This is a genomic window from Fictibacillus sp. Mic-4 (genome assembly GCF_049843615.1).
Classification (GTDB): Bacteria; Bacillota; Bacilli; order Bacillales; family Fictibacillaceae; genus Fictibacillus_A; species Fictibacillus_A gelatini.
This window is the reverse complement of the sequence record NZ_JBBHZM010000017.1, coordinates 1-57,671: the sequence shown is the minus strand read 5'-3', so window position 1 is coordinate 57,671 and position 57,671 is coordinate 1. Positions and strand designations below refer to the sequence as shown.

Genomic DNA, 57,671 nt, shown 5'->3' with positions numbered 1-57,671 from the left:
CGGCACACCCTGTTCGGTATAGACTTCCGGGGTTTGCACATCGAGCTTGCTCGACAGAAGGCTTAACGGTTCCGCTTGCTGGAAAACCGGCAGGACGAACGTCCCTCCGCCCCGTACAATTTTTATTTTATTTCCTGCTTCATCGATGTTCACATTTTTGCTTCCTAAATAACTTCCGGTGACGATTAACGCTTCGTCAGGTCCTGCTGTCCGGTATTTTGTTATAAATACGGCGAGTAAAGCAAGGACGACAAATACGACAATTCCTATGACAATAAAAATCGGTGTCATCTATTTTCCCCCTTTTTTAAATGAATACCTTCTATAGCGGCAGCTCAAGCCGTTCATGTGGCATGACATGAGCGACCCCGTTTTTCATATCTACAATTAAAATTGCGGTGTCTTGCGGAATAGACGATTGATCAATGCTTATTGCCGGTTTAGCAATTCGACCACTTACTCCTTCAATTAACACTTCTCCAAATCCATTTTCGGGAATGGAGATAATTACTTTTCCCATTCTTCCTTTCAAATCCGATTCTGAGTAGTTGAGTGATTCTTCGGCTGATGCAATCGGAATGAGGACAAACACATTAAGAAGCGTAACAAGAACGAGTGATATTGCTGAGGAAATAAGAACAATAAGCCAGCTCTGTACCGATGTCAATTTTTCCAGTAAATATCCGCCCGCACTAACAAACGTTAGAAACGAAAGAACGAGTGTTGGATTTAGCACATGAACCCCGATGGATTCAAAAACACCATGGACAACATCGCTAATCAAAAGATAGAGAAACGTTAAGCTTCCACAAATGATCAGCGTAAAAAGATAAATCGTTTCTAATGGATATCCGAACATACGCATTATTCCTTCGGCTGTTGTATTTTTTCTTTCAATTGTTCAAGCTCAAGGTCAATTCCGGTCTTGTTTCTTAATTTTTCGAATTCACTGTCCAATGATTGCTGGAATGCCTTTTGTTCTTCAGTCAGTTCAGCCTCTGCTTCCAATCGAAGGATTTTTTCCTCCATCCGCTCAAAGCCTTTTTTTGATCCATCACTATTAATAGTAGAAAAGGAGCGATTTAATGCGCTTTTTGCTTTTGCTGAATTTGCCCGCGCTTTTAATGACGTTCGCTTTAATTCCATTTCCCGATATTCCGATTTCATTTCAAGCAATTTTTCTTTTAACTCTTCGGCCGTCCGGGCAGTATCTTCATGCAGGGCTTGAAGCTGTTCCAACTCTTTTTTCACCCGTGCTTTATCTTCCAAAGCGCGCCTTGCAAGGTCTTCGTTTTCAGTCTTCAGTGCATCGATCGCTTGATCTTCTCTCTTTGCAATCAAGCTTTTTGCTTCATCCACTTTTAAGCTTAACAATTTTTCTTCCGCAATCATTTTAGCGGTCGTCTTTTCCGCTTCATGGATGTCCTTCTCCATTTCCCGCAAAAACTGATCGACCATTTTCTCCGGATCTTCCGCCTTGTCAATGAAATCATTCAACTCAGCACTTACAACAGTCTTCACTCTTTTGAACAATTCGAACATCGGGATCCCTCCAGCATAATGTGAATTTAACAAGTATTCTCATCTATAAGTACATACGGAATTCAAATATAGAAGGTTTCACGAAGTTTTAAAAATTCAGTTAAAAGGTGTTAGAAAACCGGCAAAAAGCCGGTTTTTATTTTTCGGCGATAAATAAACCGCTGTCTTTTGTAATGAAAATAAATCCTCTTTTTTCTTTCTTGCTCTCAAGAAAAGAATAAAACTCTTGCAGCCTCTCACCTTTTAATTCTTCTTTTAAGCCGTCCATCGTCGATAAAATATAATCTACGAGCGGTTTAGTATCCGTTACTTTTAAGCTGGAGTTAAACCGCTTCAATTCTACATTCGAAAAATGCTCGGACAGTTGCTTTTCACCATTTTCAAGCCCGAATTGCTTATGTAAAAATGAAGACGTCCATGTCAATGTCGAATCATATTCAAGGACTAATTCCCCCATTTCTATTAAATGGAGCTTTCCATTCGTTGAGGCATAGAGCTTCCCTCCTGGTTGTAAGATACGATGAATTTCGGAAAGCGCCTTTTTCCGGTCCGGAACATGATACAGCATATGATGGGCAAACGCGGTATCAAACGATTCATTTTCAAAAGGGATCGCTTGCACATCCATCACCTCATAAGAGGCTTGAAGCGAGTTGCGTAAATTCGTTTTTGCATCCATTAACATACCTTCAGAAATATCCGTTAACGTAATATTCCAATGGTTTGAGATGCGATGGCTATTTTTCTTCCAAAATGCTCCGGACCCGCAGCCAAATTCAATAATTCTTGCATTCTCTTTCCATTGTTTTTGTTCAAACAGCCAATGATGCCAATCTTGTTGATTCGTGCTATATATTTCATGGATTTTAATCCGTGCATCCAAATTCCGCGAGCTATTATATTGATTAAGAACTAGTTCCTTTGTATCGAGTACCAAGAGTTTTCCTCCCTTTAGCTTATTGGTTACGTTTATCTGATAATACTTTAATAGTTGTTCGTTTTATATGAGGCTTTTTTAAGCCTATTCATCTTTATAGACACCATCATTCAGCAAAATGTTACATCCTTTCTTTATTTATTCGTCAAATTTTGTTAAAGACCTTTACTAAAGATGGAAATTTTTCATTAAGATGGGCTTCGCTACTCTTGTTCGCTATGTTTTTTTCACGTCTAACAATGGATAAGCAACATATATATTGAAATATGTACAAGGATCAGGAGGAAAACATGGACAGCAAACTATTTATAAAAGGAGCCATTATACTTTCGCTATCAGCATTTATTACAGAACTGCTTGAATTTGTCATTAATGTATGCCTGGCAAGGGCGCTTGGTAAAGAAGGGTTCGGCTTATTCATGATGATTTTACCCGTACTTGGTCTTATCATGACCGTTGCGATGTTCGAACTTCCGATCGCCATCTCTAAACTTGTCGCCGAATATGAGGAAAAAGGACAACTTGCAGGCATTAAGCGAACGTTAAAAGTATCTCTTTTACTGTCTTCGGTCATCAGTCTCGTTTTAATTGTTCTCTGCCTGATCGGAGCCTATTTCGTAAATAAACTTTCGATCATCAACTTTGATTCCTTTTACCCCGTTGTTGCGATTCTATTGATCATTCCGCTTTTGTCGTTTTCATCCATCTTCCGGGGTTACTTCGGTGGAAAACAGCGGATGAACCCGATTGCGATCGCCCATATTTTAAGAAAGCTTGCGCAGCTTTTGTTCATTGTTTTCGTTTTGCAATACATTTCCAATGCCGGACTTGAAATTACTGTCACCGGAGCGATTCTCAGCATCGCTTTTAATGAGTTAATTGGGCTTATCGTATTATGTATGAAATTTATTTCTGCAAAAGAACGAAATTTTATAAAAGAAATGATGCCAACAAAAGAAAAAATCGCTATTATCAAAAAGATCTTTCGCATCAGCCTGCCGACAACAGGATCAAGGCTTGTCAATGTCCTCACCTGGGCTATCCAGCCTTTTCTTATTACCCAGGCGCTTCAATTAAGCGGCTATACATCGAAAGTGGCGACTGAACAATTCGGCTTATTGACAGGTGTCGCATTAACGATCGGGATGTTCCCAGGGTTTATTGCGCATTCCCTGGCAACATCACTCATCCCATCTATAAGTGAAGCCTACAGTAAAAATGATGCCTTTCTCGTTCAGGATCGGATCATGAAAGCCATTTTTGTCACCTTCATCTACGGGATACCGTGTACAGTCATCATGTATTTGCTCGCTTCACCGTTGACCAGTTTATTCTTTCATAATGACAATGCCGCTAATTATTTGAAACTATTAACACCTTATTTCTTTTGCCATTATTTAGTCGTCCCCTTGCAGGCAGTACTAATTGGTTTAGGGAAAGCGAAAGCGACGATGTATCAAAACTTATGGACGAATATCGCTTCCTTCATTATGATCATCCTGCTTGCAACACGTCCGGACTACGGTATGTACGGCGTCATTATCGCCTTAAACTTTGAAGTTCTCCTTTTAACATTGCTGCATTTCTTCTCGATTCGATCATTGGTCACCCTGAGCTTAACGGCAAAATTCAAATAGGTGCAAAGGGCTTCGAATTCATGACGAAGCCTTAAGTTATAGCAAAACATCCTGCAAAAAGCAGGATGTTCTTTACATCAAGTACCGCAAATATACATACACCGACGAAATCACAATGGACAAAATCATCAGCGGGAAACCGATCCATAAATAGCGAAGGAATGAAATATGGTATCCTTCTTTTCCGGCGAGTCCGGCTACGACAAGGTTTGCGCTTGCGCCGATTAATGTGCCGTTCCCGCCGAGACAGGCACCGAGGGAAAGGCTCCACCAGAGCGGGTCCAAATTCGTTATCCCTAAATGTCCCATGTCTTTAATCATCGGGATCATCGTTGCGACAAACGGAATGTTATCGACAAATGCAGATGCGATGGCACTCATCCATAAAATCAAAAAGGTTGTTGACTTTACATGGCCGCCCGTAAGATCCATCGCTCCCGCCGCCAATTTTTCAATGACATGCGTTTCTTCAAGCCCGGCAATGATGACAAACAATCCGATAAAAAAGAAAAGGGTTGTCCACTCGACTTTTTCCAAAGCTCCTTCTAAATAGTCTTCCCCGGCAAGAAGCAATAAGAGGAACGCTCCGAATAGTGCGATCGACGCTGTTTCAATATGTATAAACTGATGGAGGAAAAAACCGAGAATCGTCACCGTTAAAGCAAACAACGATTTTTTAAGCAGATTGGCGTCTTTAATTTCTTCTTTTTCATTTCTCTTCATGAGTGCCGCCTTTAATTCTGGCGTCGTTTTTAATTGTTTTCGGTAAAATATGGCGAATATCGTGACGGTAATGACTAATATAACAGCACAGATAAGCGTTAAATTATTGATAAAAGCGAGAAACGTTAAATGCCCCACTTTGCTGCCGATCATAATGTTTGGCGGGTCGCCAATAAGCGTTGCCGTCCCTCCGATATTCGATGCAAAAATTTCCGTCATTAAATATGGAATGGGATTGACGTTTAATTGTCTCGTGATGCTAAACGTAACCGGGACGATTAAAAGAACGGTCGTCACGTTGTCTAAAAAGGCCGAACCGATTGCCGTAATCAACCCGAGAACAATTAAAATACGGACAGGATTTCCTTTCACCTTTTTCGCCGCCCAGATGGCGATGTATTTAAACAGGCCTGTTTCAGCTGTAATCGAGACCATGATCATCATCCCAACGAGCAATCCAATCGTGTTAAAATCGACCGCATGAACTGCCCTTTCCTGGTCAATAATCCCTGCCCCGATCACTAATGCTCCGCCTAGCATCGCTACAATCGTACGGTGAATTTTCTCTGAAATAATAAGTGCATATGCGATGAGAAAAATAGCAATCGCAATAACTGCTTGTTGTTCCATAAACGTTACTCTCCCTTTATGCAGTTCATTCTTCTATCTCTTACATTACCTTTCTTTCGATATTCGATTCAACCCTTTTGAAAAATTTTGTTCCATTTGCCGTCAAATATTTCTCATAAATCCAGTTTAGAATACTCAACCTAACAAAGAAGTCATATTGTGAGGTGAGGACATGCGCAAGAGAAGGATTGCTGGGATTTCGATAATTATTCTATCCGTTATCCTTTTATCAACGATTCGCCATCCAACATTTAATGAACAGCCTTCTACTAACAGAAGGGCAACTGACATGAGAACAACTGAAAAGCCAAATCTTCTTAACGGGGACACTCATTTGCTTTCAATTAATTCTTTAAGCCGTGATCGAAAGCTGAAAGAACATTTAAACAGCCATCCGAGCATTGAAAAAATTGAACATAACGAGAAGGCAAAAAGCCATTATCATAAAAACCAGGTTACTGTAAAGTTTAAAGTTCATCCTGGCCCTGATCAGATGGCTATCATCGAACGCGATATTGAAGGGAAGCTCGCTAAAAGTCTTGATTCGGTTTGCATTTTTTCATCTTATCGTAAATCGACTGCCGAACTTTTACGTTATTTTAGAACTAGCAAGAACGTCGTTTATGCCGAACCGAATTATATTTTTATCCCCAACGAAGTCAATGATGTCTTTTACACCCAATATCAATGGAATTTGCCGATGATCCAGACGGAACTCGGTTGGAACATTTCACGGGGAAGCAAAAAGATCAAAATCGCCGTTGTCGATACCGGCGTCGATCTAAACCACCAAGATCTCTCCCGGCGTTTACTAAAAGGATATAACGTATTAAAAAATAACGACCGGCCTTATGATGATAATGGACATGGAACCCACGTAGCAGGCATCATTGCCTCGGACACGAATAATAAAATTGGAGTAGCCGGCATTACATGGTTTAATCAAATTATCCCGGTTAAAGTGATGGACAAAAAAGGAACAGGCACCTCATTTGATATCGCGAAGGGCATTCGCTGGGCCGCCGATCATGGAGCGGATGTCATTAATTTAAGTTTAGGCAATTATCAGCCTTCCTCCGTCATGAAAGAAGCGATTGATTATGCGTTTGGAAAAAACGTCGTTCTTGTCGCTGCTTCCGGCAACGATAATACCGACCATCCAAGTTATCCAGCTTCTTTCCCTGAAGTGCTAAGTGTAGGAGCCGTTAATGCAGTCGGCGAACGGGCCCCATTTTCCAACTACGGCTCTACTGTTGATGTTGTCGCTCCTGGTGTCCAAATTCCAAGCACCTATCCCGGACAACGATATGCCGCGCTATCAGGCACTTCGATGGCCGCTCCTCACGTAACAGCTCTTGCAGGACTTGTCCGTTCAATTTATCCCGGGCTTCAAAATACGGAAGTGATGAACATCATTAAACGCTCCACCGTCGATCTTGGCCAGCCGGGTCCTGACTTATATTACGGAAATGGTTTAATCGACATTAACTCTGCGCTCAAAAAAACATACCGGCAGCGCCATCCTTTAGGGGGATTAGCTGAATGGTGGAAACAAATTCGCTAAGAAATCATTTTTCAAATTGGCGGGATTAATACTAATATCGGCGGAATTATCTCTAGTTTTGGCGGAATTGGTGAGATTTTCGACGGAATTATATTTTAAATTGGCAGAAATTATACCAGAGTTATGCTCAATTAAAAAAGATCTTGATCAAGTTGGATAATGGTGGTAGTATTATTTCCAAATCATACAAGAAAAGTGATGATGAAGAGGAGTAAATAGGATGGAAACTTCAGAGAGCTGGTGGTCGGTGCAAACCAGTGTGGAAATTCTATTGAATGGGCTTCAGAGCGTTCAAACCGAAAACTATGGAGTAGGCTTTGACGTAATGCTTCAACGATATAAGAAGCGCGTATTATTTATTTTGATACGTTAAAGTGAGTTGTAAAGCTACAACTAATGAAGGTGGCACCACGGGGTTTCTCGTCCTTTTCGGATGAGAAGCCCCTTTTTGTATTGTTGCAACTCAACGTACGGGAGGTTGTAAGATGAAGAAGAAAATTTCGTTAACCGGCATTAAACCAACTGGCAGGCCGCATATCGGCAACTACATCGGAGCGATTAAACCAGCTCTAGAAATGGCTAAAAATGAAGACTATTTGCCCGTTTATTTTATCGCTGATTATCATGCGCTGAATTCAGTTCACGATCCTGCGGAATTTCGCAATAACGTCTATGGTGTTGCCGCGACATGGTTATCGCTCGGATTAAATCCGGAAAAAGCCATTTTTTATCGCCAATCGGACGTGCCTGAAATACTTGAGCTTCATTATATTTTATCTTGCTTTACTCCAAAAGGATTGATGAATCGGGCGCATGCATATAAAGCAGCCGTCGATAAAAATTTGGCAACGGGATTGGAACAAGATCACGGGGTGAACATGGGGCTATTCACTTATCCGATATTAATGGCTGCGGATATTTTATTATTTCAATCCGATATCGTTCCTGTTGGAAAAGACCAGGTACAGCATGTCGAGATTGCGAGAGACATCGCCGAAAGCTTTAATCGGACGTATGGTGCATCGATTCAATTGCCCGAATATAAGATTGGTGAAGAAACTGCTGTCATTCCGGGATTAGACGGAAGAAAAATGAGCAAAAGCTACAATAATACAATCCCTCTTTTTGCCGAAGCAAAAGAGCTTGAAAAGTTAATAAAAAAAATTAAAACGGATTCCACTCCGCCAGATGAGCCAAAAGACCCTGATTCTTCGACTATTTTTTTACTATATAAAGAGTTCGCCTCGGAAGAGCAAATCGAAGAAATGAGGAACAAGTATATACGGGGGATCAGCTGGGGTGAAGCAAAGCAAGAATTGTTTCAAGTCATGAATGCCTATCTTGAAAAACCACGGGAAAACTTTTATCAACTGATGGCAAACCCGAATCAACTTAATGAGATTTTAGCTGCGGGCGCTGAAAAAGCTAGAGTCTTATGTAAACCTTTTTTGCATGATCTAAAAAAAATAATAGGATGCAAATAAATAAAGCACCTCGAATGGTTAGACAATGCTAACCATTGAGGTGCAGTTGATTTTTGGACCAAACGTTGATTTTTTATCTCATACCCGCCAACTTTTGAACAATGAGGTTCGGAGTCGCCCATTCCTCCCGGTCAAAGTCGGAAATGGAGACTTCTAGTCCTAAACGTTGCTCAATTTCGACGAGTAAAGATACCGTCCCGAACGAATCGAGCAACCCTTCTTCAAACAGCTTTACATCGGGATTTTCTTTCACAACTTCGTTTTCGCACACTTCTTCTAATATTTCCAACACTTGTTCTTTTATGTTTTCCATAGTCGTTAGCTCCTTTATTTGTATAATCGTTTTAAATGATCCTTCCAGAGAAAATTAAAAATCCGAAACAAACGAAATGGAAGGTGATAATGACGGCGATATAATAAAATACAACTTGCAGATACTATCATTAAAGCCTTTTTCTTCTTTATACCACCGAACGCTAAGACGAATCGTTCTTTGAAAAAATTTATCCTTTTATGAAAAAAAATACATAATTTCGCTCTTTTCTTTTAACATTAGCCGGGCCCGAAAGTTTGAACCTCTTTTATCAGTTATAACGAAGGGCTATATTTGGCCGCCTATGTATAGTCCATAAAATGCAAGCAACATGCCGCCAACATAACTTATAAACAAATAACTCCCGATCAGTCCCCATTTTCCTTTTATTTTTAATTGAATTGTTTCTAATTTAAATGTTGAAAACGTTGTAAAAGCTCCCATAAACCCGGTTCCAAAAAGGAGTTGAAAGGTATGTGTCATATTTTTTCCGATCATCAGACCTAAAAGAAAAGCACCAGTAAGATTAACAAAAAGGGTTGCAATTGGGAATGTGGATGGAAAACGGCTATTCATCCATTTGCTGATGCCAAATCGTGAAATAGCGCCAAAAAAACCGCCAACTGCGACAAATAAGCAATTAATCATGTTTATTCACCATCCTTTACGCTCTCTCTGTCCACATTTCCTGTTTTATAGCCGAACCAGGAAAATAACAATCCACCTATTCCACTGGCAAGCACATAAAAACAAGCTCCACCCCAATGTCCGGTTTTCATTAAGTTTACGGCCTCCACACTAAATGTCGAAAACGTCGTAAAAGAACCGACAAGTCCAGTGCCCAGCGCAGTCGTAAGATACGGATGCATTAACTTTAGCCGGATCATTCGTGTCGTCAACCAGCCAAGAACAAAACAGCCTGACAAGTTCGTCAAAAGGGTTGCTAAAGGGAAGGAAGAATGCCACCAGTTCGCCGTCCAAAGCCCTAAACCGTATCGCAATAATGCTCCAACAATGCCAGCAAGACCAACTAATACATATTGCATCTTTTTCACCTCTATCACTTATTATGGGATAATGCACCGAGATGCTTCTAGCTGTCTCATCTAGAAAAAAAGTTTGGATTTCAGTACTAGGACATTCTTACTTTAAGAACACCTCGTTAGATCTATGAAATGAGGAAAAACGATCACGAATTTTTACTTCATTAAACTGATTTCGTTCTCGGACAATAAATGCTCTTATTTGGACAATAAGTCATCCAGTTTAGACAATAAAATCTTACTTTTGGACTATAAATGAAGAAAATACTAAATTTATTGTCCGATTGAGGCCAGTTATTGTCCGGTAGTATTTATTTATTATCGGAAATCACCTGTTTATTGTCCAAATGCCATGAAAATAGCGCCACACTATAGAGTTTGATCCTGTTTTTTGCTTCTATCTTCTTACTTTTTTTCAGGCAAAAATTTATTCTTAAAAATAATAGCTGAAGGGGACTAGCTGCCAATTATGCTTTCCCCATGCGTAAAAAAACAGACTCCTACCATTTTGATGAATGGTAGGAGTCATCAGCTTTAGCACTTAATGGCGAACTCCATCGCCTTTTTAGTTTCCTACTATTTGTTGACTTCCCTTTCGCGATTTGCTGGAACAAAAGGAAGTTTATCATAAAGCGATAAAATCAGTCGAATGATGGGTTCAAGCGGCTTTCGGCACAATAAAACGATCCAGCTTGAAATAATCGCAACACCAATTGAACCAAGTACGTCTCCAGGGTAGTGATGGCCGACAAATATCCGGGAAAATCCCGTTAAAACCGCCAACACCAACATCGGATAGCCCCATTTTCTTTTGTACATGAGCATAGCTATCGCAAGCCCAAACGCTCCCGAAGTATGGTCACTTGGAAAGGAGGCATCTTTCGCATGCGGTAGCAGCATGTGAACATGATGGGTAACGAAAGGACGTGGTTCAAAATAAAACTTACTAATTATAATATTGAGAACAAGAGCTAAAATTCCAGAAATTCCTGCATATAAAACCGAACGTTTGCTGTACGAATTGCCAGTAAGCCAAATGATCAGCAAGATAACAGCAAATAGAGGCAAAGCAAATTGTGTAATAAACTTCATAATGGTATCTAACCAGGAATAATGCCCTGCCCATTGGTTAATCATATGAAAAAGATCGTAGTTCATGTGTCCTCCAAATTTAAGATAATGATCAACTTATACAATCGTAAATTATAAAGCAAGAAACGACGACCGTCAAAAGTAATGTTGAAATACCAAAATATAAGATCTCAGAAAAAAATGTAAGTTCCAGCTGGTGATTCTATTTTGGCTGTTTTATAATTAGTCCATAAAAAAGCTTTTTAAGAACTTTTCTATGGTGTGATAGGGAAATATTCATAGAAAAAAGAGGGCTTGTATGAGAAAAGAATCGAGAATAGCGAAAAGAAAAAGAGACCGCAGAAAAAAATTACAGATTTTTAGCTGTTCATTATTGCTTCTAGGAGGCATCTATTTCTTTTATCACAAGTTATCAGCACCAATCCAAAGAAATCAAGCGAACATTGTAAAAAAGCAAAAGTTAAAAAAAGCAATTGCGGCTTTAAAGATGCCAAGTAATCAGGGAGTCGATGATTATTTAAAACGGATTCATTTTAACGGTACTGCACTAGTTGTGAAAAACGGTAAAACCATTTTAAATAAAGGATATGGATTTGCTGATAGGGAAAGAAGAATTCGAAATAACCGGAATACCGTCTACTATATCGGGTCTATTACAAAGTCTTTTATATCAACGGCCATTATGCAGCTTCAAGCGCAAGGGAAATTGAATGTCCATGATCGTTTATCAAACTATCTTCCAACTTTCCCGCACGCGAATGAAATTACATTATACAATTTATTAACACATACTTCCGCCATTCCGACATACCGGGAGACATGGGAAAAACTAGCGCCAAATCAGTTGATCAACCGAATTGCTTTTCGCGCGAACTTTTTGTTATTTCCTCCTGGGACTCGGTGGAACTATTCGGATTCAAACTATTCGATTTTAGGATATATCGTTGAAAAAGTATCCGGTCAACCATTACACAACTATTTACAAGAGCATATTTTTCAAGTCGCGGGAATGAAACATTCGGGCTTTGGCTACCAAATGAATAATGAACCATTTCCATCGAAAGGGTATAAAATTCAAGCGAAAAAAATATTTATTCCGGGAACTGCCCATTTTTCACAATTATACGGCTGCGGCGATATCTATACGACCGCCTATGATTTGTATAAGTTCGACCATGCCTTAAAAACCGGAAAACTTGTATCGCCGTTAAGCTATGAACAAATCTTTACCCCTTTTAAACACGATTATGGCTTTGGGTGGTATGTTAAATCAGACAAGTATTTCTCCCATGGCGTATTGCCGGGTTGGAACGGATTAAATAGTTATGCTAAAGACGGCAGTGTGTATGTTGTTTTGCTTTCGAATATCCAAAATAATATTCGCTCGATTAAGGTTGTGGATGATCAGATCTTTAAATGGGCGATGAACCCGGTTAACGGTGTTTAAATCTAAAAAAGAAGCATCTTCTTGCTGCTCGCGAGAAGTGCTTCTTTATTCATTGACAGCATTTTCTTCTTGTTCAAAAGGGGATGCCATGCATGCTACTTTATTAATCCTTCTAAAGTCATGATAATTTTTGATTGAAGGACAAAATCTGGCATTTTTTTTGCATAATTTTTCACTAAAGAAAAGGTTATATGTGCTTAAAGCAAAAAAATAATTACGGGTCGTATGATTTTTTATTTTATTGCAAAGTTCAAAGCTAATCGGGAATTCTCCTTTAACATGTTCATAATGTGGACAATTTTTCAAAATGGGCAGCGCATACCTTTTCTTCGGATGTTCCGGTACAACATCATAACAATTGTAAACACGGACAGAATGCCGAATCGTTTGATTAAATATTTCAACAAACGCTGGATCGCCCACTTTTGGGGAACCAAACGTATATACTCTCGGCTGTTTAAATTTTGTATTGATTGCCACGTCAAGGGCACATAAAGTGGCCAGCGCCCCTCCTAAACTATGCCCTGTGATAAAAAGTGTTTTACGGTTATCAAGACGCCATAACTTTTTTATAATTTGATCTCTCGCCGAATATAATAAACACCGGTCTCCACCGTAAATTCGGGTGAATCCTTGATGGGTTTTGCCGCCATTTGCTACATAAGGAAATGGAATCTGAGTAATATCAAGATCTGAAAAACCGTCACGTCCCGTTTCTGTGCCGCGAAAAGCGATAATAATCGAATGGCGTGATTCGGCAATGTAACCAAACACTTCAGATTTCGGACGGATAATGCCGGCTTCCCCAATAATTGTTGCTACAAGACGGTAGCCTTTAGGTAACTTTACGTTCCCTTTCGAAAGTTGTGACGCTTGAAAACAAGCCGCCGCAAGAAAAATCGCGATTTTGATTTTAGAATGATGGGCTTTCAACCTGGTCACTCCAATGGAAATTATTGCCCCATTTATAGAATATTACCGGAAGATGGATTTGGTACAGGCAATATCACCAATTGAAAACACGAAAACCAGCTAAAAATAGCTGGCGTTCAAATTTTGCCTATTCATTTTTTATAACGGCTATGGATATTATTATGCTTATAAGTACCTGCCTCGCTAAACTCGACCAATTCCATTGACAGCGCTAAATATCTTCTTGAAAAGAGATCGGCAAAATGTGCCTTGACTTCTTCAAAAAGCTCATCGCAAGTTGCCTTTTTAACCTCTTCTACCCGGCCTGCACCAATCTTTAATGTCACATGGACAAACGCATCATCCTCACTTCCATCAGCAACCCGGTAATCGCGGAGTTCAAGCGCTCTTGAACGAATGCCGCCGATCGGAAAAATATCGCCGCGTGCTATAAGGACACCATTGATTTTTTCTAGGAGCCCGGGTATATCTGCCTCTTCTTTAATGTTGTCGGTATATTCGACAATAATATGCGGCATTTAAACCACTCCCTATTTTTATAATTGAGAAAGATGTTTAGCCCAGTTCTCTTTTGCTGCATCTTTAGTAAACGTATCGTCACCAACAATTGTATTGGCCAACCTGCCAATCCCCTCAATTTCTGTTACGACTTCATCGCCGACCTTCGTATCAACTGATCCTTTTGGGGTTCCAGTCAAAATGATGTCCCCTGCATTTAATGTCATAAAGCTGCTTAAATACTCAATTAAAGCGGGGATGTCAAATATCATATCCTTCGTATTTCCTTCCTGTGTCAGCTTGCCGTTCACATACGTACGAAGAGTTAAATTCATCGGATCATCGATATCGCTTGCATCGACCAGCCACGGTCCAATCGGAGTGCAGCCGTCCCGGTTCTTCACCCTGAGATTCGGCCGGTAATAGTTTTCTAAATAGTCCCGGAACGCATAGTCATTCGCAACCGTATAGCCTGCTACATATTCATAAGCATTATCGCGTTTAACTTTTCTGGCGCCTCTTCCGATGACGACAGCGAGTTCACACTCATAATGCATAAACGTTACATCGTTCGGCCTACGGGTTTGGCCTCGGTGCCCGATAAAGGTATTTGGCCCTTTTAAAAAGACAAGCGGTTCCGTCGGAGCAGTAAAAGAAAGCTCCTTCGCATGGTCGGCATAGTTGAGGCCTAATGCAAATACCGTACGTGGCTCAACTGGCGGAAGCCAGACAACTTCTTTTTCGGATACGATGCGTCCATCATTTAATTGGATTTGCCCGTTTCTTTCAATCGCTTCATGGATGGCACCAGAATAGGCGACACGTGCACGTCTCATAAAGCTACACCTCCTGTTAGCTCAGACTCAGGTACGATCGTATTTTCTAAACAGCCAAGCTCGTCAATTTCAACTCTGACCCGGTCACCGGCTTTTGCCAGCGGTGCTTTTTCGGGGACCCCCACGAGCAATACGTCACCTTTATTTAGCGTCATGAAATCGGTTACATCCGCAATGAGGCGTGAGACTGAGCGAATCAAATTGGCTGTCGTATTTTCCTGCTTCATCTCATCATTAATGAATACACGGACACGTAACTGATCCGGATTGGCGACTGCATCACGTTCGATTACCCACGGTCCGATCGGACAGAAACCGTCACGAGCCTTTTGGTTTACAGCGGGGCGGTATACACTATCATGGGGAATCGACACATCATTTACGATCGTGTAACCGGCCACATATTCCAATGCCTGGCTCGTGCTTACGCGGGTTGCCGGCTTGCCGATGACGACACCGAGCGCTGCCCCCATCTCGAGTTCCTCAACTCCTTCTGGAAGCGGAATCGGCATTCCGTTACCGCTATAAGTGTTCACCGGTTTAATGTACAGAATAGGCGCTTTCGGTGGTTCTTTATATGGCGGTTGATTTACAGCATCTCCAAGTGCATGAAGGGCACCTTTGTAATTTAAAAGCACGCCGTAAACCGTACCGGAAACGGGGGCATCGAATGATAGCATTTCTGTGCCATATTGCTTGCCATCAAGTTCGACTGTTCGCTTCAGCACATTTACATTCGCTTCCTCTATCAGATGTTTCCCTCGCAACTTAAAAATGGCTTTACTCACCAAACATCACTCCTTGCTCCATCATTGGAAATGAAAGATCCTCGTAGAGAGGATCTTTCATCCAAAACTTGCCAATTCAGTTTACTTTTTATTAAAAACAACGAGCTTTAACTCTGTCATTTCTTCAATGGCATATTTAATTCCTTCTCTGCCGAAGCCGCTTTCTTTTACGCCTCCATACGGCATATGATCGACACGGAATGTCGGGATGTCATTGATCATCACGCCGCCAACGTGCAATTCCTCAGCAGCATGCAACGCGTGATGGATATTTTCCGTGTATATCCCTGCCTGCAGGCCGTAGCGTGAATCGTTCACGAGGTCGATCGCTTCATCAATGGAAGAGATTTTATTGATGATTACGACAGGGGCAAACACTTCCTGGCATGAAACTTTTTCAGATGGGTCGACATTTAATAAAACGGTCGGCTTTAAACTATTGCCGTCTGTCTCGCCTCCGGTTACAACGGTAGCCCCATTGCCCTTTGCCTCTTCAACCCAATTTACCGCACGTTTTACATCGTCCTTTGATATAAGTGCGGAAACATCGGTCTCAGGATCAAGCGGGTCGCCAATCTTTAACTGTTTTGCCGCTTCTGTAAATTTTTCTACGAAGCGGTCATATTCCTTTTCATGGACGTAAATCCGCTGAAGTGAAATGCAAACCTGTCCCTGGTATGAAAAAGCACCGGTTACACAGCGCGGGACGATCGTCTCAAGATCTGTTCCTTCATCAATAATGACAGCGGAATTTGAACCAAGTTCCAACGTTACTCGTTTTAATCCCGCCTTATTACGAATTCCAATTCCGACTGCCGGACTTCCGGTAAACGTAATCATTTTAACGCGGTCATCCGAAACAATTTTATCACCGACAGTTTTCCCGCTTCCTGTCACGACGTTTAATGCTCCGTCAGGCAATCCCGCCTCCTGGAAAAGTTCCGCTATAAAATATGAAGAAAGCGGCGTTTGCGAAGCCGGTTTCAATACGATCGTGTTGCCTGAGGCAATCGCCGGTCCTACTTTATGAGCAACAAGGTTCATCGGAAAATTAAACGGCGTGATCGCTCCAATGACACCGATCGGCTCTCTCGTTGTGTACGATACCCGGTTTTCGCCGCCCGGCGCGCTATCTAAAGGTAACGTTTCTCCATGAATACGTTTTGCTTCTTCGGCCGCAAATTTATAAGTTTGAATCGTTCGCGCCACTTCTCCTTTTGCCGTCGTTATCGGCTTAGCGGCTTCAAGTGCAATAATTTTCGCCGCGTCTTCCTGCCTTTCTTCCAAAAGCTTCGATACGTTTTCTAAAATTTGCGCCCGCTTGAAAGCCGGCATTTTTGCCATTGTTTTTCTGGCATTATACGCCGCTTCAATCGCCTGGTCGACTTCTGTCTCTCCGGCTAAAGGAATTTTAGCAATGACTTCGCCATTATATGGAGAGATGAGATCGGTGTAATTTTCCGCCTCTGTCCAGCAGCCATTAATAAACAATTTCTTTTTAAATTCCGTCTGGATTGCCATGAGCCTGTCACTCCTTAAATTTTGAAATTTATAGTCCAATTAAGAGTGTTGTGCTGCTCCTGCTTCTGATTTTTTCTTTTTGCCGAATTGCGGGATATGATGATCTCCGATCGCGACGTGGACAACCTGTGTTTCGGTATAAAATTCAAAGCTGTAATGCCCGCCTTCGCGGCCGATTCCACTCTGTTTTGAGCCGCCAAATGGAATTCTCAAGTCTCTCACATTTTGCGAATTGATCCAGACCATGCCACTTTCAATCGATTGCCCAAGCCGATGGCCGCGTTTCATATCACTCGTCCAAACATAGGCAGCAAGGCCATATTTGACATCGTTGGCCATACGCAATACCTCTTCTTCGCTCTCGAACGGAATAACGACCATGACCGGTCCGAAAATTTCTTCCTGGGCGACGCGCATTTTGTTATGGCAGTTTAATAGCAACGTTGGCGCAACATAGTTACCGCCACTGTAGCTTTCAGGAATATGTCCACTAATTACCTCGGCCCCTTCCTCGCGGGCGAGCTTAATATAGTTCGTTACATTTTCCCAATGTTTGCGATGGATTAACGGACCAACTTCCGTGTCTTTATCCATTGGGTCACCGACCGTAATATTTGCCACCCGTTCTTTTAACGCTTCGACAAATTGGTCATAGATCGGCTGTTCAACAAAAAGGCGGGAGTTTGCTGTACAACGCTCTCCATTAAATGAGAAAATTCCCCATACAACAGCATCTAACGCTTTTTCAAAATCGCTATCCGCAAAAACGATTGCCGGCGACTTGCCGCCAAGTTCCATGGAGCACCGTTTCAGCGTATCCGCTCCATTTTTCATAATTTCAGAACCTGTTTTCGTCTCGCCGGTAAACGAGATTAGTTGTACATCCGGATGAGCGACAAGAGAGGCTCCTGCCGTTTCTCCATAACCGTGGACAATATTAAAGACGCCTTCAGGCAGTCCCGCTTCATCGATAATTTGTGCCAATTTGTTTGCAGTTAGCGGAGACCATTCAGCCGGTTTTAACACTACCGTATTCCCTGTTGCGAGCGCCGGGGCGATTTTCCACGTCTCCAACATAAACGGGGCGTTCCATGGTGTTATTAATCCAGCAACACCGACCGGTTTATGGATCGTATAGTTAATGAACGATTGATCGACAGGATACGCTTCCCCGACCATCCGGTTTTTGACCATTTCCGCATAAAAACGGAAATTTTCCGCTCCGCGCGCCGCCTGCTTTTTCGTCTGGCTGATCGGTAATCCTGTATCGAGAGATTCTAAATACGAGATTTCCTCGGCATTTGCTTCAATCAAATCGGCAATTTTCACGATGTAGCGAAGTCGTTCATCGGTCGGCATCGTCCGCCATGGGCCTTCATCGAATGCTTTTTTGGCAGCCTGTACAGCTAAATCAATATCTTCTTTAAATCCTTCGGCCACTTCGTTAATCGGTTCATTGTTAAATGGATTTATATTTTGAAAGCTTTTTCCCGCAACTCCTTCAACGAATTGGCCGTTGATATAATGCAACACTTTTTCTATTTTCCTCGTACCCATCGTATTTACCTCCCCGTACTCTCATCATCTTTTAAAAATAGAGCAGCAGGAAATCGTTCATATGAATGAATTCCTGCACGAATCTTTTATCGTCGATCAAGTCATAAATTCCGGTTTCCTCTGGGCTAAAACCGGCTCCTCTAGCGTAACGGCTTCACCCGTATGAACGTTCAAAACCGGCATCGCTTCGTTAAACCAGCAGTCAGGTGCTTTATGGCCCCAGAACGTCTGTCTTCGCGGATCGTTTAAATCCCATTTAATCGGCTTAAAGTCCGGATCAATCGTTAAGTAATCTCCAGCATATAGCTCAATTCGGTTTCCGTCAGGATCACGTAAATAAAGGAAGAAAGCGTTTGACAGACCGTGGCGTCCAGGCCCTCTTTCAATAGATGATCCGTATCCAAGTGAAGCCAGCACATCGCAGCAATGAATGATGCTCATTGGATCACTTAGAAAATAAGCGAAGTGATGAAGCCTTGGCCCGGGGCCGCTCATAAACGCATGGTCGTGAACAGTTGGCTTTCTAAATAGCCATGCCGCCCAGATACGTTCGTCTTCGGTCGTCGTATATTCAGAACATCTGAATCCGAGCTCCTTCGTATAAAATTTATACGCCTTTTCGACATCAGGAACCATGCAGTTTACATGGTCAAACCGCTGGATGCGTGCTCCTTTATACAATTCGAAACGCTGAAGCATTCGTTCAACCGGTTCCATTTCGGCAAAAAACTCAAGCGGAAGGCCTAACGGATCTTGAACTCTTAATGTCCGGCCAATCGCACGCTGGCTGCCTTTTTCCATCCATTTAATTTTGGCGCCTTTTCCTTCAAAAAATGTTGCCAATTCTTCAAGGTCATCCTCTTTTGCTACTTTGTAACTGATCGCATGAACACCCGGCTCCTGGCTTTTTTTGAGCACAAGACTGTGATGGACGTGTTCTTCAAGCCCTCTTAAATAAATATGTTCATCGTCATGCTCCGTTTCGATAAAGCCTAAAGCGTTTACATAATAATCGCGGGATTTATCGAGGTCCGTCGCGTTAAGTACGACACGCGCAACACGAATAATATTGAAATTCATCCTTCATCCCTCCCTGGCAGTCCAACTTATTTTGTGACAATTGGCTTATCCGGCGATTTGGCACGATTTAAAAATTCTTGCACCATTTCTTTGTAAGGTTCTTTGTTATATAGATCGTAAAAGACATTTGACATGCGGACAGGATCGCCGAAGAAATAGTATTCGTAAAGTGCCTGGCGTCCTCCGAATGCGCTGAGGGAAATATCCCAGGCAAGACGGAACAGCTGCACGCGGTCATAGCCATTGATATTTGCCCCTTGCATATAGCGGTCGACGAGCTGTCCAACTTCTTCATTTTCAAAATCGGCTTGCGTCGGCGTTCCCATTAAACCTGAAGCTCCAAGGATGCGAACGATCTCTACAACTCGCTGGTACATTTTCGGGAACCAGTTTCTCGCCGTATTTAACGGAAGGAAATCAGGTGTCATATTTCCGTATTTATCAATGGAGGCATTTTGTTCTGCCCGGAATAGATGCGATTTCATCGTTTCTAAAATGATCATCACTTCCGACGCTTTCTCTTTGACATGCTGGAATTTGTCAATGCCGATCGCGTCAATAATGCTTAAAATGACTCCAAGCACAAATTCTGTTTTCACTACATTTTTTGCTACAACTTGATGAGCGGAATGAACGATCGCATTCGTTTCAACATAGGTGCGGTTGCAAATTTCAGAATTTCCGCAGACAAACACGCGTTCCCACGGTACAAAAACATCTTCAAAAATGACAATGGCATCGCTTTCATCAAATCGCGCACTTAATGGATGATCCCACTGATTGCGTCCCGTATCGAACGATTCACGGCAAACAAATTTAAGCCCTGGCGTATTGTTCGGGATCGCAAACGCCATTGAATATGGGTCATCTTGAACGGATGCTTTATTAAGCGTAGACGGGAATACGACGATTTCATCGGTAATTCCGCCGAGCGTTGCTAGTAACCTTGCCCCTTTTACGACAATTCCGTCCTTATTTTTCTCAACGATTCTTGCAGACACCGTTGGATCTTTTTGCTCGGACTGGCTTTTTGAGCGATTCACTTGCGGATGGATCAGCGTATGCGTCAGGCTAATATCATTTTCCCGGACATATTCATAATACTTTCTCGCATTCTCCCCAAACATCGGATCGGCTTGAGCGAAAAATTCTTCAGCAGTCCCAAAGGACATTACGCTCGTATTTAAATAGTCCGGCGACCTCCCCATCATCCCTCCGGTAAAGCGCGCCCACTCCGACATCATTTCTCTTCTTCGGACGAGATCTTCTTTCGTTTTTGGCGCAATGAATGACAGTCCTACTTTTTCGCCGGTCGTCGGTGAAGTATAAAGCATTTTTTCCGGCTTTTTGTGCTGGAGATCGAAAAGGTTCGCAACAGAACGGACGACATTGCGAAACGCCGGATGTTCGGTAACGTCTTCAACCTTTTCTCCATGAATCCATACATTGTTTTTCGCTTTTTTAATTCCTTCAATGTATTGCTCTCCCGTGCGTGCAGGCATTCAAATCCCTCCCATGAGTGATGTAGACTCTTCAAATGTAAGTGCTTACAATTTGAGGTTAATTTTTTCCACTTTCTACTTTTGTTAGCAAGTCATAACTCGTTAAAACATCGCGTATTTCTTTTTGCAGCTCTTCTGTCGGCAAGTCCATTGGCATCCGAAGTTTTGGCGTAATTCTCCCCATCATGCCAAGAGCTGCTTTAAGCGGAACCGGATTTGTGTCTTTAAATAACACATCATTTAGCGGCATTAATTCATAATGAAGTTCAAGCGCCTTTGCAACGTCTCCTTCGAACCATGCATCGTGCATTTCTGCCACCTTTTTCGGCAAAACGTTGGCTGTTGCGCTAATGGAACCGGCACCCCCGATCGCAAGCATTGGGTAGCATAATAACTCAATTCCGGAAAAGAGCAAGAAATCACGGCCGCAATTCAACAGCACGCGGTTTACATGTTCAAAATCTTTATTGGATTCTTTGACGCCAATAATGTTCGGGCAATCTTCTTTTAACCGGGCAAGCGTTTTGACCTCCATATTGACGGCCGTACGACCAGGAATATTGTAGACGATAATTGGAATATCGACGGAATCGGCTACCGTTTTAAAATGTTTATAGAGCGCATGCTGGGAAGGCTTATTATAGTAAGGCACAATGACTAATGCGGCGTCTGCGCCAATTTCTTGAGCTTTTTTTGTTAAAAAAAGCGTTTCTTTATGGTTGGTAGAACCAGTTCCTGGCACAAACGGCACTCTTCCGTTCACTGCTTTCGCCGCTTTTTCCATCACTTGAACACGTTCGTCAACTGTTAATGAACCCGGTTCTCCTGTCGTCCCGGTCACTGAAATTCCATGGCTTCCGCTCTCGATATGCCAGTCAATTAAACTTTCAAGCGTTTCAAAATCAATCGACTCATCTTCATGAAAAGGTGTAATAATCGGTGCCACCGATCCGCGAAGCTTCACTTTCATTTCTTCTACTTTTGACATGTTCCCACTCTCCTTAAATTTAGAGTTTTATTCTTTATAAATTTACTAACTATTCATATAGTCAGATTTTTTTCTATATTTTTATCATATCACGTGCTATACTATATGAAAAATATCGATTTGGTTAGCTTTGTATATTAAAAAAGTATACGTTGGAGGGCTAGTAATGGATGTAAGACAGCTGCGTTACTTTCAAACGATTGCCAAAGAAAAGCAAATTAGCCGTGCCGCAAAGCGTCTGCACATGGCCCAGCCTCCTTTGAGCCAACAATTAAAAACAATGGAACAGGAACTTGGCGTTAAATTAGTCGAACGAAATGGACGGTCGATCGAATTAACCCCTGCGGGAAAATTGCTATATGAACGGGCCGAAACATTACTGCGGCAATTTGATGAAACAATAAGGGAGGTGAAAGAAACCGGTGACGGCGTGAAGGGCGTTTTATCGCTTGGGTCGGCCATTTCAAGTTTTTCTTATTTACTTGAACGAGTCCGTTATTTTCGGGAACATTACCCGAATGTCATTTTCAGGCTCAGGGAGAGCGATACGTTTCGGTTGGTCCAATCGTTAGAAAACCGCGAAATTGAGCTTGCCATCGTCCAACTGCCGCTTGACTTAGATGATTTTTACTACATATGTTTGCCAACCGAGCCATTTGTCTTTGTGATGCCAAAGAAGTGGGCTACGAATCCCGCTCAAATGTCCATTTCAATGCAGGAAATTGCCGAATACCCTTTATTATTAATGCGAAGATTGCAAGGAAAAGGAATGAACGATGTCATCATCGAGGAATTTAAGCGTCATGGCTATACACCGAACATTGCGTGTGAATGCCCGGATGCGGCAATGCTGCTATGGCTGGTTTCAGCAGGGGTGGGGGCGACGATCCTTCCTAAATCAGCACTCTTAACCTTGCCTACACCCGAACTAAAAATTATGGATATCGATGATTCCCCCCTTCAATCCGAACTGGCAGTCATCTGGCTGAAAGACCGCTATTTATCTAAAAGCGCCATGCATTTCATTGACACGTTCCGTTCTGAAAGCGCATTCAAAGGGAAAAGTTGCTAATTCATCTTTGTTCGTAAAGAAAGATGCCGCAATCGGCGGCATCTAAACATCTTTTCCTAGATTAGATTGAACAAGAATCCGGTTGAAATCTTCACTTGTTTCTTTTTTCCGCGAGAAAATCGTTCCTAAATAGCCTGCGAGAAAGCCCAGGGGAATAGATACGATGCCTGGTGAAGCGAGAGGAAAAATGGCTTTTCCAACGAAAATCGCATGCCCGCTCGGATCCCACACATTCGGGCTCAATAAGACAAGAATAATCGTGCTGAAGAGGCCAACTACCATACTTGAAATAGCGCCTGTTGTATTGAAGTTTCTCCAGTAGATTGTATACAAAATCACAGGCAAATTGGCGCTGGCAGCCAGTGTTAGCGCAAGTGAGCCGAGAAACGCGACATTCAAATTTTTCGCAAACAATGCAAGAATGATAGATATAGCCGATACAGAGATGGCTGCAATGCGGGCCGCACGAACCTGTTCTTTTTCAGATGCTTTTCCGCCGCGGACTATTTCGTTATAGAAGTCATGGGCAAATGCAGAAGCTCCTGATAATACGATCCCTGCAACAACGGCTAAAATGGTAGCAAAGGCAACTGCGGAGATAAAGGCAAACATAAAGTTCCCGCCCAGCACTTCCGCCAAAAGCGGCGCCGCCATATTCCCCGCCGGATTGGCGTCAATGATTTTTCCTGTACCGACCAATAACGCTGCTCCAAACCCGAGGAAAATGGCCATCACATAAAAGATGCTAATGACGCAGGTAGCAACGGTTACGGACTTTCTTGCCGTTTTCGCATCCTGTACGGTAAAAAAGCGAATCAGTACGTGCGGAAGCCCCGCCGTCCCGAGCAGCAGGCCGACATTTAAAGAGATCGCATCTAGACCGTTCGGATTTTTAATCCCTGGTTGTAAAAACTTTTCTCCAAACGGCGTCGCATGCTTTACCTCGTCAAAAATGTGGAAAATATTAAAATTGAATTTGGATAGAACGAGAATAAATAAAATAAACGTCCCGGCAATAAGCAACACCGCTTTAATAATTTGAACCCAACTTGTTGCTGTCATTCCGCCGAAAAGAACGTAAACGGTCATTAAAACGCCAACAATGATTAAAGATGTCGAAAACTCAAATCCGAGCAATAATTTGATGAGAACGCCAGCTCCGACAAGTTGCGCAATCATATAAAAAATCGAGATCGTCACCGTATTTAATGCCGCAAATCCCCGCACTTTTTTTGTATTAAACCGCGCTGTAATCATATCTGCTAACGTATATTTTCCGAGATTTCTCAGTGGTTCTGCAACGAGATACATGACGACTAAATACGAAACGAGAGCGCCTAACAATAAATACAATCCATCAAATCCGGTTAACGCTACTCCCCCTACAATTCCCAGGAAAGAGGAGGCTGACATAAAATCTCCTGATATGGCAAGGCCATTTTGCCAGCCTGTCAATCCCCCTCCAGCCGTATAAAATTGGTTCGCGTTTTTCGTTCGTTTGGCGGCAAAATACGTAATCACAAGGGTTGCTGCGACAATCAGCAAAAATAATAGAAAGGCCGTTTTATTCATACGATGACTCCCCTCTTCTTGTCATCTCCGGAACTTTGATGATCACGTTTAATTCGTTCGGACATTTTGTCAAAATGATTCGCTTTCTTCGTATAAAGAGCGGCTAAAATCCATGTCATGACAAATTGCAAAAATGCAATCATCCAGGCCCAGGTAATAGAGCCGATGCAAGGTTTGTTTAAAACGGTCGTGTAAGAGGTCATAATAGGCAGGAAAATAAAAAAGCAGACAAAAAAAATAGTTACAGGAATAATGAAGTTTTTCTTAGCTTTAAGCAACTGTTGAAATTCATAGGTTTGGACCATTTTCTCATACTTCTTCTCACTCATTCACTCTTCCCCTTCCTTTTTTTAAAACGTTTTCATAATTATCTATAAAGTCAGATATTTCAAGCAACACTATCGTATCACTTCAATTGTATGAATGAAAAATACTAATTTTGTTGCCGGAGTATATGAAAAAAATATAGATAGCAAATTAAAAAAGCTAATTTCCTTTTATAGCGGAAATCAGCTTTTTTGTTTAAAAACATTTTTTTATATAAGCTAACGCTTTATTATGCGCACGTATGTATGAAGTTGCTTTACCCGTGCGGGCATAGCCGCCTTCACCTTTATTATAAGCGCTTAAAACGGCTTCTTTTAATTTTGTACCTCTGTATCCTTTCTTTTTATATTTCTTAGTAAGATTGGATAACATATACGTTCCCCAGTTCATATTGACATAAGGATCATATGGCTTATTTTTTGTATGCAATTGCTTTGCAAGACTTCTATGATTTACTTTATTAATTTGAAAGTAGCCGTAATTGCCCGCACTGTATGCTTTTGGGTTAAAGTTGCTTTCATGAAGAATAACTGCCAATGTTTCTTTATAATCTAAACCTCTTTGCCTGGTCAATTGATATAAGTATTTTTGCTGGCTGTAAGACATATGTATTTTTTTTGAATAGAACGAACTTGATTTTGCCTGTGCAAAGGAAGAAGCATTCGCAAATACACTCATGAATACAAATAAAGCTACGCTTAACTTTACAAAAAAACTAATTTTAAAATGAAACTTCATTGGATAGCCTTCCATTGTATCCCCCTTAAACCTTAATTTGACTAAACCTTCCTCATTATAGCAACCACTCTACTAATCTTGAATACTTTTAAATGACTTGATAACTATCTTTAAATAGAGTGTTAAATTTGTAACATGAATGAAATATTATTTCAGCTAAAAAAAGCTTGTAGACAAAGTCCACATTATGGACTTTATCTACAAGCTGAAACGTACCTATACAGGTACGTTTTTTGATTACATATTGATTGATTGATCTTTTTCTACATTTAATCTGGCATGCTTTCGCGAATAAGCGAAGTAGACAATAAAACCGATCGCTAACCAGATGATGAATCGGAGCCATGTTGCGGGCGCTAATTGAGAGATTAAAAATCCGCAAAACAGAATGGATAAGATCGGTATTAGCGGTACTGCCGGACAACGGAAAGACCGTTTCAAGTCTGGCTGTGTTTTCCTTAGTACGATGACTGAAAATGAAATTAAAATAAACGCTGATAATGTTCCGATATTAACGAGTTCCGCCAATTCATTTAGCGGGATAAATCCGCCTAAAAGGCCTGCGATAAGACCGAAAAACCATGTCGCTTTATAAGGTGTACGAAATTTCGGATGGATTTTTGAAAACATGCGCGGCATTAATCCATCACGTGACATAGCGAAGCTTACGCGCGTCTGGCCATACAACATGACGAGCATAACGGTAGTCATTCCTAATATTGCGCCGACATCAATCACCCCCGCTACCCAATTTTGCCCGGCGATTTGCAGGACGAGAGAAATAGGGTGATCTGTATTTCCTTTAAACTGTTCAAATGGCACAATTCCCGTCATAATCGCTGTAACGATCACATACAAAAGGGTACAGATAAAAAGAGAAAGCAGAATCCCCTTAGGTAAATCTCTGTTTGGATTTCTAGTTTCTTCAGCTGCAGATGAAATAGCATCAAAGCCGATAAACGCAAAAAATACGAGAGCCGCAGCAGAAAACACACCGTTAAAGCCAAATGGCATAAAGGGCTGCCAATGTTCAGGTTTCACATAACCTACCGCCACTGCGATAAATAGTAGAACAACAGCTACTTTAATAATTACCATTACATTGTTAACTCTTTTCGACTGTTTCACACCAAGAGAAAGTAAAATTGTAATAATAAAAACAATTAAAAAGGCTGGTAGATTAAAGTAAGTAGTTGCACCCGGCAATGCACCCGGTGCAGCTGTCAATGCTTTTGGAAGCTCAATTCCAAACCCTTTTAATAACGATTGGAAATATCCCGACCAGCCTACCGATACTGTGCTCACCGCCAACAGATATTCTAAAATCAAATCCCAGCCAATGATCCAGGCAACCAGTTCCCCGAGAGTAGCATACGTGTACGTATAAACAGAACCGGAAACAGGAACCGTTGAAGCAAATTCCGCATAAGAAAGAGCTGAAAATAGACAGGCCAAACCTGCAATAACAAATGAGATAATTAGTGCCGGACCCGCTGTCAACGCGCCAGTGCCTGTCAATACAAAAATTCCTGTACCTATAATGGCCCCTATTCCTAAAAGTGTAAGGTCAAATGTTCCTAGCTCCTTTTTTAACCCCTGACCTTTTTCAGCTGTTTTTAATAAATCGGAAATGGTTTTTTTACGAAGAAGCCCATTTTTCACTTATTAAACCCCTTAATTTTTATAATATTCTGTATTTTTCTTGCGGTAAAATGCTCAACCAATGATTGTTTAATCATCACCTTAAGCCATAAACCTCCCCCCTGACATTTATATCGGTAAGTTGTTTGATTTTTTTTAATTTTATAACATTTAAATAATAATTTCAATATAAAAATAAACAGAATACGTCTAGTAAACACTTCCTTTGATTAAAACAAAAGGTTTCGTCCTGACGAAAAGAGGGCATAGTAAATTTGTACTATCTCAATCAAGGTTCAATCGGGTAGTAAAATAGAATTGTTTATTCATTAAAGAGAAGGTGATTCATTCGAATGATTAAACTAGAAAACGTAGAAAAGAAGTATAGTGATGGTTATGTTGCATTAAAGAACATTAATTTGGAATGCAAAGAAGGGGAAATTACCGTTTTAATTGGACCGAGTGGTTGCGGGAAATCGACAACGATGAAATTGATCAACCGCCTCATTCATCCGACTAAGGGGAAAGTATATATTAACGGAAAAGATATTTCCGAAGTCAACCCTGTAGAATTGCGGAGAAAAATCGGCTATGTGATTCAGCATATCGGACTCTTTCCCCATATGACGATTGCGGAAAATGTAGCTGTCGTTCCTAATCTTCTCAACTGGGAGAAAGAAAAGACCGACAGACGGATCAATGAATTAATGAAACTAGTTGGTTTAGACCCTCAAACCTATCGTAATCGTTACCCGAAAGAACTTAGCGGCGGTCAGCAGCAGCGGATCGGCGTCATACGGGCAATGGCAGCAGAGCCTCCGGTTATTTTAATGGATGAAGCATTCAGCGCCCTTGACCCGATCAGCCGCGAACAGCTCCAAGATGAACTTGTTGAATTGCAAAAAAACATTAAGAAAACAATCGTCTTCGTCACCCATGATATGGATGAAGCATTGAAAATCGCTGATAAAATTGTCTTGATGAAGGATGGAGAAATTGTCCAGGAAGGCTCTCCCGAGGAAATATTGCGGCATCCTGCAAACGGCTTTGTGAAAAGCTTTATCGGTGAAAAACGATTGAACCTTATCCAAGATATCCCTACCGCAGCAGAAGTGATGAAAAAGAAGCCCGTCACTACTTATCCTACCCGCGGATTAGCCGAATCAATCAAAATGATGGAAAGACGGCAAGTCGATTCATTAATCGTTGTCAACCAAGACAACCAATTGCAAGGCTACATTTCTATTTATGATGTGATTCGCCACTTTCGTGATGAAACGAAACGAGTGGGGGATATTCTCGAACACTTTTCCCATACGGTCGGCCCGGACGCGTTATTAACGGAAGTGACCCGAATGATTGACGAAAATAAATTAGCCTATGTACCCGTTGTCAATGAGGAGGAGAAGCTCCTTGGCATTGTAACGAGAGGAAGCCTCGTCGGATTCTTGTCAGACATCTATCCATCCGGCGATTCAGGGGTGGTGCAACAATGAAAGACTATTTGTTGATTTTCGCTGACCGCTGGAATGATTTGTTAAATGCCGTCATTCAACATCTTATTCTTTCATTGGCTGCCGTTCTATTAGGATGCATCGTCGCCATCCCTTTAGGAGTATTTTTGTCAAAGACGTCAATTCATTGGCTGCGCACGCTTTCATTTACAATCACAAATATTTTTCAAACGATCCCGAGTCTTGCATTATTAGCTATTCTTATTCCGCTGATCGGTATTGGTACTACACCCGCAATCGTTGCTCTTTTTCTTTACTCGCTAATGCCGATTTTAAGAAATACCTACTCAGGCTTTCAATCGATCGATCCGGATATCATTGAAGCGGCAAGGGGAATGGGTTACAGTCCGCGGCAAACATTGGTAAAAATTGAATTGCCGCTGGCCGTACCGTACATTATGGCGGGAATTCGCTTAACGACGGTCTACATTATCAGCTGGGCAACGCTAGCGACATTAATCGGTGCCGGCGGCCTCGGCCAATTGATTGTTGGAGGGCTTGCAGTGTACGATAAGCCGTTAATCTTTGCATCTGCAGTGTTAGCAATGGTTCTCGCACTTATTATTGATTTTCTCCTTTCCGTCCTGGAGAAATCGATCTCGAAACGGACACATACAGAAACAAATCAATCTATTTAATCGGAGGTTTACTGTAGAATGAAAAAAATGACCGTTCTCATTGCTTCTCTCCTCCTTCTTTCTCTTGCGGGATGCGGAGGAGGCAATACCGTAACAGTGGGGACGCAAACATTTACGGAAACAAAAATTTTAGGCTATATGTATAAATATTTAATAGAAGACCGCTCGAATTTAAATGTCAAAGTGAAAACCGACCTTGCCTCCAGTTCTTTTGTGCTCAATGCCATAAAGGACGATGAATTGCAGATCGGAACGTTATATACCGGAGAACTTTTTAATGGCTGGTTCCCTTACAAAAATACGAAAGACCCAGAAAATGTGCTTCAACAAGATCAGAAAGGTTTTATGAAATATATGGGGATTAAATGGTTCGATCCTTTAGGGTTTGAAAACACGTACGCGTTTACCATAAGAAAAGACGTCGCTGAAAAATATCATTTAAAGAAAATATCCGACCTTCATAAGATGGCCAAAAATATGAAACTTGGCGTCGATACCGGTTGGCTGGAACGAAAAAACGACGGGTACGATGCCTTTTCCAAACATTATGGATTGAAATTTAAAAAAGTTTATCCAATGGAAATCAGCCTTGTCTATAAGGCGGTTGAAAATAAGCAGATGGATATTGTGCTCGCCTATTCATCAGACCCGCGCATTAAGGCATACAACCTTGTCACTCTTGATGATGACAGGAAATTTTTCCCGCCGTATCAAGCGTCTCCCGTTGCCTTAAACAAAACATTGAAAAAATACCCGGAAATCGAACCCGCTTTAAAGAAATTAGTAGGCAAAATCGACTTAAATACGATCCGGTCACTGAATGCTAAAGTTGATCTGGAAAAACGTGACCCCGCCGACGTTGCAAAAGAATATTTAAAAAAACAAGGGCTTATAAAGTAAGGTGATACGATGAATGACTTTATACTCTATATTCAAAACAACTGGGAAACGCTTCTTTATTTAACATTTCAACATATTATGATGGTTTTATTAGGCGTGGCACTCGCACTCGTTGTCGGCATCCCTCTTGGAATGATTGCGGCGAAAAACAACCGGGCCGCTTCCATTATTTTAGCGATTGCCAATTTAATTCAAGTGTTTCCGAGTCTCGCACTATTAGCCGTTCTTATGGTTCTTTTCGGGATTGGTTTTTATTCCGTTGTCATCGGCCTGTTTCTCTATTCCCTTTTGCCAATTATCCGCAATACGTATGTCGGCCTTAAAGAAGTGGATCAAAGTGTGCTCGAGTCCGGGAAAGGAGTGGGCATGACGAAATTCCAATTGCTCATGAAAGTTCAATTTCCGCTCTCTCTCCCCTTTATTCTTTCCGGGATTCGGATTGCGGCCGTTATTGCGATTGGAGTTGCGACTCTCGCTCCTTTTATAGGAGGAGAAGGGCTTGGAAAAGAAATTTATTCCGGAATCAGCATGCGGGATAACGTAAAAATTTACACAAGCGCCATCCTGGCCGCCATCCTCGCCCTGATCGCCGACTTCTTGCTTGGCAAAGCGCAGGAACGGGCAAAAGTAGACTAAGAAGCGCCCATTGGCCATAAGCAATTTTGAAACTTTGCTTTCTTAATAAACGTACAACTAAAAAAAGGAAAAGAGGGATCAAAGATGATTAAGAAATTCTTGAAAAAGCTGTTGAATGAAAATTCGCATCGCCATCACCGCCATTATTCAAGCAGCGGTTATAAGAAAAACAAGCATTATGGCGATCCATCGATGTACGGACATCATCACTACAAGAAAAAACATAAATCGAGCGGCTTCTTTAAATCCTATTCCTCAAGTTAATGGCGATGAAGGCTCTTTTCGGCTTATTGGAGCGGCCATTCAAAAACGGAACAGTACTAAAAGGCCAATATAAAATTGCTTCCTTTTTAGGCAAAGGAAGTTACGGAATAGCTTATGAAGCTTATAATCTAAGAGAAAATGAAGAAGTCGTCATTAAACAGCTGCGGCGAAGGAAAGGGTTCATTGCCAGTCTGAATGCTTTTAAAAGAGAAGCCGCTATGTTACAGAAATTGAACCATCCTTCCATCCCGAAATTTATCGATTATTTCCAAGAAGAAAAGCATTATATGCTCGTCATGGAACATATAAAGGGAAAAAACTTTGAAGACCTCATTTTTCATGAAGGGCAAGTGTATGATGAAAAAACATCGTTCAGCATCCTTTTAAATGTCCTTGAAATCGTCAACTATTTTCATAAACAAGGCGTCGTCCATCGTGATTTGCGCATACCGAACATTATGATGAAAAACGGGCGAATCTATATCATTGATTTTGGATTGGCCCGATTCATCAATGATCGAAAACAGTGTGATATGAAGAAAATGACAGAAGAAAAAAAGTTATTCCGTGACATTTCATTTAAAAGCGATTTTTACGCTCTCGGCCATTTCGTTCTCTTTTTGCTCTACTCAAGCTATGAACCTCTTTCAACTAGCGAAAATAGCTGGGAAAATGAGTTGAAGCTAGGAAAACAAACAAAATCGATCATAGGGCGGATGCTCCAAATCGATGAACCATATGAAACGGCAGAAGAGCTTATTCGTGAAGTTCAAGATTGCTTATTTCTGCTCACTTAAAATTAAAGGTTATAGAAAAAACAACTGGCCATCAATAATGATGGCCAGTTCTCTTATGATATAAATAAGTGATTAACCTAAGAAATTCGCCAAAACTACCATTAATACGGTAATGGCCGCTGATCCTCCTAATAATTCTAATAGTCCTGCTCCAGTTAATGATACGTTTGACTTTTCCATTAGTAATCACTCCTTCAATTATGTATGTTTAATAGATTTTCTATACATATTAAACCACAAAAGACACCCTATTGCAACACAAATGTAACATTTGTAATATTCGAGTCATTTTTTTAATAATAGCGGCTGTTTAGCAGGAATTTTAAAGCAAGAAGCGAATGTAGACGGTAACATTTAAAAATGAGGTGGTCGTAATGATGAATAATAGAAAGGATTTTATAACAGCTATTGGAGGGAACAAGCATTAAAGGAGGAAAATTTTTTGTTAAGAAACAAAGAGTCGACGCAGCAACTTTTCGATAATTGGGCGAAAACATATGAACAGGACTTAGAAAACGCTTCTGGCCCTTTATTTGGATATAATCATAGTTTAGAAGAAGCGAGCCGAATGTTACAGGTTGATGATAGCCATTTAATTCTTGATATCGGAATTGGGACCGGCGCTTTTGCTTCATTACTCAGCCAAAATGACGATCTTATTTGGGGAATCGATTTGTCTGAAGAAATGCTTAAACAATGCCGCAGCAAACATCCCCGCTACCATTTGCAGAAAGGAACATTTACAGAGACAGGTCATTCGAATGAAAGGTTTCATTCTCTCATTTCAAGCTTCTGTTTCCACGAAGTTCTTCCAAATGAAAGGGAAAAAGCTTGTGCGGAAATTTATCGGATTCTTAAACCCGGGGGAAAACTTCTCCTATTGGATATTATGTTTCCTTCTTCTGCCGCAATGGACGAAGCAAGGCGAAAAATGGCAAACAAATGGGATTCCACAGAAGACTATCCGATTGTTCATGATCTTGACGCAATGCTCAGGCATGCCGGGTTCTCAGATTTATGCTGGCGGCAAACCGCTCCTTGCCATTGGGCCGTTTTAGCGCGTAAATAAGAAAACTTACACACCTTTCCAGGGAATAGAGTTTAGAACAAGCAAAAAAGAGCTGTTGTTTTTGCAGCTCTTTTTCTGCTATTCGGAAATGATCGTCAGTTTTTCCTCGGCCTTTGTTCGTTGTTGCGGGGATGGAATCATTTCAGGAGTCCCCATTTGGATGATGCCGATGATTTTCTCTCCATCCGCTACCCCGATCTGTTCGCGAAAAACAGGTTCATTAATATATGCAGGTGTTTTCCAAATCGTCCCGAGACCTTTTTCCCATGCAGCCAACATTAAATTTTGGACGCACGCAGATGTAGCGGCAAAATCTTCGTCATATTGCTTTTGCCGCGGGTCAACGTGCATGACAATGACGAGATGAAGCGGCGCATTCATGATTTTCTTTTGGAACTTTTCCCGGCTTAGCTCCTTTTTGTCGCTAGATACTGTGCTTAATGCCGCATTCAATAGCCGCTCTCGCCCATTGTCTTTAAACGCAATAAATCTCCACGGCTCTCTTAATTTATGATTAGGGGCCCAAATAGCGGTATTCAATAGCTCAACAAGTAAACTTTCTGATACCGGCTCATTTGTAAAACGTTTAATGGATCTCCTTGCTTTGATAACATCCGCTACCGAGTTTTCTTTTTTTATTTCATAGTTTTGCATAGAAAGCCTCCGATATACGAGAATGAGAATTGTTTTCAATCAAATTGTACTTTTTTAGTATAGAATTTTCAACTTATTGAATCCGGGCAAAAAATAAAGCTGATGGGAATATCGTTTTCCCATCAGCTTTTATGGCAAGTTGGAGGCTCCCATTAAATAGCGGTCAACTTCTCGTGCTGCTTCGCGGCCTTCGTTAATCGCCCAGACGATTAGGCTTTGTCCTCGTCTTGCATCACCCGCCGCAAACACACCATCAACGTTTGTCGTATACTTTCCATATTCTGCTTTCACTTTGCGGTTCTCCACTTCGACACCAAATTGTTTTAATAGCGGTTGTTCCGGTCCTTCAAAACCAATTGAAATAAAGACTAGCTCCGCAGGCCACACTTTTTCCGTGCCCGGAATTTCTTTAAAGACAACCTTGCCATTTTCCCCCATTACTTTTTCCATTTGGATCGTATGCAATTCTTTCACATTTCCATTTTCATCGCCGACGATTTTGTTCGTTTGAATGCAATATTGGCGAGGGTCTTTTCCGAATTTCATTTCTGCTTCTTTATAAGCATAGTCAAGCGTGAAAACAAGCGGCGGTTCCGGCCACAAATTGTCAGGCTTTCTCGTTCCGGTTAATTGCGGGTGTTTCCCGAACTGAACAACGCTTTTGCACTTTTGGCGAAGAGCTGTTGCCACACAGTCCGCTCCTGTATCGCCGCCACCGATGACGATGACATTTTTTCCTTCTGCATGAATGGATGGTTCTTCGCTAAAATTTGAATTTAAGAAGCTTTTCGTCGTTTCTGTCAAATAATCCATCGCAAAATGAACGCCGTTTAGTTCTCGCCCTTCAACGAGTAAATCGCGCTGTTTTTGCGCTCCGATACAAAGGACAACGGCATCATATTGAGATTTCAGTTGATCGGCGGTTATATCTTTGCCAACTTCTGTGTTGACAACAAACTCAATTCCTTCTTGTTCAAGAAGACGGACTCTTCGTTCAACAATTTCTTTCTCTAATTTCATGTTCGGAATCCCGTACATCAAAAGTCCGCCGATACGGTCAGAACGTTCGAAAACCGTGACCGAATGCCCCGCCTGATTTAATTGATCCGCGCTGGCTAGCCCCGCCGGACCTGAACCGACAACAGCGATTTTCTTTCCAGTCCTAAACTGAGGGATTCGAGGGGTAATCCAGCCTTCCTCAAATCCTTTGTCAATGATCGCTCTCTCTATATTTTTTATCGCCACTGCCGGATCATCATGAATGGCCACTGTACATGAGCCTTCACAAGGAGCCGGACAAACGCGGCCGGTAAATTCCGGGAAGTTATTTGTTTTTAACAGCCGTTCTAGTGCTTCTCTCCATCTACCTTTATAAACTAAATCATTCCACTCCGGTATTAAGTTATGAAGGGGACAGCCCGATGTCGCCCCGTTAATCTCCATTCCCATGTGACAAAACGGAGTCCCGCAATCCATGCAGCGGGCCCCCTGTCTTTGCAATGCTTGATCGGAAAGAGGAAACGTATATTCTTTCCAATCTTCAAGGCGAGAAAGAGGATTGCGCTCTGCCTGCTCTTCACGTTCAAATTCAATAAATCCTGCCTGTTTCCCCATCTTCTCACTCCTTTAGTTAGCTAAAACTTTGAAAACATCGTTTGCCGCATTCGGCTTTTCGCTTTTTTGGCTACCTTCAAAAGCTGCCAGCACCGCTTCTTCTTCCGGCAAACCGGCTTCTCTCATTTTTTCGATCGTTTCCATCATCCGTTTATAGTCTTTCGGAATGACCTTTACAAACTTTTTAACAACTTCATCCCAATGATGAAGCACGAAGGACGCTTTTGTACTTTCTGTATATTGGTAATGTTGTTCGATCATTTCACGAACTTCGCTAACTTCTTGTTCTTCGTCCAATGTCTCAAATAAAACCATTTCTTTGTTGCATAACGATTTGAAATGTTCTGTATCATCAGCGAACACATAGGCAACGCCTCCTGACATACCGGCGGCAAAATTTCTGCCAACCGATCCGAGGACGACAACGCGGCCCCCAGTCATATATTCGCATCCATGGTCACCGACGCCTTCAACAACGGCATTTACTCCACTGTTTCTTACACAGAAACGCTCTCCGGCTCTTCCTTGAATATACGCTTCACCCGATGTTGCACCGTAAAAGGCGACATTGCCGATAATGACATTCTCTCCGTGTGCGACCATTGCCCCTTTTGGCGTGCGGACGATGATTTTTCCTCCTGATAACCCCTTGCCGACATAATCATTGGCGTCCCCGGTAAGATTCAATGTCATGCCTTTTGGCACAAATGCCCCGAAGCTTTGTCCGGCTGAACCCGAGAAATGGAGGTTAATTGTATCGGCAGGCAATCCCTTTTCACCATAACGCTTCGTTACTTCACTGCCGACAATCGTTCCAACAACCCGATGAATATTTTTAATCGGATAATGAAGAACGACCGGCTGCCCGAAATCAAGCGCCTGCTTAACTTGCGGCAAAATTTCTTTCATATCTAACGTTTGCTCAATTTTATGGTCTTGCGGTTTGCTGAATGTGCGCGGACCCTCAGGTTGATAAAGCAATTTAGCCAGATCCAGATGCTTTGCTTTCCAATGATTTTTCGCACGCTCGCCAACCGTCAACAGATCTGTCCGCCCAACCATTTCTTCGACTGTCCTGAATCCGAGCTGCGCCATGATTTCGCGCATTTCCTGAGCGATAAATCGCATGAAATTAACAATATGCTCCGGTTCTCCCATAAACTTTTTGCGAAGCTCCGGATTTTGTGTGGCCACCCCAACCGGACACGTATCTAAATGGCAGGCTCGCATCATGACACATCCGAGGACAACTAGCGGTGCCGTTGCAAAACCGAATTCTTCCGCCCCGAGTAAAGCTGCCATGACGACATCGCGGCCGGTCATTAACTTCCCGTCTGTTTCTAAAACGACGCGATCGCGAAGACCATTTAACATTAACGTTTGGTGGGTTTCAGATAGCCCGAGTTCCCACGGCAGCCCGGCATGTTTAATGCTCGTTTTAGGCGATGCGCCTGTTCCGCCGTCATAGCCGCTAATAACAATCACATCCGCGGCCGCTTTTGCGACACCTGCAGCAATCGTTCCAACGCCTGATTTGGCAACAAGTTTTACACTAATGCGGGCCTGGCGATTGGCGTTTTTCAAATCGTGAATCAGCTGAGCCAAATCTTCAATGGAATAAATGTCATGATGCGGCGGTGGTGAAATTAAGCCAACTCCTGTTGTGGAACCGCGAACATCGGCGATCCATGGATACACTTTTTCGCCCGGAAGCTGACCGCCTTCACCCGGTTTGGCTCCTTGCGCCATTTTAATTTGCAGTTCATCAGCGTGAACTAAATAATGGCTTGTGACACCAAAGCGCCCTGATGCAATTTGCTTGATGGCACTCTTTCTGAGATCGCCGTTTTTATCCCGGAAATAGCGTTTCGGGTCTTCTCCGCCTTCTCCGCTGTTGCTTTTAGCGCCGAGACGGTTCATGGCAATCGCTAACGCTTCATGCGCTTCCTGGCTCAATGCACCGTAAGACATTGCACCGGTTTTAAACCGTTTCACAATCGATTCAACCGGCTCCACTTCGTCAATCGGAACGGGTTGTCTGTTTTCTTTAAAAGTAAAGAGATTCCGTAAAAAAGTCACCCGCTCATCATCGGCCATTTTTGTATATTTTTTAAATAGCTCATAATCTCCTTTTCGGCAGGCCCATTGAAGCGTATGAATCGTGCTCGGATTAAACGCGTGGTGCTCGCCGTTTTTTCTCCATTGAAAATCGCTTCCTGTATCAAGTGTCTTATCTTGATAATGTCCGCTAAATGCCGAAGCGTGTTTGAGTTTTGCTTCTTTCGCGATGACATCTAAACCAATGCCGCCCAATTGGGAAGCTGTTCCGGTAAAATAGCGGTCGATGACTTCACTTCCAATGCCGACCGCTTCAAAAATTTGCGCTCCGCGGTAGCTCTGGACAGTTGATATTCCCATTTTCGACATGACTTTTACGACACCATCGGTTACTGCTTTCGTATAAATTTGTACAGCTTCTTCTTGGCTTGCTGCCAAAGTGCCTTCACTAACCAATTGATTAAGCGTCTCAAACACTAAATATGGGTTGATGGCATCTACGCCGAAGCCAATCAAAGCTGCGAAATGGTGAACTTCTCTCGCTTCCCCTGTTTCGATGATGATGCTGGCGTTTGTCCGCGTTCCTTTGCGAATGAGATGCTGGTGAAGAGCGCTTCCCGCCAGTAATGCCGGAATGGCAATATTTTCGCTATCAACTCCCCTGTCTGAAAGCACAAGTAGCGTTGCCCCTTCCTCCATCGCCTTTTCAGCTGACGAAAATAAGTTTTCCAGCGCTTCCTCTAAATCGTCAGTAAACAACATCGGAATCGTGCAGCTTTTAAATTCAGGATATGGATTTCCTTTAAGCTTTTCCAATTGTTCATTCGAAAGGATCGGAGTTTCTAATTGAATGCGACGGCAGGACTGTTCATTGGGCTTTAGCAAGTTTCCTTCTCTGCCTAAAAATGAAACTGTAGAGGTCACAATTTCCTCACGAATGGCATCTATCGGCGGATTGGTGACCTGGGCAAACAATTGCTTGAAATAGTTAAAGAGAGATTGCGGACGATCCGATAATACGGCAAGCGGAGTATCATTTCCCATCGATCCAATCGGGTCTTTTCCTTCGGTGACGATCGGAATAAGCGTTTTTTCAACTTCTTCATACGTATAGCCGAATGCTTTTTGCATTTTAAAAATATCGTCCACTTTTTGGACATGGCGGGGTGCAGGCAGTTCATCTAAAGTAAGCAATTGGTTATCGATCCACTGCCCGTATGGTTGTTCTTGAGCTAACTCTTCTTTTACTTCTTGATCAGAAAGGATGCGGCCTTCTTCTAAATCGATCAACAGCATCTTTCCAGGATTTAAACGCTCTTTATAAAGGATGTTTTCCTCCGCAACATCAATGACACCAACTTCGGATGCAAATACGATGTAGTCATCTTTAGTCACATAATAACGCGCCGGGCGCAGTCCATTTCGGTCAAGTATCGCACCGATTTGCTTTCCGTCTGTAAAAGAAATAGCTGTCGGTCCATCCCACGGCTCCATTAAGCAGCTATGGTATTGATAAAATGCTTTTTTCTCCCCTTCGATTGAATCGTTGTTTGCCCACGGTTCAGGAATAAGCATCATCGCGCTATGCGCGGGTGTACGTCCGGCCAATACAAAAAATTCAAAGGCATTATCTAAAATAGATGAGTCACTGCCATTTGCATCAAGAATTGGAGTGATTGTTGAAAGATCCGTCCCAAACACTTCCGTCGCAAATTGTCTTTCACGCGCTTTCATCCAATTCATATTTCCGCGAAGTGTATTAATTTCGCCATTATGGGCTAAATAGCGGTTAGGATGCGCTCGTTCCCAGCTCGGGAACGTATTCGTGCTAAAGCGAGAGTGAACAAGCGCAAAAGCTGACTTGAAACGTGCATCGTTTAAATCGTCGTAAAATCCTTTTACTTGCTCTGGAGTTAATAGCCCTTTGTAGACAATCGTCCGGCTCGACAAACTCGCAATGTATAATCCATCTTCTCCTTCCTTTACCGTTTTTTCAATTTGTTTCCGAATCACATATAATTTTCGTTCAAGTTGTAAATCATTCGTTATTTTTTCATCGGCACTTATAAATACCTGGCGGATAAATGGGCGCGTGTCTCTTGCCACCTTGCCGACTTTATCAATAGTTACAGGAACTGTTCTCCACCCCAGAAGCACTAACCCTTCTCGTTTAATCATTTCATTGATAAGTAGTTCATACTTTTTTCTTGTTTCTTCATCTTGAGGCAAGAAAATCATTCCGACCCCATAACGCCCTTTTTGAGGTATATTAAAGTCGCAAACTTCTGAAAAATAAAGATGTGGGATTTGCACCATAATTCCGGCTCCATCTCCGGTTTCCGGATCGCTTCCCTGCCCTCCGCGGTGTTCCATCTGGCAGAGCATATGAAGTCCTTTTTCAACGATTTCGTAAGACGCTTTTCCTTTTAAATGAGCATATAAGCCAATTCCGCATGCATCATGTTCAAATTCTGGACGGTACAGACCTTGTGCGTGAGGTAATCCGTTCAGTTTCATCTGTCTTCCCTCCATTCGATTTTCCGTTTTTAATGGTACTTTTATTTTAATTTTCAAAATCAATATAAACAATATATAATTTAGATAAGATCAATCTCATTTTGAGAACAATAACTGGAGGACAATAATGGAACTACGTCAATTGCGTTATTTTGTTGAAGTGGCCAAACGGGAACATGTATCGGAAGCGGCGGATAATCTTCATGTTGCTCAATCTGCAGTCAGCCGTCAAATCGCTAATTTAGAAGATGAACTTGGGGTGAATTTATTTGAGCGTGAAGGGCGAAATGTGAAATTAACGAGAATCGGGAAACAATTTTTAGAACATGTGGAGTATGCATTGAAGGCGATCGATTTTGCGAAACAAAAAATAGATGAATATTTAGATCCTGACCGTGGAACCGTTAAAATCGGCTTTCCAACAAGCCTGGCAAGCCATACATTACCTACGGTTATCTCTGCTTTTAAAGATAAGCACCCGAATGTTGCCTTTCACTTGCGGCAAGGGTCGTATAACTTTCTGATCGATGCGGTTAAAAACGGGGATATTGATTTAGCCTTGATCGGCCCGATTCCAAGCGATGAAACAGAAATTAAAGGGGAAATTTTATTTACCGAGAACATCGTCGCTCTCCTTCCTCTTAACCATCCGCATGCGAAAAAGAAAAAACTTCATCTTAGCGAGCTGCGCAATGACGCATTTGTCCTTTTTCCTGAAGGGTTTATCTTGCGCAAAATCGCTGTTGATGCGTGCAGGCAATCAGGATTTGCACCGAAAATCTCATCCGAGGGCGAAGATTTTGATGCGATTAAAGGACTTGTTTCCGCAGGCATTGGTGTTACTTTATTACCCGAAAGCACGGTTTACGAAACAACGCCGCACTTTACAACTAAAATTCCGATCGAAATGCCCCAGGTTGTGCGCAACGTTGGGATTATCGTTCCGAAAAACCGCGACCTTGCGCCATCCGAACAAGTCTTTTATCAATTTGTGAAAGAATTCTTTTCTGTTCTTCAGGGGTACCAATAACATCGAAGCAGCCAGCCGCCGATTTTAGGAAAAATGCGCTGCGAACGACGTTTTTTTACGTCCCGGAAAATAAATTCTTTCCTTTGGAAAATAAATTTTGCATTTTGGAAAATAAAACTCACTTTCCGGAAAAAAATTTTCTGTTTTAGAAAAATAGGAGCTATTTATTTTCCTATTGACGTTTTTTATTTTCCAATCGAGAACCTTTATTGTCGGAAATCAACATTTTATTTTCCAACATCGACTTTTTTAATTGAAGTATGTAAAAAGTGAGCAAAAAAAGACAGAAAAAGAGGTGACTGGAAATATCCAGCCACCTCTTTTACCACCAAAACGGGAAAAACGGACCGAATCGTCTTATGCCCCAGAAAGGGAAGCCCCATAAACCGAAGCCCGGAAAGAAACCGGGGAAGCCAAATCCGAAGCCTGGAAAAATCCGTTCGCTTCCGGAATAATTTTCCCCGTCTCTCGCCCTCATAAGCAAGTACAAGTTTTCATTATCATAGCTGTGAAGCGTGCCATGGTGAATGACGCCGTCGGTCGTTTCTAGTTCAATGTTTTGCCCGATATATCTTGCACATAGGTCATGCATATATTTTTTATGATCATAGCCGCTTGCTGCGCCCGGATACATATCCTTTTTGTAATGATCCATGCCTACTCCTCCTCGTATTATTATCAGTTTCAGCATATTCATCAATGTTCAATTTGGATTAGGTGTTTGAGCAATTGAACAATTTTCATGCTTTCGATAGGAAAGCGTTAGATACAAAACCCCTACCTTTTTAAAAAATTGAAATAATTGGATTTATCCATTAAAATATAATGTGAACGTACGTTCTTAAATATAATCCGAGGAGAAAGATCAATGAAAAGTTGGGAAGCCTCTTACATTGCTGGAATTATAGATGGAGAAGGCAGCATCACTTTAACGAGAATGCACGAGAAAGAACATCGTCGACCATGTATCTCTATTTCTTCAACAGATAAAGATCTTCTCATTTATATTCAAAGTTTAACTGGTGGGGTAATAAATAATAAAAAAAACTATAAACCTGAAAAACACAAAAATTCGTATACTTTATATATCAAGAAAAAGGAAGAGGTTTTCACTATTTTAAGACTAATATTGCCTTACTTGAGGGTTAATCAAAAAAGGGATCGAGCCAGGTGGATACTCGAGAATTATGACTCGGTAACTCCCCGAAATGGAAAATACAATAAGGAATCTTTAAGAAAGAAATTAAAATTTGAAGAGTATTTCTTCAAAATTTAAAACAGACCAACGGCGAAGCTGGTCTGTTTATCAACTATGTATGGTGGAGACGGTGGGACGTGCCGATCCATGCTTTCGTCATGGCACTGACTATATCTTGAACCTGGCATTGTCAGGTCCTCCGGCGTCTTATGCGAAATGTAAATTTACTTGTACAAAACAAGCAGAATTTCGCATCCTAGTACTACCTCTTTAGGAGGCAGCCTATAAGTCGATACACGGCTGTTGGATTGCTCCACATACCGCTCGGCATTGCCTTATCACCATTCATTAGTGACTTAGGTTTCACCGATTAAGCCGGATTTTCACTTGCGTGTTGCCACACAAGGCGACTATTTACTAATCGAACCCACGTCCAAAGGCAACGGCACTTAAGCTTCTACGAGTGTAGTCGATATATTGGCGCTTCGCAGCTTTTTCTGCCTACCGACAGGCTTCCAAAGCGCTAGCCTGATTGTTCTCTTCCTTCGTCCTCAGGCGGAGGACAGCCGGCGTAGCCCACTACGAGTGAGTCCCTTACCCTACCACATGGGCGATGGAGGGAGGAACCGCTAAAGTGCTATTAGGCAGCTAAAGCGTAGTTATTGTTTGTTTTGCCAGTTATTGGCTTTGGCGTTTTTACGAGGCCGACCCCCTCGACTCGCAACTTAAGCTCGAACTACCCCTGTCGAATCCGTAACGTCCCCATATTAGAAGTTGGAAGTTGGAGGTGAGAGGTTAGATTCTCAAGTCCATTCTCCGAAGTTTTCTAACTGGCACATTACAAAGAGTAAGAGCTTATTGCCCCTATTCAATTGTATACTTAGTATAGCACCATTAAAGGCACCTTTCAATTGTAAGCTTCTGTAAAACTTACATTTTTTGCTTTTCACGGAAAGCACGCTCGATTTCACGTTTTGCCGCTTTTTTCTTTAAGTCTTCCCGTTTATCGTAATTCTTCTTCCCTTTTGCAAGGCCGATTAATACTTTTGCAAAGCCGTTTTTTAAATACATTTTAAGCGGGACAATCGAATAGCCCTGCTCTTTCGTTTGCCCAAGCAGCTTATTAATTTCTTTCTTATGAAGAAGAAGCTTTCTCGTCCGGAGCGGGTCATGGTTGAAGCGGTTTCCCTGTTCATAAGGGCTAATATGCATATTATGAAGGAAAAGCTCACCATTTTGCACTTTCGCAAACGAATCTTTTAAGTTTGCTTTACCGGCACGAATCGACTTGATTTCAGTACCTTGCAGCACAATTCCGGCTTCAAACGTTTCTTCAATATGATAATCATGCCTTGCCTTTTTATTTTGCGCGACAACCTTTCCTTCTCCTTTAGGCATAACACCCAACCTCCCATTAGCTTAAAGCGGCTTGCCAAAAGCACAAAGCCCTATTCTTAATTAAGCTTTTGCCGCTCGAGCCCGGCCGAACAAGCGCATGAATCATTATACTAAATTGGTCAGGAAACGTCAATAACCGACGTTTCCTGACCCGTTATTTCTTTTTCTTCTTTTTCTTTTTCGCAACCGGTTTATAGAACGGCTGTTTTTTCCCTTTTTTCGAGCCATTGCCGTTTCGTTCGTTTTCCGGCTTGCGCGTTTTCTTTTTCCGGCCGCCTCCGCCTTCGATAACACGCGGGCGCTCTTTTCCTTTTCGTCGCGGCGTTCCTTTCATGCCGACAATTTCAAAATCAATCGACCGTTCATCAAGGTTCACGGCAACAACGCGAACAGAAATCTCATCTCCAATGCGGAAGACGTTTCCCGTCCGTTCCCCGATCATGGCCATATATTTTTCATCAAAATGGTAATAGTCATCAGTTAAGTAACTGACATGGACAAGGCCTTCTATTGTATTCGGAAGCTCTACGAACAGGCCGAAGTTCGTCACACTGCTGATGACACCGTCAAACTCTTCGCCGATCTTATCTTGCATAAACTCGGCCTTTTTCAAATCGTCTGTTTCCCGCTCCGCATCAACGGCACGTCGTTCCATTTCCGACGCATGTTTAGCAATTTCGCCAAGACGCCCTTTCCAATGAGCGATTGTTTCCGCATCGGTTTTTTTCTCGATTAAATACGTTCGAATTAATCGATGAACGATTAAGTCCGGGTAACGGCGTATCGGTGATGTGAAATGCGTGTAAAATTCTGCGGCCAAACCATAATGTCCAAGCGACTGTGGATCATACTTCGCCTGTTTCATCGAACGAAGCATAATCTTGCTGATGACCATTTCTTCAGGCTCGCCCTTAACCTCTTCTAAAAGTTGCTGAAGAGCACGCGGATGGATTTCATTGGCGGCTCCTTTTACGACATATCCAAAAATCGTTATAAATTCAAGGAAGCGGGCCAATTTTTCTTCATCCGGATCTTCGTGAATCCGGTACATAAACGGAAGGTCCAGCCAATGGAAGTGTTCAGCGATAGTTTCATTCGCGCAGAGCATAAATTCTTCAATCAGCCGTTCTGCCACTGAGCGTTCGCGTAAGATGACATCTTTCGGTACGCTTTCTTCATTAACAAGCACTTTTGCCTCGCTAAAATCAAAGTCAATCGCTCCGCGGGCGAAGCGTTTTTTCCTTAAGATTTCGGCCAATTCGCCCATTTGCTTAAAAAACTGAATAAGCGCTTCATATCGTTTCGTAACTTCTTCGTCCTCATCCTGCAATATTTTTCGGACATTTGTGTACGTCATCCGTTCCGTCGTACGGATGACGCTAGGGAAAATATCGTGATTGACGACTTCTCCCTCCGGTGTAATTTCCATTTCACAAGAAATCGTTAATCTGTCGACGTTTGGATTTAACGAACAAATTCCGTTCGACAGGCGATGCGGTATCATCGGGATGACACGGTCAACCAAATAAACACTCGTCCCGCGCTCAAGCGCTTCTTTATCAATCGGAGAACCTTCCTTAACGTAATGGCTGACATCGGCAATATGAACCCCGAGCTTGTAGTTCCCGTTATCCAACTTCACAACATTTACAGCGTCGTCAAGGTCTTTTGCATCTTCCCCGTCAATCGTGACAATTGTTTCGTCGCGAAGATCCCTTCTTCCTTCGAGATCTTTCGGATCGATCGTATCAGGTACACTGTTTGCCTGTTCCAACACTTCTTCCGGAAATTCGCGCGGCAGTCCATGCTTATAAATGACCGAGAGAATATCCACACCAGGATCATTTTTATGCCCTAAAATATGAATGATTTCCCCTTCCGCACTATGGCGGCCTTCAGGATATTTCGTAATCCGGGCAACGACTTTATGGCCTTCTACCGCGCCATTCACACTTTCAGCCGGGATGAAAACATCATTCGGAATTCTTTTGTCATCCGGAATGACAAAGCCGAAATTACGACTTTCTTGAAAGGTTCCAACAACTTCCGTTACGCCGCGCTCTAATATCCGGATAATGGTTCCTTCAGGACGGCTACCTGAAGAAACCGGGCTTAAGCGGACTAAGACTGTATCACCGCTCATTGCTCCATTCATATCAGACTGGGAAATATAAATATCTTTCTCGTCTGAATCTTCACGGATAACAAAGGCAAAGCCTTTTGAATGTCCCTGAACCTTCCCTTTGACGAGATTCATCTTTTCCGGCAAACCATATCGGTTAGTCCGTGTTCGAACGACTAACCCTTCATCCTCTAATTCATTTAATGTAATAACAAGCGTACGGAAATCTGCAGCATCCGTAATTTGAAAAGCTTCTTCTAATTCTTGGACAGTCAGTGGTTTGTACGCTTCTTCTTTCATAAACGAAAGAATCTTTTGCTTATTCAATTTCGTCCATCCTTTCCTGGAAACGAATTCGCTCCATTCGCAGCTCCCTTTTGCATCGATTGCAAAAGAAGCTTCTCTTACTTAGAAAGGAAAAATGAACTATTCCACACTCCAATCGAGGCTTTCAAGAAATTCGTAAATATCTTCGTGGAGCTGTTCTTTTTCTTTTCCAAGTGTTATGACATGAGTGGAATGCTCGTACCATTTTATTTTTTTAACCGTACTTTGCACTTCTTCATAAATAATATTTGCAGAATTAATGTCAATCATTTCATCATGTCTTGCCTGAACGACAAATGTCGGAGCGTATACCATATCCACCGAATTTCGTACGCCCGTAATGAGCTCTCTTAATTCGTTGAGCGTATTCATCGGTATTTTTTTAAATTCTTCCATTTCCTGTTCAATCTGTTCCTCAGTTTTATCTTCTCTTCCTTTAAATTCGCGGGCGTATTCAAGAACACCTTCATAAATCTTTTCTTCCGTTTTTGCATTCATTGGCGCGCACATCGGAATAACGCCTTTTACCGGATGGCTTGCTGCCAGCTTTAGAGAAAAAACGCCACCTAACGAAAGCCCGCAAACCGCGATTTCCTCATACCCTTTTTCTTTTAAAAGGTTATAGCCTCCCATTACATCTTGCCACCAGTCATCCGGTCCTGTATGTAGGAGTTCTTCAGGCGGTACGGCATGCCCTTTATAATGCGGCGCATGGCACGTATAACCCTTTTTTTGCAAGTACCGCCCCAGCATGCGCACATCTGCTGAGCTCCCTGTAAATCCGTGCAATAAAAGCACAGCCCGTTTCCCTTCTTCCCATAAAAATGGTTTTGGCAATGTGTATCTCATTGTTGTCTCTCTCCCTTAAACATGTCTCCTATGTATTTTTCATCTACTAATTATTTTACCCGTTTTGTTGGATTCACAATCATTACGGTATCATGTGAAAAGAAAAACCGGGATGGATCGCATTCATCCACCCCGGCTCCTCATTAAACGAAATAAGCGACTGCGATTGCAAGCAAGAAAAATAAAGTCGCCAAAATCACGGTAATTCTATTCAGCACAGCATCAATCCCGCGAGCTTTTTGCTTTCCGAATAGCTGTTCCGCACCGCCCGTAATCGCTCCAGAAAGACCAGCCGCTTTGCCGGATTGGAGTAATACTACAATAATTAGCGCAATAGATACGATGACAAGTAAAATGGTTGTTAAAGTCTGCATTCGTCACACCCCCACATGTCGCACATTTCTACGTTTAACTTTATCATATCCACCAGTCTTTAAGCAACGCGCTTTCATCAATCGACTCGCTTTTTTTGGACAATGTAAGGTTCAAATCCATTTTCTTTTTCCCGTCTCCGTCCTCCTGGCAGAAGCGCAATCAGCCGCAGGTCAAATAGCACGTGAATAAACATAGCGGGCAGAAGTGAATCAAATTCAATATAGATTAATCCTAAAATGGCGCCTAAATACACCGCAAGGGCCATTCCCTTAATTCCTTGATAAGCGTGTGCCAGTCCAAAGATAACGGCGGATAAACATACGATGCTCCAGATCGAAGCCCCCGGAAATATCCGATGGAAACTATAATAAAGAAATCCCCGATACAAAATCTCCTCTGTTATTCCGGCGGTCAGCGAAACAACCATCCACCACCATCGTTCTTTGTTAGTTGAGGGCAGAAGCTCTTCTATGCCGTTCAATTGTGAAAAGAGAGAATCCTGATATTTTTTGCTATACTTTGATAAAATAACAGGCAAAAAAAGAGCAACGATGACACCGATTAATACTCCGATAAAGACACTGTTGACCGGGGCATGAAAAGAATTTGATTTTAACCTGATGGCATTTAACCCTATATCAGAAAAAGCCGTTTCCTCAAACCACATTCCTATCAATAAAAGAATAACAAGCGTCCAGCTTGAGAAAATAATTTTACGGTAATAGCTGATCCTGTAAGAAGGATTTTCAGTCACTTCCCGTTTAAATTGCAAATAGTCCTTCTTTCCTTTAATAGGTTCAATGGCCACCATATATAAAAACAGCAAACAATAAAAGAACATTTCATTTTTGCTCCTTTGTTCAACCAATATCAAACAAATCATACCACATTTAGATACGTAAAGAGGAAAAACAATGAATGAACCGTTAAAATGAAGAAAGCTACAGATAACTAAGGAGATGCTGCTTTTTGAAAACAGTCTATATAAATGGCACAATCGTTACAATGAATGATAAAAATGAAGTGTTAAAGAACGGCTATATTGTTATTGAGAAAGATAAGATTTTAGAAGTAGGCAAAGGAACCCCCTCTTTCAAAATAGATAAAAAAATTGATTTAAACGGAAAATGGGTGTTGCCTGGCCTTGTGAACACGCATACGCATGTCGTTATGACGATATTAAGAGGAATTGGCGATGACATGTTGCTTCAGCCATGGCTTGAAACCCGGATTTGGCCTCTTGAGCGTCAATTCACCCCGGAGCTTGCGGCTTCCAGTACGGAACTTGGTTTGCTCGAAATGGTCAAAAGCGGGACAACAACGTTTTCCGATATGTTTAACCCGATTGGAATTGATTCCGATTTAATCTTTGAGACCGTCCAAAAAAGCGGAATGCGTGCGGCCGTTTCGCCGACATTCTTTAGTTTTGGAACGAAAGAAGAGCAAAGCCACACCATCCGGGAAACCGAAGCCTTTATTAAACGATACCATAACAAGAACGGAAGAGTAACAACAATGGTTGCCCCCCATAGCACTTATACTTGTTCTCCCGAAATGTTGGAAGAGTGTGCCCGCATCGCTTCTGAAAATCAAGCGATGATTCATATACACGTCTCAGAAAACGTCTATGAAGTTCAGGAAATTGAAAAACAATATGGGGCAAGACCGGTTGAGCATGCGGCACGTCACGGTTTGTTTCATCAACCAACGATAATGGCACACGGAGTCGTATTAAATAAAGATGAACGTGCATTTTTAGCAGAGTGTGACGCCAGGGTCGCACATAACCCGAATAGTAACTTAAAACTTGGGTCTGGGATTGCGGATGTCCACGCCATGCTTCAATCCGGGATAAAAGTCGGGATCGCCACAGACAGTGTTGCTTCTAATAATAATTTAGACATGTTTGAGGAAATGCGCATTGCTGCTCTATTGCAAAAAGGACTTCACCAAAATGCTACCGTAATGCCTGTTGAAACAACTCTTTCACTAGCCACAAAAACAGGTGCAAAAGCTATAGGCATGCTGGACGTCGGTTCGATTGAAGCCGGGAAATGCGCTGATTTTATTACTATCGATCCAACAAATAAACCTCATTTGCAGCCGGCGGAAGAAGTTCTTTCACATCTCGTCTATGCCGCAAGCGGAAAAGATGTATCAGATGTTATTATCGCCGGAGAAAAAATTGTGTCGGACGGTAACTGTTTAACGCTTGATGAAGAGCGAATTATCCATGAAGTGGCACACTTTAAGCAAAAATTAGGATGGACATAATTTCAGCGATAACTTTATTTTCCTGTTTTTTTGCTCGAATCCAAAAAAGAAGTTTGGATACAATAGTGTTTGAATCCGCTTATTTCTGTAAAATAGGGCTACTTTTTTGCTGTAGACTCACCATTACAGGATTTGATAAGATAAATATCTAGTTTTGTTCTGGAGGATGTAAATGGAGTTACGAGAATCAATTGGTAAAAAAGTAGCCTGGATCAGTGTATGGAGCAACGTTGTATTAATGGTAGGCAAGCTTCTCTTCGGCTTTCGCAGCGGAAGTGATGCAGTATTTGCAGACGGTATTCATTCAGCCGCCGATGTTTTCGCTTCCGTGATCGTATTGTTCGTTATTGGGATTGCGAACAAACCGCCCGATAAAGAACATCCATACGGGCATGGAAAAGCGGAAGTCATTATTTCAGGAATCGTTGGGATTCTTTTACTTTTAGTTTCATTATATATTATCGTTGAGGCGGTATTAGGTTTTTTCCATCCCGTTAAAGCTCCTGATTTAATGGCAATGTGGGTAGCGTTATTCTCCTTTTTTGCAAAACAACTTTTATATCTTTACTCCTTAAAAGTTTCGCAAAAATATAACAGCAAGGCGATCGAAGCGATTGCCTATGACCATAAGGCAGACATTGTCGCCTCAATCGCTGCAGCTGTCGGTGTGTCGATATCCATCATCGGGCAAAGCGAAAATGTGAATGTTCTTCTTTATGCTGACAAAGTCGCCAGTATTTTTGTCGCTTATCTCATCTTTAAAATTGCAAAAGAAATGCTTTCTGAATCGTTCAATATACTGCTTGAGCGGAATGTAAATCAGGAATTGATCCGTCAATATGAATCCATCGTTTTCAAGTTTCCAGAGGTTAAGCGAATTGACCGGATCCGCGCAAGAGAACATGGCCATTATATTCTTGTTGATTTAAGAATCTCGATCGATCATGAGAAAACCATTAAGGAAGGGCATGACTTAGGAAGAGCGATTAAGAAGAGGCTGATGGAAAAATACGATAACATTCAGGAAGTGCTTATTCATCTCAACCCTTATTACGAAGATTGAGAAGAAGCTAAGCCCGGCGATTTGGGCTTAGCTTCTTTTTTAAATAGGATCAATTTTCTTTAGCGGCCGCTTAGCGGGACCTTCGATCACTTCACCTGTAATTGAAAATCTTGAACCATGACACGGACAATCCCATGTGCGGTCACCGGAGTTCCATTCAATTTCACAGCCCATATGTGTGCACGTTGTATCAACTAGATGAACCTCACCTTTTTCGTCTTTATAGGCGCCGGCTCGTTTGCCGTCCACATTGACGACAGATCCCTCGTCGTTCTCAAGATCATCGGCGCTTCTAAGTGCATACTCTAGCTTTCCTTCGATTAAATGTTTCGCGACATCCGCATTTTGGATCAGGAAATTTTTTACGCTCGGCTCCGCATCGAACCGGGATGGCGTATAAAGTTCTTCATAACGATTTTCTTTTTGAATGATTAAATCTCTAAGCAATAATGCAGCAGCCGTGCTGTTCGTCATTCCCCACTTTCGATAGCCTGTGGCAACAAAAATGTTCGGTTTCCCGGAAGAAATTCGCCCGACATATGGAATCTTGTCCAATGTCGTTAAATCCTGGGTTGACCAGCGGAACAAATAGTCTTTGATCCCGAATGTTTCGTTCGCAAATTCTTCAAGAGCCTCGTAATGTTGAATGGTCGGGATGCCCTGGCCTGCCTTATGATTTTCACCGCCAATAAGAAGCAATTTTTCGCCGTTATACATCGTATAGCGTAATGAGCGGGTAGGCTGTTCCGCATTAATATACATGCCGCCAGGGTATTCTTTTTCCGTTTTCACGGCAATGACGTAAGAACGCTCGGCATACATTCTTGAAAAGTAAAAACCGCCATCGTAAAACGGAAAATGAGAACATGAAATGAGCTGATCACATGTGATCGCATGTCCGTCCCTCGTATAAATGATCGGACGATCCCCTCTTTCGACACGCACCGCCGTTGTATTTTCAAAGATCAGCCCGCCTTGATTTGTAATATCTTCAATTAGTTTCTTTAAATATTTTAACGGGTGGAACTGCGCTTGATTATTCATTTTGACAGCCGCTTTTATCGAGAAATCGAGAGGAAGGCTCTCTAGAAATTCACCATTTATCCCAAGCTTCCTATACGCTTCGATTTCTTTCTTCAATTTATCGACATATTGGTCATCATTTGTAAAAATGTAGGCGTCTTCCTCACTGAAATCACAATCGATATGATTTTCCTGAATGGTTGATTGGATGAACTTCATTGCTTCTATATTCGCATCATAATAGTTTCTTGCCTTTTCTTCTCCTATATTCGAAATGAGTTCATCATAAATGAGACCATGTTGGGCAGTAATTTTTGCAGTCGTATGCCCCGTTGTTCCATTTAAAAGATTTCCGGCATCGATCATGGCAACTTTGAATCCTTCTTTTATTAGCAAATAGGCTGTCGTTATTCCGGATATTCCTCCGCCAACGATCGCAATGTGAACATCTATATCTTCTTTTAGTTGGTTAAAGCGCGGCAATTCTGCAGATTCCCTCCAGTATGGCTCCGGAAACTGGGGCATCTGTTTATGATCCTTGTAATTATCAGTCATGAATGTTCCTCCTTGTTCAGTTGTCCTCTACATAATTTTTCCAACTAACAAGGAGTTCATGCATACTTTTCTTAATCGCTTCCTGACACAAAAAGATCGTCTTTAATCGTTGCCAATACCGTACCTGGCGTAACTTTATCGCCTTTTTTCACCTTTAACGAATCAACGATGCCGCTTACGCCTACAGTAATTTGTTCTAAAGAGCCCTGGATTTTTTTAATAGTAAACAAAGGCTCCCATTCGTAAATCCGGTCACCTGGCTGAACAATAATTTCTTCCACAACACCATACGACGGACACGGCACAATCTCCCGGTTATCCCAGCGGCTTGTTACGATTTCTTGAATCATCATTTAAAATGCCCTCCTTTTTCCCCACTTTATCGTCCAACTTTTTAAAATAGTTGCACGTTTTATCAGATGATTGTTGCAAGTTTCATGCCAGATGAAAAACGAATTTCGAGCAATATTTGGCGTAAGCGTTTTACAAAATATATATTAAGAATTGAATAGACTATGCATCATTGAATGGACAGTTTAACAGAAAAAAGGGAGGCCACCGCCTCCACGGTAGCCTCCCTCAAAATTATGCTGTATGTTGTTTTTCTTTTTTGGATTCAAGTGTTTCACGGGGCAAGTTGGCCGAGATAAGCATAGCGATAACGGCGATAATAATTAATACGAGAAAAATATGGTGCAAGCCTGATACAAGAATTTCGCGAAGAACGGCTTCTATCTTAGCCGGCAATGCATTCGTTCCTTCCGGGTTGATCAATTGGTTCATTTGTCCCATTGTCAAATCGGGATGACGTGCGATTTCATTTGATAGCGTTGCATTAAAATACGTTCCAAATAGCGCTGCGCCGATCGTTTGGCCGAGGGTTCGGAAAAAGGTATTGGACGCGGTTGCCACTCCGCGTTTTGACCAATCGACGGCCGCCTGGCTACTTACGGTAAATAAGGTGATAACAAGCCCGAAGCCGAGACCGATCAGTGCGGTAATCGGATAAAACCAGAATTCCATGCTGTCTTTTTGAAAAAACGATAAACAAACTGTCCCGGCAATGATGACAAAAGTACCTAGCAGCCCAACGGCTCGCTGGCCATTTTTCACTAACATGCGGCCGCATAAAAACGAACCGAGCATCCAGGTGAGTGACATCGGAGTGGAAGCGAAGCCTGCTCTAGTCGCTCCCTGTCCTAACACGCCCTGTACCCACATCGGGATATAAACCATTAAACCAATTAAAACACTGCTAACTAAAAAGGCAGCCGCGTTCGATACAGCCATTACTTTTGAACGGAACAATTCAAGAGGCATCATCGGTTCTTTCACTTTTGATTCGATCCATAAAAAGATAAGCAGAAATGCGATAAAGGAGGCAAATAAGCCAAGCATTGTCGGAGTTGTCCACTTATGTTCTTCACCGCCTTTTTGCAGGGCATATAAAAGGCTGATCATACTAATAGCAAACGTAATTGCGCCTAAATAATCGATATGATGCTTCTTCTTCTCAATCGACTCTTTTAATGAAACGGCAATCATGATGATCGCTACAATCCCAAATGGAATGTTCATAAAGAAAATCCAGTGCCAGGAAATTTGGTCAACAAAAAATCCGCCGACAAGCGGTCCTGTAATTCCGGCAATTCCCCAGATCATTCCCATGAATCCCATCATTTTCGCCCGTTGTTCGACCGGAAAAATATCACCAATAATGGTTGAAGTTACAGGCAAAATCGCTCCTGCTCCAACTCCTTGTAGAGCGCGGAACCAGATCAATTGCTGCATCGACTGCGAAAATCCGCACAGTGTGGAGCCTAATAAAAAGATCAGTGTTCCAACAATGAAAATGCTTTTTCGCCCGAATAGGTCCGAAAGCTTTCCGAAGATCGGGACGGCGGTCGCCGAAATAAGCAAAAAGATGGAAAACACCCAGTTCATCAGCTCAATGCCTTTTAAATCACTAACGATTTTCGGCATCGCCGTACTTACGATCGTTCCTTCGATTGCCGTCAAAAATGTCGCCATCATTAACGCAATCATCACTACTTTTCGATTAGATTTCATCATGAACCTCACTTATTATTTATACTTTTTATACTTAAAACTATAAATAATGCAAGAATAGACGTCAAGAAGTTTGCTCCAAAATGAAAAACACTCAAGTTGGATCAACTGAGTGCTTGTTTATCCTTTATATTATATGTTGCGTGTTCGAAATCATCCTAAGTCTTGAGAAGGAATTATCTATTTCCTCTCCTTTGCATATAATTGCCAGAGTCAGTTTAAATCTACGGTATTATCATAAAAATAATCGATCCATTGACCTTTCTTATTCTTTTTCTGCCATTCAACACTGACCGAAATATCTGTAATAAAAAGGCGCTTTGGTTTATCTTCTTGCAATCTAATTGAAATCAAAGCTCCTTTAAATTTATCATAATCAATCTTCAAATCATCATTTATAATCTTGTTAAACTCTTGTTCATTTAAATTGTAAGCAAGAGAAGGGGGCTCGTCTAAACCGTACTCATAATGTTTTGGCTTCACCTTTTCAATTCCTTGGAGTTTATCAAGCATAAATTGCAAGTTAAGCGTCTTATTTGTTTCTTGATTTACATATTGATTATTTGCATAACGTACTTTAAACTCTTTTGAACTTTCTTCTTTAATTTGCTTTTCTTCATTCCCCTTTTCGATACTAACATCAAAACTTTTTACCGCCTTTCCTGCAGCTGAATTTATGGCGGTATTATATATTCCTTCAAAATAGATTTCATCTGTTTCCTTTTTTATTTGGTTTTTTTCTGCTGGTGACGAAGTAATCACATAAGCATCCTGATGATATTCCGAATGTCCGTTTTTCGCACGCATAATGGATGTCATGTTCTTTTCATTTAAATCTTTTGCAATCGCATGATAGTCAATCTCTTTAATGAACAGGCAGCCACTTAATAGACTGATTACCGCCGACAACAGTAGGATAAAAAATACTTTTTTCATTGTTTCCCCTTGTTTATTGATTAAATTTTTCCTTATTTATTTAAAGAATTTGCGGAAAGATTTTACTCCTGGCTTTAACTATTATTTTACTTAAGCAGAGCCATAATTAAAGTACTATCTTTTTCTAGTACCCCGGAACAACCATTCGAGTGCATTACAATCTATAAACTATTAATAACTTTCAGATCATGCCAAATCCTTCTTCAAAATCAGTATATGATAAATGCCCGTATATTAATTAATATACGGGCATTTGAAATAGATTTAGCTAAACCTTAAAATGTTTCTTTTTACGTTTTCTCATTAGAATAATAGCAAAGACGCGCAGCGCCGCAAGTGCTATGAAAAGCAATGTATCTATCTAAAAATCGGTCTTATTGATCTTTTCCGCAACACTTCTTATATTTCTTCCCACTCCCGCACGGGCAAGGATCATTGCGTCCTATTTTACGGCTGTTCCCTCTTTCCTTTGTACCGGTTCCGGCCTGTCCGAAAGGTTCGGATGGCACAGGATTCAAGTGTGTTTTCTCTTTTTTAGACAACTCAGCAGGGGTATAACCTTTAAGAACCCACATATGAGAATTATTATAAACATCCATCATTTTTTCCGTTAATTGCTGAACAAATTCAAATGAAGGAAACTCTAACCGACTTTGCAAATATTGAAACATCATCGACGGCTCCAAGTCCATATGAATTATATTATTCATTTGTATCGCGATTTCATCCGTTTCCCCGGCGGTAAGATCATAATGTTCCAACAAAAATCGAAGAAATTTTTTCATTGCCGGAGTTTTTTCGATATATCCCGGAACTCCCGCTTTTAAAAGCTGTTTCTTTGAAAACGGGTAATAGTCGATATCGGATCTCATTTTATGTTGATCGATGATTTTCTTTTCATCAAAAATCCTATGATCTTTGAGATATCCATTAGAGAATCTTACTTGATCATAATAGTCACTTGCTGTATGGATAACATGCAAATATTCACCAATCTCTACCTTTTGCTCTGTTAGCGACCTAATCCTATCCAGGATTTTGGATGTATTCAATACCCCATAGTAATAAAGTAATCCATGGGTAAGGAGAATCCATTCTGTGTTCCTGCGAATTTTTTCTTGAAGTTCTGTGTCATCGATATGTTCAAATTCAACGCAAAGTTCAGTCGGTATCGTTAAGATCTTTTTTTCCTTTTTTATAACGGGAAAAATAATCCCGTACCCCATCAGCGATTCAATTTTTGAAATCGGAAATTCATCGTCAATAGGCAATACTCCGGAATTTTTTATAATTTTTCGAATGAGTTCGTATCTTTCCTGATCGAAAACGGATAAAACGAGTTTAAAACAAATGGGTATAGCTCGTTCAAGTTCACGTGCTAACTCATCTTTCTTCAAGGAGCTCATTCCTCTAAGATTGAGATTTTTACGAATCACATCCAATTCGTTCTTTGTCAATGAACGGAGTATGGTATAAAGCTTGCATGGTAGTTCAATCTTCTTCCAAAGCCGTTGTTCCCGTCTAATTTCTAACTGCCTGTGATGCGTTTTTGCATTTTCTAGCGCTTTTAATAATTGATTCCTAGTTTTTTTATCCATTCTGTTATTCATTGTAAACTCCAATCTAAATTTGAATCAAAAAGTTTCAACTATTTCCCGTGGATACTTTTTGCTAAAACTAACTTGCCTTTATCAGAAGTTAAATCATTGTTTCAACTGTCATAGACATCATCCCTTCTCTTGAAATTTATTCTTAGCATCAAGATTACCACTCTCTAAAAAAATACTGTTACCCATATCATAACTTATAACCTGTCCATTCTTATCTTTTTTTTTATTTTGCATTCCCTTTTTTGTCTTTTGCAAATTCATAGAAATAATAGCTTTTTTAAAAGTAGTATATTTAATTTTTAAATCGTCATTTATAATTTCATTAATTTGTTTTTCATTCAAATTATAAGAAACAGATGGTGGTTCATCTAAGCCGTATGTACATTTTGATGGTTTAACTTTTTCAATTCCTTGAAGTTTATCAAAAATAAATACTAGATCCAATGGTTTTTTCGTTTTATCATTTATAAACTGATTGTTAGAATAACTAACCTTAAATTCAGGAGAACTATTCTTTTTTATTGTTTTTTCCTACCCGTTCCTTTTTCAATACTCGTTTCGGAACTTGTTCCGACTACTCCTATTGCATTATTTTTAACGGTATTATATATTCCATCGAATCCAATTTTACTTTAATGAAGAGCTGTCGGATGGTGAACATCCACTGACTGTCATAGGATTGAGATCAATAGTAATACGGAAAGTAGTTTCTTCC

53 protein-coding genes, 1 other RNA gene, 1 riboswitch and 1 other annotated feature (1 of these 56 running past the window's edge) are annotated in these 57,671 nt (G+C 41.5%); of the genes, 16 read left to right on the top strand and 38 right to left on the bottom strand.

What is annotated here, in order from left to right:
* From WD019_RS12400 to WD019_RS12385, 4 genes are all read right to left on the bottom strand, one after another.
* Positions 1-291 carry the beginning of an SPFH domain-containing protein gene (locus WD019_RS12400; protein WP_425711701.1) on the bottom strand. 1,263 nt of this gene lie to the left of the window's left edge, so only the first 291 of its 1,554 coding nucleotides appear in the window; the start codon lies at positions 289-291; the stop codon falls past the left edge of the window.
* Positions 292-322: 31 nt separating this feature from the next.
* Complete coding sequence (locus WD019_RS12395; RefSeq protein WP_425711700.1) at positions 323-865, bottom strand: hypothetical protein; 543 nt, start codon at positions 863-865, stop codon at positions 323-325.
* Positions 865-1,542 (bottom strand): PspA/IM30 family protein, encoded by a 678-nt coding sequence (locus WD019_RS12390; protein ID WP_425711699.1) that lies wholly within the window; start codon positions 1,540-1,542, stop codon positions 865-867. Before WD019_RS12390 ends, WD019_RS12395 begins: the two co-directional genes overlap by 1 nt.
* 136 nt (positions 1,543-1,678) lie before the next feature.
* Positions 1,679-2,479, bottom strand: a complete 801-nt coding sequence (locus WD019_RS12385) for a class I SAM-dependent methyltransferase (protein ID WP_051291430.1) — start codon at positions 2,477-2,479, stop codon at positions 1,679-1,681.
* 290 nt (positions 2,480-2,769) lie between these two features.
* On the opposite strand from WD019_RS12385, the gene WD019_RS12380 reads away from it, so the two are divergent.
* A complete protein-coding gene (locus WD019_RS12380) occupies positions 2,770-4,116 on the top strand; it encodes a polysaccharide biosynthesis protein (RefSeq protein ID WP_026677613.1) in 1,347 nt (448 codons plus the stop codon).
* A 72-nt stretch (positions 4,117-4,188) separates the two neighbouring features.
* On the opposite strand, the gene WD019_RS12375 is transcribed toward WD019_RS12380, so the two are convergent.
* Positions 4,189-5,469, bottom strand: a complete 1,281-nt coding sequence (locus WD019_RS12375) for an ArsB/NhaD family transporter (protein ID WP_026677612.1) — start codon at positions 5,467-5,469, stop codon at positions 4,189-4,191.
* Positions 5,470-5,641: 172 nt separating this feature from the next.
* On the opposite strand from WD019_RS12375, the gene WD019_RS12370 reads away from it, so the two are divergent.
* Entirely contained in the window at positions 5,642-7,033 is a 1,392-nt protein-coding gene (locus WD019_RS12370) for a S8 family peptidase (protein ID WP_425711698.1), read from the top strand.
* A 189-nt stretch (positions 7,034-7,222) separates the two neighbouring features.
* Positions 7,223-7,464, top strand: a binding site (T-box leader).
* A gap of 54 nt (positions 7,465-7,518) precedes the next feature.
* Positions 7,519-8,517, top strand: a complete 999-nt coding sequence (locus WD019_RS12365; RefSeq protein WP_425711697.1) for a tryptophan--tRNA ligase — start codon at positions 7,519-7,521, stop codon at positions 8,515-8,517.
* Between the two features lie 73 nt (positions 8,518-8,590).
* Here the strand turns inward: WD019_RS12365 and dltC are convergent, their stop codons facing one another.
* From dltC to WD019_RS12345, 4 genes are all read right to left on the bottom strand, one after another.
* Complete coding sequence (gene dltC, locus WD019_RS12360; protein WP_026677611.1) at positions 8,591-8,830, bottom strand: D-alanine--poly(phosphoribitol) ligase subunit 2; 240 nt, start codon at positions 8,828-8,830, stop codon at positions 8,591-8,593.
* Positions 8,831-9,118: 288 nt separating this feature from the next.
* Positions 9,119-9,478: a fluoride efflux transporter CrcB gene (gene crcB, locus WD019_RS12355; protein ID WP_425711696.1), complete on the bottom strand. Its 360-nt coding sequence runs from the start codon at positions 9,476-9,478 to the stop codon at positions 9,119-9,121.
* A 2-nt stretch (positions 9,479-9,480) separates the two neighbouring features.
* Positions 9,481-9,876 (bottom strand): fluoride efflux transporter CrcB, encoded by a 396-nt coding sequence (gene crcB / locus WD019_RS12350; protein WP_425711695.1) that lies wholly within the window; start codon positions 9,874-9,876, stop codon positions 9,481-9,483.
* 509 nt (positions 9,877-10,385) lie between these two features.
* Positions 10,386-10,444, bottom strand: a riboswitch (Fluoride riboswitch).
* Positions 10,445-10,449: 5 nt separating this feature from the next.
* A complete protein-coding gene (locus tag WD019_RS12345) occupies positions 10,450-11,031 on the bottom strand; it encodes an undecaprenyl-diphosphatase (protein ID WP_026677608.1) in 582 nt (193 codons plus the stop codon).
* A gap of 232 nt (positions 11,032-11,263) precedes the next feature.
* On the opposite strand from WD019_RS12345, the gene WD019_RS12340 reads away from it, so the two are divergent.
* Positions 11,264-12,412, top strand: a complete 1,149-nt coding sequence (locus WD019_RS12340) for a serine hydrolase domain-containing protein (protein ID WP_425711694.1) — start codon at positions 11,264-11,266, stop codon at positions 12,410-12,412.
* Between the two features lie 45 nt (positions 12,413-12,457).
* On the opposite strand, the gene WD019_RS12335 is transcribed toward WD019_RS12340, so the two are convergent.
* The 9 genes from WD019_RS12335 to hpaI form a co-directional block, all read right to left on the bottom strand.
* Entirely contained in the window at positions 12,458-13,345 is an 888-nt protein-coding gene (locus WD019_RS12335; protein WP_425711693.1) for a lipase family protein, read from the bottom strand.
* A gap of 131 nt (positions 13,346-13,476) precedes the next feature.
* The gene (locus WD019_RS12330) at positions 13,477-13,863 is read right to left on the bottom strand and encodes a 5-carboxymethyl-2-hydroxymuconate Delta-isomerase (protein WP_425711692.1); all 387 of its coding nucleotides are present in this window, start codon (positions 13,861-13,863) and stop codon (positions 13,477-13,479) included.
* An 18-nt stretch (positions 13,864-13,881) separates the two neighbouring features.
* A complete protein-coding gene (locus tag WD019_RS12325; RefSeq protein ID WP_425711691.1) occupies positions 13,882-14,679 on the bottom strand; it encodes a fumarylacetoacetate hydrolase family protein in 798 nt (265 codons plus the stop codon).
* Positions 14,676-15,467 (bottom strand): fumarylacetoacetate hydrolase family protein, encoded by a 792-nt coding sequence (locus tag WD019_RS12320; RefSeq protein WP_425711690.1) that lies wholly within the window; start codon positions 15,465-15,467, stop codon positions 14,676-14,678. The genes WD019_RS12325 and WD019_RS12320 overlap by 4 nt, the downstream gene beginning before the upstream one ends.
* An 81-nt stretch (positions 15,468-15,548) precedes the next feature.
* The gene (locus tag WD019_RS12315) at positions 15,549-16,988 is read right to left on the bottom strand and encodes an aldehyde dehydrogenase family protein (protein WP_425711689.1); all 1,440 of its coding nucleotides are present in this window, start codon (positions 16,986-16,988) and stop codon (positions 15,549-15,551) included.
* 39 nt (positions 16,989-17,027) lie between these two features.
* The gene (hpaE, locus tag WD019_RS12310) at positions 17,028-18,545 is read right to left on the bottom strand and encodes a 5-carboxymethyl-2-hydroxymuconate semialdehyde dehydrogenase (protein ID WP_425711688.1); all 1,518 of its coding nucleotides are present in this window, start codon (positions 18,543-18,545) and stop codon (positions 17,028-17,030) included.
* Positions 18,546-18,641: 96 nt separating this feature from the next.
* On the bottom strand, positions 18,642-19,625 hold the full coding sequence (gene hpaD, locus WD019_RS12305) for a 3,4-dihydroxyphenylacetate 2,3-dioxygenase (RefSeq protein ID WP_026677601.1): 984 nt from the start codon (positions 19,623-19,625) through the stop codon (positions 18,642-18,644).
* Between the two features lie 26 nt (positions 19,626-19,651).
* Positions 19,652-21,127 (bottom strand): 4-hydroxyphenylacetate 3-monooxygenase, oxygenase component, encoded by a 1,476-nt coding sequence (gene hpaB / locus WD019_RS12300; protein ID WP_425711687.1) that lies wholly within the window; start codon positions 21,125-21,127, stop codon positions 19,652-19,654.
* Between the two features lie 58 nt (positions 21,128-21,185).
* The gene (hpaI, locus tag WD019_RS12295; protein ID WP_425711686.1) at positions 21,186-22,115 is read right to left on the bottom strand and encodes a 2,4-dihydroxyhept-2-ene-1,7-dioic acid aldolase; all 930 of its coding nucleotides are present in this window, start codon (positions 22,113-22,115) and stop codon (positions 21,186-21,188) included.
* 166 nt (positions 22,116-22,281) lie between these two features.
* Here hpaI and WD019_RS12290 point away from each other — a divergent pair, with 166 nt between their 5' ends.
* Entirely contained in the window at positions 22,282-23,187 is a 906-nt protein-coding gene (locus tag WD019_RS12290) for a LysR family transcriptional regulator (protein WP_425711685.1), read from the top strand.
* A 42-nt stretch (positions 23,188-23,229) separates the two neighbouring features.
* Here WD019_RS12290 and WD019_RS12285 read toward each other — a convergent pair whose 3' ends face one another.
* The 4 genes from WD019_RS12285 to WD019_RS12270 all read right to left on the bottom strand — a co-directional run bounded on the left by WD019_RS12285 (position 23,230) and on the right by WD019_RS12270 (position 27,486).
* Complete coding sequence (locus WD019_RS12285) at positions 23,230-24,759, bottom strand: solute symporter family protein (protein WP_026677597.1); 1,530 nt, start codon at positions 24,757-24,759, stop codon at positions 23,230-23,232.
* A complete protein-coding gene (locus WD019_RS12280; protein WP_425711684.1) occupies positions 24,756-25,088 on the bottom strand; it encodes a DUF485 domain-containing protein in 333 nt (110 codons plus the stop codon). The genes WD019_RS12285 and WD019_RS12280 overlap by 4 nt, the downstream gene beginning before the upstream one ends.
* 193 nt (positions 25,089-25,281) lie before the next feature.
* Complete coding sequence (locus tag WD019_RS12275; RefSeq protein ID WP_425711683.1) at positions 25,282-25,839, bottom strand: transglycosylase SLT domain-containing protein; 558 nt, start codon at positions 25,837-25,839, stop codon at positions 25,282-25,284.
* Positions 25,840-26,061: 222 nt separating this feature from the next.
* The gene (locus tag WD019_RS12270; RefSeq protein WP_425711682.1) at positions 26,062-27,486 is read right to left on the bottom strand and encodes an amino acid permease; all 1,425 of its coding nucleotides are present in this window, start codon (positions 27,484-27,486) and stop codon (positions 26,062-26,064) included.
* 332 nt (positions 27,487-27,818) lie between these two features.
* Between WD019_RS12270 and WD019_RS12265 the strand changes: the two genes are divergently transcribed.
* From WD019_RS12265 to WD019_RS12235, 7 genes are all read left to right on the top strand, one after another.
* Entirely contained in the window at positions 27,819-28,961 is a 1,143-nt protein-coding gene (locus WD019_RS12265; protein WP_425711681.1) for an ABC transporter ATP-binding protein, read from the top strand.
* Positions 28,958-29,617, top strand: coding sequence for an ABC transporter permease (locus WD019_RS12260; protein WP_026677594.1), 660 nt, complete (start codon positions 28,958-28,960; stop codon positions 29,615-29,617). The genes WD019_RS12265 and WD019_RS12260 overlap by 4 nt, the downstream gene beginning before the upstream one ends.
* Positions 29,618-29,635: 18 nt before the next feature.
* Positions 29,636-30,517: a glycine betaine ABC transporter substrate-binding protein gene (locus WD019_RS12255; protein ID WP_425711680.1), complete on the top strand. Its 882-nt coding sequence runs from the start codon at positions 29,636-29,638 to the stop codon at positions 30,515-30,517.
* A gap of 9 nt (positions 30,518-30,526) precedes the next feature.
* Entirely contained in the window at positions 30,527-31,153 is a 627-nt protein-coding gene (locus WD019_RS12250) for an ABC transporter permease (RefSeq protein ID WP_425711679.1), read from the top strand.
* 84 nt (positions 31,154-31,237) lie between these two features.
* Positions 31,238-31,417: a hypothetical protein gene (locus WD019_RS12245; protein ID WP_026677591.1), complete on the top strand. Its 180-nt coding sequence runs from the start codon at positions 31,238-31,240 to the stop codon at positions 31,415-31,417.
* A gap of 5 nt (positions 31,418-31,422) precedes the next feature.
* Entirely contained in the window at positions 31,423-32,214 is a 792-nt protein-coding gene (locus WD019_RS12240) for a serine/threonine protein kinase (RefSeq protein ID WP_425711678.1), read from the top strand.
* A gap of 442 nt (positions 32,215-32,656) precedes the next feature.
* Positions 32,657-33,283: a class I SAM-dependent methyltransferase gene (locus WD019_RS12235; protein WP_425711677.1), complete on the top strand. Its 627-nt coding sequence runs from the start codon at positions 32,657-32,659 to the stop codon at positions 33,281-33,283.
* A gap of 78 nt (positions 33,284-33,361) precedes the next feature.
* Here the strand turns inward: WD019_RS12235 and WD019_RS12230 are convergent, their stop codons facing one another.
* The 3 genes from WD019_RS12230 to gltB all read right to left on the bottom strand — a co-directional run bounded on the left by WD019_RS12230 (position 33,362) and on the right by gltB (position 40,126).
* Complete coding sequence (locus WD019_RS12230) at positions 33,362-33,937, bottom strand: nitroreductase family protein (RefSeq protein ID WP_425711676.1); 576 nt, start codon at positions 33,935-33,937, stop codon at positions 33,362-33,364.
* A gap of 129 nt (positions 33,938-34,066) precedes the next feature.
* The gene (locus WD019_RS12225; RefSeq protein WP_425711675.1) at positions 34,067-35,551 is read right to left on the bottom strand and encodes a glutamate synthase subunit beta; all 1,485 of its coding nucleotides are present in this window, start codon (positions 35,549-35,551) and stop codon (positions 34,067-34,069) included.
* Between the two features lie 12 nt (positions 35,552-35,563).
* Complete coding sequence (gene gltB / locus WD019_RS12220) at positions 35,564-40,126, bottom strand: glutamate synthase large subunit (protein WP_425711674.1); 4,563 nt, start codon at positions 40,124-40,126, stop codon at positions 35,564-35,566.
* A 127-nt stretch (positions 40,127-40,253) separates the two neighbouring features.
* On the opposite strand from gltB, the gene WD019_RS12215 reads away from it, so the two are divergent.
* The gene (locus tag WD019_RS12215; protein WP_026677585.1) at positions 40,254-41,156 is read left to right on the top strand and encodes a LysR family transcriptional regulator; all 903 of its coding nucleotides are present in this window, start codon (positions 40,254-40,256) and stop codon (positions 41,154-41,156) included.
* A 322-nt stretch (positions 41,157-41,478) separates the two neighbouring features.
* Here WD019_RS12215 and WD019_RS12210 read toward each other — a convergent pair whose 3' ends face one another.
* Positions 41,479-41,811 carry a hypothetical protein gene (locus WD019_RS12210; RefSeq protein WP_425711673.1) on the bottom strand — a complete coding sequence of 111 codons (333 nt, stop codon included), beginning with the start codon at positions 41,809-41,811 and terminating at the stop codon, positions 41,479-41,481.
* A 213-nt stretch (positions 41,812-42,024) separates the two neighbouring features.
* Here WD019_RS12210 and WD019_RS12205 point away from each other — a divergent pair, with 213 nt between their 5' ends.
* The gene (locus WD019_RS12205) at positions 42,025-42,432 is read left to right on the top strand and encodes an LAGLIDADG family homing endonuclease (RefSeq protein ID WP_026677583.1); all 408 of its coding nucleotides are present in this window, start codon (positions 42,025-42,027) and stop codon (positions 42,430-42,432) included.
* Positions 42,433-42,772: 340 nt separating this feature from the next.
* Here WD019_RS12205 and ssrA read toward each other — a convergent pair.
* From ssrA to WD019_RS12175, 6 genes are all read right to left on the bottom strand, one after another.
* Positions 42,773-43,110: a transfer-messenger RNA gene (gene ssrA / locus WD019_RS12200) on the bottom strand.
* 174 nt (positions 43,111-43,284) lie between these two features.
* Complete coding sequence (gene smpB, locus WD019_RS12195; protein ID WP_026677582.1) at positions 43,285-43,752, bottom strand: SsrA-binding protein SmpB; 468 nt, start codon at positions 43,750-43,752, stop codon at positions 43,285-43,287.
* A gap of 154 nt (positions 43,753-43,906) precedes the next feature.
* Entirely contained in the window at positions 43,907-46,201 is a 2,295-nt protein-coding gene (gene rnr, locus WD019_RS12190) for a ribonuclease R (protein WP_425711672.1), read from the bottom strand.
* A gap of 99 nt (positions 46,202-46,300) precedes the next feature.
* Positions 46,301-47,050, bottom strand: coding sequence for an alpha/beta hydrolase (locus WD019_RS12185; protein ID WP_026677580.1), 750 nt, complete (start codon positions 47,048-47,050; stop codon positions 46,301-46,303).
* Between the two features lie 143 nt (positions 47,051-47,193).
* The gene (gene secG / locus WD019_RS12180; protein ID WP_026677579.1) at positions 47,194-47,424 is read right to left on the bottom strand and encodes a preprotein translocase subunit SecG; all 231 of its coding nucleotides are present in this window, start codon (positions 47,422-47,424) and stop codon (positions 47,194-47,196) included.
* Between the two features lie 77 nt (positions 47,425-47,501).
* Complete coding sequence (locus tag WD019_RS12175) at positions 47,502-48,266, bottom strand: CPBP family intramembrane glutamic endopeptidase (protein ID WP_026677578.1); 765 nt, start codon at positions 48,264-48,266, stop codon at positions 47,502-47,504.
* Between the two features lie 164 nt (positions 48,267-48,430).
* On the opposite strand from WD019_RS12175, the gene WD019_RS12170 reads away from it, so the two are divergent.
* Positions 48,431-49,699 carry an amidohydrolase family protein gene (locus WD019_RS12170; protein ID WP_425711709.1) on the top strand — a complete coding sequence of 423 codons (1,269 nt, stop codon included), beginning with the start codon at positions 48,431-48,433 and terminating at the stop codon, positions 49,697-49,699.
* A 172-nt stretch (positions 49,700-49,871) separates the two neighbouring features.
* Entirely contained in the window at positions 49,872-50,762 is an 891-nt protein-coding gene (locus WD019_RS12165) for a cation diffusion facilitator family transporter (protein WP_026677576.1), read from the top strand.
* Between the two features lie 39 nt (positions 50,763-50,801).
* Here WD019_RS12165 and WD019_RS12160 read toward each other — a convergent pair whose 3' ends face one another.
* From WD019_RS12160 to WD019_RS12135, 6 genes are all read right to left on the bottom strand, one after another.
* Positions 50,802-52,340 carry an FAD-dependent oxidoreductase gene (locus tag WD019_RS12160; RefSeq protein ID WP_425711671.1) on the bottom strand — a complete coding sequence of 513 codons (1,539 nt, stop codon included), beginning with the start codon at positions 52,338-52,340 and terminating at the stop codon, positions 50,802-50,804.
* A gap of 71 nt (positions 52,341-52,411) precedes the next feature.
* The gene (locus WD019_RS12155; protein ID WP_026677574.1) at positions 52,412-52,690 is read right to left on the bottom strand and encodes a biotin/lipoyl-containing protein; all 279 of its coding nucleotides are present in this window, start codon (positions 52,688-52,690) and stop codon (positions 52,412-52,414) included.
* Positions 52,691-52,925: 235 nt separating this feature from the next.
* The gene (locus WD019_RS12150) at positions 52,926-54,413 is read right to left on the bottom strand and encodes an MDR family MFS transporter (protein ID WP_026677573.1); all 1,488 of its coding nucleotides are present in this window, start codon (positions 54,411-54,413) and stop codon (positions 52,926-52,928) included.
* A gap of 210 nt (positions 54,414-54,623) precedes the next feature.
* Positions 54,624-55,346, bottom strand: a complete 723-nt coding sequence (locus WD019_RS12145; protein WP_425711670.1) for a DUF3952 domain-containing protein — start codon at positions 55,344-55,346, stop codon at positions 54,624-54,626.
* Positions 55,347-55,720: 374 nt separating this feature from the next.
* Positions 55,721-56,956 (bottom strand): YecA family protein, encoded by a 1,236-nt coding sequence (locus WD019_RS12140; protein WP_425711669.1) that lies wholly within the window; start codon positions 56,954-56,956, stop codon positions 55,721-55,723.
* A gap of 117 nt (positions 56,957-57,073) precedes the next feature.
* Positions 57,074-57,400 (bottom strand): hypothetical protein, encoded by a 327-nt coding sequence (locus WD019_RS12135; protein WP_425711668.1) that lies wholly within the window; start codon positions 57,398-57,400, stop codon positions 57,074-57,076.
* Positions 57,401-57,671 lie beyond the last annotated feature (271 nt).

What these genes read in the sequence shown, in the direction of transcription:
- WD019_RS12280 (WP_425711684.1), bottom strand. Translation starts at nt 25,088, where the DNA reads ATGAGTGAGAAGAAGTATGAGAAAATGGTCCAAACCTATGAATTTCAA.
- WD019_RS12275 (WP_425711683.1), bottom strand. Translation starts at nt 25,839, where the DNA reads ATGGAAGGCTATCCAATGAAGTTTCATTTTAAAATTAGTTTTTTTGTA.
- WD019_RS12390 (WP_425711699.1), bottom strand. Translation starts at nt 1,542, where the DNA reads ATGTTCGAATTGTTCAAAAGAGTGAAGACTGTTGTAAGTGCTGAGTTG.
- WD019_RS12250 (WP_425711679.1), top strand. Translation starts at nt 30,527, where the DNA reads ATGAATGACTTTATACTCTATATTCAAAACAACTGGGAAACGCTTCTT.
- WD019_RS12170 (WP_425711709.1), top strand. Translation starts at nt 48,431, where the DNA reads ATGAATGATAAAAATGAAGTGTTAAAGAACGGCTATATTGTTATTGAG.
- WD019_RS12315 (WP_425711689.1), bottom strand. Translation starts at nt 16,988, where the DNA reads ATGGCAATCCAGACGGAATTTAAAAAGAAATTGTTTATTAATGGCTGC.
- WD019_RS12155 (WP_026677574.1), bottom strand. Translation starts at nt 52,690, where the DNA reads ATGATTCAAGAAATCGTAACAAGCCGCTGGGATAACCGGGAGATTGTG.
- WD019_RS12210 (WP_425711673.1), bottom strand. Translation starts at nt 41,811, where the DNA reads ATGGATCATTACAAAAAGGATATGTATCCGGGCGCAGCAAGCGGCTAT.
- WD019_RS12145 (WP_425711670.1), bottom strand. Translation starts at nt 55,346, where the DNA reads ATGAAAAAAGTATTTTTTATCCTACTGTTGTCGGCGGTAATCAGTCTA.
- dltC (WP_026677611.1), bottom strand. Translation starts at nt 8,830, where the DNA reads ATGGAAAACATAAAAGAACAAGTGTTGGAAATATTAGAAGAAGTGTGC.
- WD019_RS12245 (WP_026677591.1), top strand. Translation starts at nt 31,238, where the DNA reads ATGATTAAGAAATTCTTGAAAAAGCTGTTGAATGAAAATTCGCATCGC.
- WD019_RS12230 (WP_425711676.1), bottom strand. Translation starts at nt 33,937, where the DNA reads ATGCAAAACTATGAAATAAAAAAAGAAAACTCGGTAGCGGATGTTATC.
- WD019_RS12330 (WP_425711692.1), bottom strand. Translation starts at nt 13,863, where the DNA reads ATGCCGCATATTATTGTCGAATATACCGACAACATTAAAGAAGAGGCA.
- WD019_RS12160 (WP_425711671.1), bottom strand. Translation starts at nt 52,340, where the DNA reads ATGACTGATAATTACAAGGATCATAAACAGATGCCCCAGTTTCCGGAG.
- WD019_RS12140 (WP_425711669.1), bottom strand. Translation starts at nt 56,956, where the DNA reads ATGAATAACAGAATGGATAAAAAAACTAGGAATCAATTATTAAAAGCG.
- crcB (WP_425711696.1), bottom strand. Translation starts at nt 9,478, where the DNA reads ATGATTAATTGCTTATTTGTCGCAGTTGGCGGTTTTTTTGGCGCTATT.
- hpaE (WP_425711688.1), bottom strand. Translation starts at nt 18,545, where the DNA reads ATGGGTACGAGGAAAATAGAAAAAGTGTTGCATTATATCAACGGCCAA.
- crcB (WP_425711695.1), bottom strand. Translation starts at nt 9,876, where the DNA reads ATGCAATATGTATTAGTTGGTCTTGCTGGCATTGTTGGAGCATTATTG.
- gltB (WP_425711674.1), bottom strand. Translation starts at nt 40,126, where the DNA reads ATGAAACTGAACGGATTACCTCACGCACAAGGTCTGTACCGTCCAGAA.
- WD019_RS12255 (WP_425711680.1), top strand. Translation starts at nt 29,636, where the DNA reads ATGAAAAAAATGACCGTTCTCATTGCTTCTCTCCTCCTTCTTTCTCTT.
- WD019_RS12215 (WP_026677585.1), top strand. Translation starts at nt 40,254, where the DNA reads ATGGAACTACGTCAATTGCGTTATTTTGTTGAAGTGGCCAAACGGGAA.
- WD019_RS12240 (WP_425711678.1), top strand. Translation starts at nt 31,423, where the DNA reads ATGAAGGCTCTTTTCGGCTTATTGGAGCGGCCATTCAAAAACGGAACA.
- WD019_RS12150 (WP_026677573.1), bottom strand. Translation starts at nt 54,413, where the DNA reads ATGATGAAATCTAATCGAAAAGTAGTGATGATTGCGTTAATGATGGCG.
- WD019_RS12290 (WP_425711685.1), top strand. Translation starts at nt 22,282, where the DNA reads ATGGATGTAAGACAGCTGCGTTACTTTCAAACGATTGCCAAAGAAAAG.
- WD019_RS12165 (WP_026677576.1), top strand. Translation starts at nt 49,872, where the DNA reads ATGGAGTTACGAGAATCAATTGGTAAAAAAGTAGCCTGGATCAGTGTA.
- WD019_RS12265 (WP_425711681.1), top strand. Translation starts at nt 27,819, where the DNA reads ATGATTAAACTAGAAAACGTAGAAAAGAAGTATAGTGATGGTTATGTT.
- WD019_RS12325 (WP_425711691.1), bottom strand. Translation starts at nt 14,679, where the DNA reads ATGAGACGTGCACGTGTCGCCTATTCTGGTGCCATCCATGAAGCGATT.
- WD019_RS12380 (WP_026677613.1), top strand. Translation starts at nt 2,770, where the DNA reads ATGGACAGCAAACTATTTATAAAAGGAGCCATTATACTTTCGCTATCA.
- WD019_RS12205 (WP_026677583.1), top strand. Translation starts at nt 42,025, where the DNA reads ATGAAAAGTTGGGAAGCCTCTTACATTGCTGGAATTATAGATGGAGAA.
- secG (WP_026677579.1), bottom strand. Translation starts at nt 47,424, where the DNA reads ATGCAGACTTTAACAACCATTTTACTTGTCATCGTATCTATTGCGCTA.
- smpB (WP_026677582.1), bottom strand. Translation starts at nt 43,752, where the DNA reads ATGCCTAAAGGAGAAGGAAAGGTTGTCGCGCAAAATAAAAAGGCAAGG.
- WD019_RS12365 (WP_425711697.1), top strand. Translation starts at nt 7,519, where the DNA reads ATGAAGAAGAAAATTTCGTTAACCGGCATTAAACCAACTGGCAGGCCG.
- hpaB (WP_425711687.1), bottom strand. Translation starts at nt 21,127, where the DNA reads ATGCCTGCACGCACGGGAGAGCAATACATTGAAGGAATTAAAAAAGCG.
- hpaD (WP_026677601.1), bottom strand. Translation starts at nt 19,625, where the DNA reads ATGAATTTCAATATTATTCGTGTTGCGCGTGTCGTACTTAACGCGACG.
- WD019_RS12225 (WP_425711675.1), bottom strand. Translation starts at nt 35,551, where the DNA reads ATGGGGAAACAGGCAGGATTTATTGAATTTGAACGTGAAGAGCAGGCA.
- WD019_RS12340 (WP_425711694.1), top strand. Translation starts at nt 11,264, where the DNA reads ATGAGAAAAGAATCGAGAATAGCGAAAAGAAAAAGAGACCGCAGAAAA.
- WD019_RS12375 (WP_026677612.1), bottom strand. Translation starts at nt 5,469, where the DNA reads ATGGAACAACAAGCAGTTATTGCGATTGCTATTTTTCTCATCGCATAT.
- WD019_RS12185 (WP_026677580.1), bottom strand. Translation starts at nt 47,050, where the DNA reads ATGAGATACACATTGCCAAAACCATTTTTATGGGAAGAAGGGAAACGG.
- WD019_RS12260 (WP_026677594.1), top strand. Translation starts at nt 28,958, where the DNA reads ATGAAAGACTATTTGTTGATTTTCGCTGACCGCTGGAATGATTTGTTA.
- WD019_RS12370 (WP_425711698.1), top strand. Translation starts at nt 5,642, where the DNA reads ATGCGCAAGAGAAGGATTGCTGGGATTTCGATAATTATTCTATCCGTT.
- WD019_RS12395 (WP_425711700.1), bottom strand. Translation starts at nt 865, where the DNA reads ATGCGTATGTTCGGATATCCATTAGAAACGATTTATCTTTTTACGCTG.
- WD019_RS12175 (WP_026677578.1), bottom strand. Translation starts at nt 48,266, where the DNA reads ATGTTCTTTTATTGTTTGCTGTTTTTATATATGGTGGCCATTGAACCT.
- WD019_RS12285 (WP_026677597.1), bottom strand. Translation starts at nt 24,759, where the DNA reads ATGAATAAAACGGCCTTTCTATTATTTTTGCTGATTGTCGCAGCAACC.
- WD019_RS12345 (WP_026677608.1), bottom strand. Translation starts at nt 11,031, where the DNA reads ATGAACTACGATCTTTTTCATATGATTAACCAATGGGCAGGGCATTAT.
- hpaI (WP_425711686.1), bottom strand. Translation starts at nt 22,115, where the DNA reads ATGTCAAAAGTAGAAGAAATGAAAGTGAAGCTTCGCGGATCGGTGGCA.